Source organism: Gordonia alkanivorans NBRC 16433 (assembly GCF_000225505.1).
In the GTDB taxonomy this organism is placed as follows: Bacteria; Actinomycetota; Actinomycetes; order Mycobacteriales; family Mycobacteriaceae; genus Gordonia; species Gordonia alkanivorans.
Map to the genome: position 1 here is coordinate 1 of NZ_BACI01000048.1, position 57,671 is coordinate 57,671.

Consider the following 57,671-nt stretch of genomic DNA (forward strand, 5'->3'; position numbering starts at 1 on the left):
GGTTTGCCACGCTTACGAGAAAGTGAATCAGGCGAAATGGTGAATTGTTTTTGCGTGCTCACGTGATTGGCATCTGGTTGGTTCGGCGATATCGGGTCGTTTGCCGATTATCCCGGGGTGCCCCCGAGTTGTGAGGCATCAACCCGTCCCATAGGCTCTTGGCTATCCGCGCGGTGATCCAACGGCATTCGCCTACGGCACACTGGTGTGACCGAGGTCATTCCGGCGATTGTATGCTCGGATGATGGCACCGGAGACGGTGATCGGCAAGGACGTTTCGTGTCAGGCGGTTGCTGGAGAAGACGGTGCCGACAGGACCCGGCGTGCCGCTGTGGTTACGGCCGGTTCTGGCGTAAAGGTGACAGCGGTCGGACGTGACGAGGACGGCGCATGGTGAGTGGTGAGGCAGGGCGTTGAATTCCACCGTGCTGAATTCCCTCATGCTGGAAGCCGCCGTGCTGAATCCGCTGACGACGAATTCTCCGGCGACGCCGATCTTCTCCAGGGACATGCCCATTCGGGCCATGTCCATCTCGCGATTAGGATTCCTCTTCGAGAATTCCAGATTTGTTGATTCGTTTTCGGGGATACGGGGCCCCCGGATTTCGGTGATGGCACCGCTGTGCGGGCCGGGGGGATCAGACGGCCGGCGTGCCCCATGAGTTCCTGGTCCCACGGACCGGGTGAGCGACGGGCGGGCCGGCCATGAGCGACCCGATCCCGCCGCCCGAGACCCCCACTGCCGGAATCGCCCGACGATTCCGGCTCAGTGCCGCGCAACGAGCGCTGTGGTTCACCCAGCAGGCGGCACCAGATGTGCCGATCAACGTCGCGCAGTACGTCGAGATCGACGGGCCGATCGACGTCGAACTCTTCCTCCGCGTGACCAGCGAAGTGGTGCGTCGCGCCCAGTTCACCCAGCTGAGGTTCGAGGACACCGACGACGGGCTGGTGGGCGTATACGACCCGTCGCTGCACTACTGGGCCGACGTCGTCGATCTTCGGGATCGCCCGGACCCGCGGGCGGCCGCCGAGGCGATCATGCGCGAAGACTGTGCGCGACCACTGGACCCCCGGGTCGACCGCACCGCCCGCGGCTGTCTCTTCCGACTCGGCGACGAGAAGTTCTTCGTCTACAACCGCGGCCACCACCTGCTCTCCGACGGGGTGGGCGGCAAGGACCGCATGGTCGAGGCGATCGCCGCCTATCACGCCGCGGTGACCGGCGGCACGCCTCCGGCCGTCAAACCGGTGGACCTCGATCTGCCTGCGCGCGCCGACGACGAGTACCGCGCATCGCGACGCTTCGACACCGACCGGAGTCACTGGCGACAGGCCATGGCCGGGGTGGGAATCCCCGCGTCGCTCGCCCATCGGCGCGGCGAGCCCGAGGCGGTGTCGCGGCGCGTCCACGCGCCCGTGGACGCGGGCACGATGGATGCGCTCCGCCGCGCGGCCGAGGTGCGTTCGACGATCCTGCCGAACGTCCTCGTCGCCGCGTTCTCGGCCTACCTGGCCCGGGCCGCCGCCGACGGCGACGAGGTGATCTTCCAGTTCCCGGTCGCCGCCCGGACCACCGCAGCGCTCCGGTCGACGCCGCTGCCCGTCTCGAATGTGGTTCCGTTGCGTACCGGCGTCGCGGGGGAGGCGTCGGTCGCTGATGCGCTGGCCACCACACAGGCGGCACTCCTCGGCGCGCTGCGGCACCAGCGTTACCGCGGCGAGGACATCTGGGCCGATGTCGCCGCCGACGAGACCAGCGGACGCGTACGGCGCACCGCGGCGCAGGAGCGGTCCGGTCCGATGCTCAATCTCATGCTCTTCCAGCGCGAATTCCCCTGCGGAGAGGCGCACGGCACCTTCCACATCCTCACGGTCGGCCCCGCCGAGGATCTGACGATCAACATCGTCCCGGTCGCCGGCGACGACCGGGACTCGGTGCTGATGATCGGGGTGGAGGCCAACCCCAATCGCTACGACGACGCCGAGGTCGCCGAGCATCATCGACAGTTCCTCGCGATGCTGCGCACCTTCGCCGATGCCCTTCTGCAGGCGCCGGACACCCGCATCGACGATCTCCCGCTCGCCGACCCGGTGGCGGTGGTCCGCGGCGAGGCCCTCGGATCCGCGCCGGCCACCGTGCCCGAGGCGCTCGCCGTCGCGGCCGCGCGTCACGCGCACGGGCCGGTGATCGACGAGCCCCGCACCCGACCGATCACGTTCGACCGGTTACACGGCCGCGCAGTGGATCTCGCCACCCGACTCCGAACCGCCGGCGCGGCTCCGGGGACCGCGGTGGGTATCGCGTTGCCGCCGGGCGTCGACCGGCTGACCGCGTGGTGGGCGGTCGGGGTGAGTGGTGCCGCACTCGTCCTGCTCGATCCGATCGCGCCGCGTGCGGCCGTCGCGACGCTGCCGGTGAGCGCACGTCCCGCGCTCGTCATCGCCGCACAGTCCGAGGACGCCCCGGCGTCGGACTCGGGTCCGCGCCTCCTGACACTCACGGACCTCCATGGGCTCGAGGCTTCCGCAGCGCCGGTCCGTCCACCCGAATCCGAGGACATCGCTTGCCATCTCGCGATCACGGAATCCGATTCCGGGGTCGGCACGACCGTTGCGGTGCCCCAGCGCGCGGTGGCCGCGCTGATCGCCACCGGACTGTTCGACGACCGGTCGACCGATCTCGAGTACGGCCGCCTCCTCTTCGACGCTGCCGCCGGGTCGTCGGCCGCCCATCTGGAGATCATCGCGGCGGCCGCGCACGGTCTGCGGCTCGTCGTGCCCGGTGCGGACACCGCGTCGGTCACGCACGTGATCGCGACGCCGGGAGATGTCCCGGGGCTTAGCAAGCAGGGGCCGATGACCTCGCTCCTGGTGGCGGGGGAGGACATCGCGCCGGCCGCTCTGGTGCGTCTGGCCTTCGGTCGAGAGGTGTCGGCGCCGTACTGTCCGCGCGGCGCGTTCGGTCCGGTGACGGCGAACCGGCGGATCGCCCCCGACGCCGCCGTCGACCACCGATTGCCCAGTGGTACACCGCGTCCCGGCACCGAGATCGCCGTTCTGGACCGCTGGCTGCGACCGGTTCCGGCCGGGATCACGGGCGACGTCTATGTGACCGGTCCGCAGGTGATCCGGGGCGTCGCCGACGACCCGGTCGGCACCGCGGCCACCCTCGTGGCGTGCCCGTGGGACCGGGGAGCACGGATGCTGCACACCGGCGACCGCGGCCACTTCGACCCGGGCACTGCCATGTTGGTGATCGACCACCGCGCAGGCGATGTGGTGACCCTCGGCGGCGTGCGGATCGATCTCGCGGCGCTCGACCGGGCGGCGGGACAGGTCGCCGGTGTCGGGTACGCGGTCACAGTGGTGACCTCGGGCGGACTCGACGTCGGCGTCGTCTGCGACACCGACGATGCCGACCACCAGCGTGTCCGGGCCGCTGTCCGGCGCCGGGTGGACGGCGAGGTGCCCGCATCGACCCGACCCCGCCGCGTGGTGATCCTCGACGAGTTGCCGACCGATTTGACCGGCAACGTGGACCGGCATGCGGCGGCCGGACTGATCGCGGAGGTACGCGAGACACCGGCAACGTATCGGCCGCCGGTGACGGCCACCGAGGTGGCGGTCGCCGACGCGGTGACCGAGGTGCTGGGCGTATCGCGTCCGTCGATGGACGACGAACTCGTCCGATTGGGCGCCACCTCACTGGGATTCATGCAGCTCGGTACCCACCTCGGCAGCAGGTTGCGCGTGGTGGTCGACATGCGCGACCTGGCGGCGGTGACGACACTCGGCGAGCTCGCCGCGGTCGTCGACGCAGCCGTCCCGAGGCGGACGACATCCACCGGCGGGGTCGTCTCCTATCGGCCGACCCGCGCCCAGCAGGAGATCTGGCTGCTCAACCGCGCCGACCCTCGTGCGACGGTGTATCACCTGCCCGTGCGTCTCACGCTCGCCGAACACATCTCCGCCGACGCTGCTCGAGCCGCCCTGGTCGACGTGGCCACCCGGCACGAGGCACTGCGGACCGTGTACCCGGAGGTAGACGGGGAGCCGGTCGCACGGGTTCGCGGCCGGGCCGAATCTGCCGCTGCCGCACCGATCACCAGCGCGACCCTGAACCCGGCGGGCGTCGATCTCGCCGTGTCGGCGCCGTTCGACCTGCGGACCGGAGTCCCGTGGCGAGCGGTACTCGACGAGACCCGCGAGGCCGTCGAACTGGTTCTCGTCGCCCATCACATCGCCGTCGACGAATGGTCGCTGCACATCGTGCTGGAGGACTTCGCCCACGCCGTCCGTGCGCGTGCGGCCGGTGCGGAACCCGTCTGGGAGACCGAAGCGGTCGCGTTCAGTGAGGTCCTGGAAGCACGACCATCCGGCCCTGCGACTGCGACGGCGACCACAACTGCGAACAGGGCTGCTGCAGAGGTTTTCTGGACCCGGTTCCTCCGCGATGCCCCGGAACGTCTCGCACTGCCCGAACCCCCGGTGGGCGATCCCGCGGCGTCCGGGCTCACCGCCGGACCCGCGGTCCACACGAGCCGCCGGATCGATCGTGCGGTCACCGATGCCGCGTCCGCGCGGGCGCGAGAGAGCGGCACCACCGTCAACACGCTTCTGTGCGTGGCACTCTCGGCAACCCTCGCCGAGTTCACCGACTCCGACGACGTCGTGCTGTCGATGCCGGTGTCCGGCCGGTTCACCAGTGAGGAACTCCGCCCCGTCGGCATGTTCGTCGAGACGGTGCCGGTGCGGGTGGCCGGTGCTCGCCAGACCCCGATCGCCGAAGCGCTCGCGGGCGCCGGCCGCGATCTCGGCACGGCCGTCACGTTCGCCGACACCGGACCGACCGGACTGTCCGACGTCATCTTCGCCTACCATGCGACGGCACCCGATCTCGTCGCCTCGACGGTCTTCGCCGGCGGGGAGACGTTGCGCACCGGCGAGGCGCGAACCGCGTTGGAATTCACCGTGATCGACGACGGGAACGGGCTGTCCGTCACTCTGACGATCGCCGAGCACCGAGTCGACGTGGCGTCGGCCGGTCGGCTGCTCGACAGGTTCGTCGAGGCCGTTGCGGCTCTGGGCGCCTCGGCACCGGACACGTTGATCGCCGAATGCCTGTCGCCGCGGCCGGTCGCCGATCCGGGCACCCGCCGGACCGCCTGCGTCGACCCCGTTCGCGCCCTTCTCCGCCACGCCTCCGCAGCCCCCGAGGCGACCGCGGTCATCGCCGGTGAGGAGACGCTCGACTATCGCACTCTCGTGGACCGGGCGCGCGCGCTGGCGGCGCACCTGCGGGAGTTCGGGGTGCGGCCCGGCGACCGCGTGGCACTGCTCATGGACCGACGCGCGGACACCGTGGTGGCGATCGTCGGGACCCTCCTCGCCGACGCGGTCTATGTTCCGATCGATCCGGACCATCCGCAGGCGCGCATCGACCTGATCCTTGCCGGGACCGCCCCGGCCGCGATCGTCGACAGCCGTCTCCAGGTGACGGCCGGGGTGGGTCATCAACGCGCGCAGACGATGCCGGGCGCCGCGTATGTCATCCACACCTCCGGTTCCACCGGCCTGCCGAAGGCCGTGGTGGTGACCCGGCAGAACGTGGCCGCGTTGATGGGGGCGGGCCTCGACCTCATCGACGCCTCCCCGCGGGACGTCTGGGCCTGGGTGCACTCGTACGCCTTCGACTTCTCGGTGTGGGAGATCCTCGGTGCGTTGGCATCCGGCGGCAGCGTCGTCGTGGTGGACCATGCGACGGTCCGGGACCCGCGGGCACTCGCCGCGGTGATCGACCGGCACGGGATAACGATCCTGTCGCAGACCCCGACCGCGTTCAGCGGGATCGTCGACCTGGCGACGACCACCAGAGCGGCGGGGGCCCCGGCCCCGCCGGAACTGACGTCACTGCGGGCCGTCGTCTTCGGCGGTGAGACCCTCGCGCCGAACACGTTGGGCGCATGGGCCGCCGAGCATCCCCGCACCCGCCTGGTCAACATGTACGGCATCACCGAGACGACCGTCGTGCTCACCGCCGCCGACGTCGACCTCGACGACGAACGCAGCATCATCGGCACCCCGTTCGACGGCGTCGGCGCGATGGTGCTGGACCGGCGCCTGCGACCGGTGCCGACCGGTGCGGCCGGCGAACTGTATCTCGCCGGCGAGCAGGTCGCGCTCGGCTACCTCAACGCACCGGGGCTCACCGCGACCCGGTTTGTCGCGGACCCGTCGGGGCGCGGCCTACGGATGTACCGCACCGGCGACCGCGTGCGCGAGGTCGCTCCGGGTCGTTTCGCCTACCTCGGCCGCAACGACGACCAGGTCCAGATCCGCGGCCACCGTGTGGAACTCGGTGAGATCGTCTCGACCCTGCGCGCGATACCGGGCGTGGGCGATGCGCGCGTCCTGGTACGACCGGGCCGACGGGCGGGCGACGAGCACCTGCTGGCCTTCGTGACCGAGGACGGCCTCGCCGACTTCGACGTCCTCGACGACCTCGACGAGGCGACGATCCTGGCCGCCTGCGCCGCCCGGCTGCCGGCGCACGCGGTGCCGTCCCGCGTCGCGATCGTCGACGGTTGGCCGATGACCCGGACCGGAAAGATCGACCGGGACAAGCTTTTTGCGAGCATCACCGACACCGCCCCGCCGGTCGGACGGGCGCTCGGTCCGATCGAGGAGACGGTGGCGTCGGCGATCCGTGCGGTCGTCGGTGAAGATGCCGGTCATCTCGGTGCAGAAACGAACTTCTTCGCAGCCGGCGGCACCTCGCTCTCGGCGGCACGTCTTGCCGCCACTCTCGCCGGGATGGGCCACCGCATCGAGGTGGCCGATGTCTTCGAGTACCCGACCGTCGCGGAACTGGCGGCGCGGATCGCGGCTGCGGTTACTTCGCCCGTGCTGTCGCGGGTGTCCCTGCTGTCCGATGACCGCGAGATCCCCGCGGATCTTCCGCTCACGCCGGAACAGCTGGACGTCTGGTTGCGGTGGCGAACCGAGCCGGAGTTCACCGGCTACCTCCTGCCGCTGGCCCTGCCGATCGACGCGAGCCCCGCCGATGTGCGACGCGCCCTGGCCGCGATCGTGACCCGGCACGACGCCCTGTGTACCGGGTTCCCGCTGCGCGACGGGGTCCCGGTACAGCATCGATGGGACGACGCCGACGTCCTCGACCATCTGGAACGGCAACTCGGTCTGGAAGTCGACTCGACGCCGGATGTGACCGCCGTCCTCGCCTCGATGGCCACCCCCGTCGACCTCGCCGCCTCGCTTCCGTGGCGGGTACGGATCGTGGAGATCGACGGGTCCAGGTGGCTTGTCGGGGTGATCCACCACATCGCCGCCGACGGCGAATCCTTCGCGATCCTCGCCGGTGATCTCGACACCGCCCTGGCCGGAGCGCCGCTGCCCGCGAGCGGGACGGATTATCGGCGGTACTCGATGTGGCGTGCCGAGACGCTCGAGGCGAGGCGGGCGGAACTGACCGCGTTCTGGCGGACGGCGTTCACCCGACCGGTCGAACAGCTCCGCCTGCCCGAGGTGAATCTGCAGGCGGAAACCGTTGCCCGCGAGGCGGAGACGATCGTGCATCGTACGCACGGGCAGCTGGACGCGACCGTCACCGCATCGCTCGACGAGCTGACCGTGGCGCGGTCGACGACCCCGTTCATCGCCACCCACACCGCGCTGGCGGCGGTCCTGGCGAGGCAGTCGGGTGCCGGGGTGGTGACCATCGGCACCGCGCTGTCCGGCCGTCTCGACCCGGGCCTCGTCGGTGTGCCCGGCCTGTTCGCGCGTGCGGTGCCACTGCACACGCCGATCGATCCGGCACTGTCCTTCGCCGAACTCCTGGCGCAGGTGACCTCGGTGGACCTGGGCGCCTTCTCCCATGCCGACCTGCCCCTCACCGAGATCTCGGAGATCGCCGATCCCGGTCGTGCCGGTGCCGGAACCCCGTTGTTCGAGGTGTCCTTCGGCGCGGTGCCCGATGCGATCGTCGAGTGGGTGGAGGCCGAGTTCCCGACGGGTGCGGCCGGCAACGCAGCCTCGGGGGTCCTGGGAATCCCGCTCTTCGGCATCGACGTCTCGATGTACCGGCACGGCGGTGCGCTGCACGTGACGATGTCCTGCACCGACGCGGTCGCGACCGCGGACCGTCTGGAAGCGCTGTGCGACCTCGTCGTCGACACCCTGAGACGCGGCGTGCTCGCGCCCGACGAGCCGGTCCTCTCGCTGATGAGCCCGGCGAGCGAGGAGGCGGCGACGCCGGAGCTCGAACCGGAGACCTTCGACACGCTCTTCACGTCGTACGCCGACGCATCCCCGTCCGACGTCGCGATCGTCGATTCCCGCTACCGCGTACCGGGTTTCGGGACCGAGATCTCCGCCCACGACGTCGACCGACTGTCGACCCATCTGGCGCGCGTACTGATCGCGCGGGGTATCGGTGCGGGCGATGTGGTCGTCGAACTGCTCCCGAGATCGGTGTTCGGGATGATCGCGTCCGCCGCGATCGCCCGCGCGGGTGCGGCTTTCGTCAACATCGACCCCGCCGACCCGGCCGAACGCCGGAACCTCATCCTCGATCGGTGCCGACCGACGGTGGTGCTCGGGCTCGGCGGCATCGACACCGCGGGAACCGACGCGACGGGAATCGGTGTCGAGGTGCTCGCGCTCGACGAGTTGTTCGCCGAACTGCCCCCGGTGGTGCCGACCTTCGACGAGGCGGAGCGGGTGCGGGCGGTGACGCCGGACGACGTCGCCTACATCACCTTCACCTCCGGGACGACCGGTGTGCCGAAGGGGGTCGCGGTCACGCATCGTGGCGTGGCCGGGTGGGCCCGCGACACCGTCGGACGGCTGGGGCTGACCTCCGCCGACCGTGTGTTGCACACGTACGCAACCGGTTTCGACGCGCACCTGATGGGAGTCCTGCCGCCGCGCATCGCCGGCGCGACGGCAATCATGTGTCCGTCGGATGTCGTCGCCGCCGACGAACTCGCCGACCTCGTCCACGACGCCGGGGTGACCGTTCTCCTCACCACCCCGTCGGTGCTGGCCACCCTGCGCCCCGGCGACCTGCCGCACGTCCGGCACGTCGCCGTGGGCGGCGAACCGCTCGGCGCGGGACTCATCCGTGACTGGACCCGCACCGCAACCCTCAGCAACGAATACGGTCCGACCGAGGCGACCGTCGCGGTGAGCAGTGCGCGCTACACCGATTCCGTGTCGGGTGCCGTCCACATCGGCCGCCCGCTCGACGGTGTGACCATGGCTGTGCTCGACCCGATGCTGCGTCCTGTTCCGGACCACACCGTGGGTGAGCTGTACCTCTCCGGAAACTGCCTGGCACGTGGGTATCTCGACGACCCGCGCACGACCGCGGTCGCCTTCGTCGCCGGTCCGCACGGCAAGCGCATGTACCGCACCGGAGATCTGGTCCATCGGCGAGCTGACGGCACCTTCGTGATCCACGGCCGGACCGACGACCAGGTCAAGATCCGTGGCGTGCGCCTCGAACCGGCCGAGATCGATGCGGCGCTGTCCCGGCTGCCCGGCATCGCAACCTCGGTGACCGCGGCCCGCGTCACCGCAGCGGGCGAGAAGGTCCTGGTCTCCTGGGTGATCGGCGAGCCCGATACCGGGAACCACACCGACGATCTGGCATCGCAGCTGGCACACGTGCTGCCGCGCACCATGATCCCCAGTGCGTTCATCGAGGTCGAGGAACTGCCGATCGGCCGCAACGGCAAGATCGACACGGCGTCCCTGCCCGCACCGGACTTCGGCGCGACCGGTGTCCGTGGTTCGGCCGCGGTCGGTCGCGCACCGGCGGGGGAGACGGAAGTGCTCATCGCGTCGGTGTGGGCGGAGATCCTCGGCCGCCCCGTCGAGAGCTTCGACGCCGATTCGGATTTCTTCGCCGACGGCGGCACCTCGCTGTCGGCCACGCAGGTCACCTCCAGGCTTTCCGCGTCCACCGGGGCCGACGTCGCGGCCCGTCTGCTGTTCGAGTCGCGGACGCTCGGCGAGCTGGCTCGCCGCATCGACGACCTGATCTCACCGACCTCCGAACCCGTTGCGGCACTGTCGCCGGCGCCGGCGCCGGCGCGACTCCCTGTTCCCGATCCGTTGCCACTGGCATACCCGCAGCGGCGCATGTGGATTCACCATCATTTCGACCCGACCTCGACCGCATACCACGTGCCCGTGGTGATGCGGATCCGCGGTCGCGTCGATCTCGCCCGGCTTCGCAAGGCCGTCGACGAGGTCGTGGGCGCGCACGCGGTGCTCCGCACGGTGTACCCGGATTCGCCGGCCGGACCGGTCCAACGGCTGATCGAACACCGCAGCCCGGTGCTGGCCCACCGCCGCGTCGAGGTCGGGGACGAGAACGTCGAGACCGCGCTGCGGCGGGAGGTCACGGAGTACCTGCGAGCGCCGTTCGACCTCGAGAACGAGCCCGGATTCCGCGCGGCGGTCTTCGAGGTGGACACCTCAGACGCCCCCACCCACGATCCCGACCTCTACCTCGCGGCGGTGCTCCACCACATCGCCATCGACGGCTGGTCCATCCGCGTGCTGCTGGCCGACCTGATGCGGGCCTACGACGGCGAGCGATTGGCGGTGGCAGCCGACGAGGCGTTCACGTACGCCGACTTCACCCAGTGGCAGATCGCACGTCTCGGTGACGCCGCCGACCGGGACAGCGTCGTCGCCCACCAGATCCGTTACTGGACGGCGACTCTCGCCGATGCCCCGCAACCGGTCCGGTTGCCCGGCCATCGCGACTCCGACGCGGTGGGCGTCACCGGTCGAATCGGTGCCTCCGTGCCGGCCCTCGCGATCCATCAGACCGCCAAGGCGCTGTCGGCCACGGTCTTCCAGGTCGCGCACGCCGCTCTCTCGGCGACCCTCGGTCAGCTGACGGGGCAGTGGGATGTCCTGGTCGGCGTGCCGGTACACGGACGCTCCGCCCCCGAATGGGAGTCGGTGGTGGGCATGTTCGTCAACACCGTCGCGTTGCGCACCCGACTCCGGCCGGACACACCGGTTCGTGAGGCCGTGCAGCAGGTCCGCGACGTCGCACTGGCAGCGCTGGCCCACGGCGACGTCCCCTACGAAGACGTCGTGCGGGCGGTCCGGCCTGCGGCCCGCCACGGCGGCGATCCGCTGATCTCGGTGTTGCTCGTCAGTCAGGAGGTCGTGCCCCAGGCGTCGGGCGAGGTGGCCCTGGCCGGTGCGGTGGCCTCCCTGGTCACCGAGGCGACCTCGACCGTCGACGCGAAGTACGACATTGAGGTGGTCCTCGCCGAGAGCGACGACGAACTGCACGTCACCCTGGTGCATTCCGGCCGGATCCCGGACGGTGTGGCGCAGGAGCTGCTCGACGATTACACGACCCTGTTGTGCGATCTGCCCGCTGTGGGGGAACCGTTCCCGCTCGTCGCCTCGACATCAGTTGCGCCCGTGGCCGGGACCCCCGGACGCGACACCGACGAATCACATTCGAAAACAGGAGAACCCGCCGATCCCGAACTCGTCTCGCAGGTCGGGGCGATCATGGCCGAGGTGCTCGAGGTCCCGGAGAACGCGGTCGCGCAATCCGCCGACTTCTTCGCTCTCGGCGGTACCTCGCTGTCCGCCACCAGGGTGACCTCGGCCCTGGGGCGTCACCTCGGCATCCGGGTGCCCACGCGGGTCCTGTTCGAGCACCCGACACCCGCTGCGCTCGCCGTCGCGGTGTCCCGCATGGCCGTCGACGTTGCGCATGACCCTGTCGACGTACCGGATCACACCGTCCACCTTCCGGACGACCGGTTCACGGACATCCCGCTCGCACCGACGCAGCGCCGCATGTGGGTCGGCGCGCAGATGCTGGGCCAGGTCCCGATCTACTCGGTCCCCGTCGTCGTCGGCGTCCCGGCCGGACTCACGACCGCCGAGGTGACCGCCGCACTGGACGCGCTTGTCGGCCGGCATACGGCGCTGCGCACCCGCTACCTGACCACGCCCGACGGCCCGCGGCAGCAGGTCGTCGACGGATGGCGGCCGCCGGTACGCCATCTCGACTCTGCCGCGCTCACGGGGACCGGCATCGCCGACGAGTTCTCCGCACCCTTCGATCTCGCCGGGGACCCGCCGGTGCGGGCCTGGGTGCTGTCGGAGAGCGGCGTCGACTCCGCCCCGGTCGCGGTGGTGCTCGTCGCCCACCACATCGCGATGGACGGCGAATCCGCAGCCATCGTCGAGCGGGAACTCACCGCGCTCCTGGCCGGCGACGCCCTCGAGCGGGAGCCGGTGGGCTTCGACGTCCTCGCGCGCCGGATGGTCGCCGAGGAACAGAGTTCCCGCACCGTGCTGCACGACTACTGGCGGAAGGCCCTCGCCGGGTACAGCGGGGAACTCGACCTCGCCGACCACCGTCCACCCGTGCGCGACCTGCGCACCTCGGTGGTCGAGTTCCCGATCGACGATGCTGTCGCCCGAGCCGTCTCGACGGCCGCCCGCCGCGCACTGGCCAGCGACTTCCACCTCCTGCACGCCGCGACCGCACTCGCGCTCGCGGCGCAGACCGGCGTCGACGACATCGCCGTGGCGACACCGGCATCGATGCGCCGTGACGAGGACAGCGCAGGCACGGTCGGCATGCTGATCTCGACGGTGGTCCTGCGCACACCGCTGACCGCCGGGATGACGGTCGGCGAGCTCATCGAGACCGTCCGCGACACCGACCTCGCCGCCCTGGACCACGCGGCCATCGCCTTCGACGACGTCGTCGCACTCGTCGATCCGCCTCGCATTCCCGGACGTCACCCCCTCGTCCAGGTGGCCTTCTCCGTGGTCGACTCCACCGGTGTCGCTCCGGCCCCGGTCGCTGCGGACGCACCACGCACCGCGGTGGATTCGCACAGCGAGTTCGACGTGCACATCGTCGCGGTTCGGTCCGGGAGCAACTGGCGGCTGCAACTGCATCACGCGCGGGATCTACTCGACGAGACACTGATCCGCGGACTCGGCGAGCGACTGGTGGCTGCCGTCGCAGCGGTGACCGACGACCCGGCACGTCGGATCGCCACCATCGAACCGCTCACCGCGGCGGAACGCGAACTCCTCACCGGCCGTGCACATGCTGCCGCGCCGACCGGGACCGAACCACTGCTCGCCGATCTGTTCGGGGAAGCTGTTGCGTCGCACGGTGACCGTCCGGCGATCGCCGACGGCAGGCGCACGCTCACCTACCGCGAATTCGACGCGTGGGTGTCGGTCACGGCGCGCGCCCTCCGCGCCCGCGGCCTCGGGGCGGGCGATGCGGTCGCGGTGGTCGTCCCGCGCTCCATCGAATCGGTGGTTGCCATCTGGGCGGTGAGCCGCATCGGCGGGGTGTGCGTCCCCGTCGACGTCACCTACCCCGCGGCGCGCATCGACCACGTGGTCGCCGGCGCGCGGGCGACGGCGATCGGTCCGGACGACATTCCCCCTCAACCGATCGAACCCGTTGTCTCGGAACCGATCACGCGGGTCTCGCGGGACTCCCTGGCCTACGTCATCACGACGTCGGGAACCACCGGCACCCCCAACGTCGTCGGCGTCACCCATCGCGGCGTGCATCGTGTCGCCGAACTCGGCGACGTGGAATCCGGCGACCGGGTGGGAATGGCGATCAGCCCCGGCTTCGACGCGACGTTCCACGACATGCTGCTGCCGCTGGCGTCGGGTGCGACGCTCGTGGTCGTCCCGCCCGAGATCGTCGGGGGAAGCGACCTCGCCGACTTCCTCGACCGCACCCGGGTCAGCGTGTTCACCGCGACCCCGTCGGTGATGCGGACGATGCGACCGCAGTCGATCACCTCGTTGCGACTGGTCTACATCGGCGGCGAGGCACTGCCGGCCGACCTCGCGACGGCATGGTCGGAGCGGACGCAGGTCCGCAACATCTACGGCCCGACCGAGACGACGGTGACGGTGTCCACCAGCGCCTACCGTCCGGGCGAGCCGGTACGACTGGGGCATCCGCGGCCCGGGATCGGCGCCGAGGTCCTCGACACCCGACTCCGCCACGTCCCACTCGGCGTGGTGGGCGAGCTCTACGTCAGCGGAACCGGCGTCGCCCGTGGCTATCTCGGCGACCGGGCGCTGACCGCCGCGACCTTCGTCGCCGGGAACGACGGTCGTCGGCGCTACCGGACCGGCGACCTCGTGCGCTGGGATCGCGAGTCCGGCGAGCTGATCTACGTGGGTCGCGCGGACCGCCAGATGAAGATCCGCGGCCAGCGCGTCGAACCCGCCGAGATCGACGCCGTCCTGGTGGGCGCCGGGGCCGACCGATCGGTGACCGTGTTGCGGCCCGGGCCGGCCGGGCCGGCACTCGTCTCCTACGTGGTCTCGTCGGTGCCCGCCGACCGCCTCGCCGACGTCTGCCGAACCCGGCTGCCGCGGCACATGGTGCCCGCCCGGATCGTCGAACTGGCCGAACTCCCCCTGAGCGGCGCGGGCAAGATCGATCAGCGACGACTGCCCGAGCCGACCTGGTCGGATTCGACCCGCGAACCCGAGACCCGCACGGAGACGACGGTTCGCGACGCCTTCCGGGCGGTGCTGGGTGAACACGGCGTCGGCATGGACGACGACTTCTTCGCCCTGGGCGGCAACTCCCTGGCCCTGGTGCAGTTGCGCGACGAACTCACCCGCCACACCTCTGTCACCGTGGACGTCGCGGACCTCTTCACCCACCGCACGCCGGCGGAGGTGGCCCGCGTCGTCGACGCCACGTACACGGGGAAGGGCACCGGTGTCGACCACCGCGTCGTGCCGCTCTCGCGCCCGGATCTCCCCGAATCCGATGCCCCTGAACTCGATGTCCCGGAATCCGGCGTCCCGACGATCTGGTGCGTGCACACCGCCACCGGAATCGTCGAACCGTTCCGCGCCTTCGGCAGGTCGCTGGATTCGGCCGTCGCCTACGGTCTCCAGCTGCCCGAACTGGTCGTGGCCGACCGTGACATGCCCGCGAGCCTCGCCGAGATCGCGGCCATCCACGTCGCGGCGGTCCGCAGGCGTCAGCCGTCCGGGCCCTACCACCTCGTCGGCTGGTCGCTGGGCGGCGTCATCGCGCATGAGATGAGCCGTCAGCTGGTCGACGCCGGGGAGCAGGTCGGCGTGCTGATGGTGCTCGACTCCCGGCCGCCCGGCGACCTGGACGAGGAGGCCGACAAGGAGCTGCTCGGCGAGGATCACCCGCTCCGGGCCGCGGCCGAACGCCACGACCCGCAGGCGCTACGACGATTCGAGGATCGTTCCCGGACCCTCGCCGCCGCGGTGCGGTCCTATGAGCTGGGTCCGGCGCCCGTGGGTAAGGTCATCTACGTTGCCGCCGAGGACAATCCGGACGTCGACAGCTGGGCACGGGCCGTCCGGCACGATGCCGGAACCGGGGCTCCGGCGGTGGAAGTGATCTCCGCCGGAGTCGCACACGCGCAGATGGGCGACCCCGACGTGATGCGTCGGCTGGCCAGGAGAATCGAGGAGGAATGGTGACCGGATCCGACCGGGACGCGACGTCGACGGGATTGTCGATCCTGTTCGTCTGCACGGGCAACATCTGCCGTTCGCCGATCGGCGAACGCGTGCTGACGGGGCTGGCCGACCGAATGCGCGCCGACGGAACAGATCTCGCCGTCACCTCGAGCAGTGCCGGTACCGGCGCGCTGAACGGTCAGCCGATCCACCCGCACTCCGCCGCGGTTCTCGCCGAACACGGTTACGACGCATCGGGTTTCGAGGCTCGATATCTGCGTCCGCCGATGCTGACGCAGGCCGACGTCGTGTTGTGCATGAGTCGCGAGCACCGTGCGGCCGCCCAGCAGATGGCGCCCGCGCGCTGGAAGCGCGTGTTCACCCTCACCGAGTTCGCCGCCCTAGCGGAGACCGGCACCCCGGACCAGAACGGCACCCTCGCCGCGATCATGGGCGGGCGGGGACGCATCGATCCCAACTCGTCGCTCCTCGACATCGTCGACCCGATGGGCCGTCCGCGTGAGGACTTCGACCGGGTGTTCGCCGAGGTCGAACCGAAGGTCGAGACCGTCGCCAACTGGCTGGCGGCACAACACATCACCGAGACGACAGGGGAGACCCGATGATCCGCCGCATCGTCGCAAACCGGGCGGTACAGATCCTGGCTCTGATCGTGCTGCTCGTCGCCGCGGTCGTCGCCTGGCTCGCGTACTCGGCACTGAAGGTGAAGGGTGACCTGGAATCGGTGCGCTCCGATGCCTCCCGGGCCCGGACCCTCATGCTCGACGGCGATCAGGCCGGCGCCTCGCAGGCCGCCGCCGCGGCCGCCGACAGCGCCCAGGCCGCCTCCGACAGGTCCCACGGCATCGTGTGGTCGGCGGTGGCCGCGCTCCCGGGAATCGGATCGCCGCTGAAGTCGGTGCAGCAGATGAGCGACGCCGTCGAGGCGCTGTCCGCCGACGTACTCCTCCCGGCCGCGGATCTCGCGGGCGTGCTGAACCCGGATCAGCTCCGGACCGGGAACACGGTGAACCTCAAACTGTTACGCGAGGCGCAACCCGAGCTCGCCAAGGTCGCCGAACGCTCGACCGAGGTGGCCGATGAGGTCGCGTCGATCACTCCGAGCTGGCTCGGCGTCGTCGCCGATGCGAGAACCCAACTCGCCGAACAGGTCGATGCGGCCGAGTCCACCCTGGTCGCGACCGACATCGCCGCCCAGCTCATCCCGCCGATGCTGGGTTCGGAGGGGCCGCGCAACTACTTCATGGCCTTCCAGACGCCGTCGGAATCCCGCGGAACCGGCGGACTCGTCGGCGGCTTCGGGTTGCTCAACGCGACGGGTGGACGGGTGACGGTTCCCGAGCTCGGCGCCAACTCCGAGTTCCGCGACCCGACGACACCGAAGATCGACCTGGGGCCCGAGTACGACGCGATCTACTCGTACTACAAGCCCTACACCGACTTCCGCAACGGGAACCTCAGCGCACACTTCCCCGACGCCGCGAAGATCTGGCTGGCCAACTGGCAGGCCCAGACCGGCCAGAAGCTCGACGGTGCCATCGCGCTCGACCCGATCGCGCTGAAGTACATACTCGACGTCGTCGGACCGGTGGCGTTACCCGGCGGCGAGAAGATCACCGCCGACAACGTCGTACCGATCACGCTGTCGACCTCGTACCAACGGTTCGCCGACGACAACGGGGCCCGAAAGGCGTACCTGCAGTCCATCTCCCAGGCCGTCGTCAAGAAACTGATCGACTCGGGTGGCAGCACCCGCGACCTGCTCGAGGCTCTCGGACGCGGCGTCCACGAGCGCCGGATCATGGTCTACAGCACCACGCCGGCCGAACAGGAGATCCTCGAGACCACCAAGCTCGGTCACCAGATCTCCGACACCGACTCGCCGTATCTGCAGGTGGCGATCGGCAACGCGTCGGGCAGCAAGCTCGACTACTACCTGCGCCGCGAGATCGACTACACCTCAGGCGATTGCCGCGGCGACACCCGCGAGAGCACGATCAAGGTCACCCTGACCAACACCCTCGACGAGACCACCGGGCTCACCGACTACGTCGCCGGTGGCCTCGGCACCGAACTGTCGGTGGACAAGGGCACCAACCTCGCCAACGTGGAGTTCCTCGCCACCAAGGGGGCGGTGCTCAAGGAAATGACCCTGGGCGACGCGGGCGCCTTCTACGTCGAACAGACCCTGCACGGGCGGCCGTACTACTCGACCCGCGTCGGCATCGCGCCGGGACAGAGCGCCACGATCACGCTGAAGATCGACGAGCCGACCGCCGCGGCGGGCGAGGCCGAGGTCCCGGTGCAGCCGCTGGTCGACGACCCGACCGTCACCGTCGACGTGCCCGCCTGCGGGCCGCGTCAGTAGTAGTACGGGTAGTCGTCCCAGCGCGGATCGCGCTTCTCCAGGAACGCATCCCGGCCTTCGACGGCCTCGTCGGTCATGTAGGCCAGCCGGGTGGCCTCACCGGCGAACACCTGCTGACCCATGAGGCCGTCGTCGGTGAGATTGAACGCGAACTTCAGCATGCGTTGCGCGGTGGGCGATTTGCCGTTGATCTTGCGGGCCCACTCGATGGCGGTGTTCTCCAGCTCGGCGTGCGGGGCGACGCGGTTGACTGCTCCCATGCGGTGCATGGTCTCCGCGTCGTAGGCCTCGCCGAGGAAGAAGATCTCGCGGGCGAACTTCTGGCCGACCTGCTTGGCGAGGTAGGCGCTGCCGTAACCGGCGTCGAACGAGCCCACGTCGGCGTCGGTCTGCTTGAACCGGGCGTGCTCGGCGGAGGCCAGGGTCAGGTCGCACACCACGTGTAGTGAGTGGCCGCCGCCGGCCGCCCATCCGTTGACCACCGCGATGACCACCTTGGGCATGGTGCGGATGAGTCGCTGGACCTCGAGGATGTGGAGTCGTCCGCCCTCGACCTTCACCCGGGCCTCGTCGACGGAGTCGGCGCCCGCGGCCACGACGTCGGTGTCGTGGCTGGTCGCGTACTGGTACCCGGAACGGCCGCGGATGCGCTGGTCGCCGCCGCTGCAGAAGGCCCACCCGCCGTCCTTGGGGCTCGGGCCGTTGCCGGTCAGCAGAATCGTTCCGACGTCGGGGGAGCGGCGGGCGTGGTCGAGCACGCGGTAGAGCTCGTCGACGGTGTGCGGGCGGAAGGCGTTGCGGACCTCCGGACGGTCGAAGGCCACTCGCACGATGCCGTTCTCGCGACCCTCGGCCGCATGCCGGTGGTAGGTGACGTCGGTGAGGTCGGTGAACCCGGGCACCTGGGTCCACTGGGCCGGGTCGAACGGCTGGTCGGCGGTCTTGGTGTCGTCGGTCGCGCTCATGCGCTCAGAGTAGTGATCGCAGACGATCGCGCTCACGGCGGTCCGCCGGGCGCACGGGTGCCCGAGGTGGGTCAAATGTCCTGAGGAGTATCCCTTCCGCTTGCACCGTATATGATGCGCGTTTTCAGCAAATTCCCAGTTCGCAATGCTTACATGTACCCATGAACACCTGGGGGTGGATTGTCGTCGGTGTGGTCGGCTGGTGCGTACTGGCCGCCGTCGTCGCCGTGATCGTGGGGCGGGCGGTACGGCTCCGGGACGAAAAGGAGCGTGGGCCGCGTGGCGTTCCCGACTTCGTCCCAGGCACGTCTCACGGACTCGTCCGCCACGGTGGGTGCGTCGACCTCGACTCGCATCGACGCTCCGACCGGAACCGTCCGAGCGACGACGGCTAGCACCAGTCCGTCCCCCGAATCGGTCTTCTTATACGGTTGACCGGTGAGTGAAGCGAACGACCGTGCTGTAGAAACCGTCGAGGAAGACCCGCACGAGGGTGGTTTCCGGCCGCATGCGGCCATCACCACCGAGCGCGGCGGCCCGCGGTACGGCGAGTTCAGCGAGCAGGTTCGCCTGCTGATGGACAATGCGCGCTACGCCTGCCCCGACGACGAGCTCGTCGACGAACTCATCGAGCACCTCACCGCCGTCAATGAACGCCTCGCCAAGGTCCGCATCGACGAGTGGCATTCGCCCGCGGGCACCCGCATCGACCTGCCGTCCCGCGGCAACATCACGCTCCCGCCCTATGAGGTCGTCGAGGCCGCCGAGGACGGTGTCGTCGCCGACCTGGTCTTCCGCGACTTCCACCTCGGCGGTAACGCCGCCGCGCACGGCGGGCACGTCGCCGTCGCCTTCGACGACATCGGTGGCTTCGCCTCGGCCGTGGCGATCCAGCACGTCAGCCGCACCGCCTACCTGAACGTGCAGTACCGCTCGATCACCCCGCTGAACACGACGCTGCGCGTGCGCGCCTGGGCGGACAAGATCGAGGGCCGCAAGGTCTTCATCAAGGGCACCATGCACGACGGTGACCGGTTGTGCGCCGAGATGGACGCCCTGTTCATCAAGCTCAATCCCGGCCAGGCCTAGTCAGGCGGTCGGACCCGGCCCGTCAGGCGGGCAGTCGGGTCAGCCGTGGAGCCGGCGGCTGCGCACGGTCGGCGAGGCCGATCGCGACACCCGCAGCGCGATGGTGACCGCCTCGTCGTCGGCGACCGGGCACAGCTCGTCCATCTCGCGACGCAGACCGGCGAGAGCGTCGCCGTGGTTGCTCGACAGCGAGCGAGCCGTCGCGTCGTCGAGCGCATACAGGAACGCGGGCGTCATGGGGTGTACGGCGTAACCGAGTTGTTCGGCGGCGACCCACAGCTGCTCGGCGACGAGACCGGCCCGTAGGTAGTCCGCCGGTGTCCGTCCCCGCTGGACCAGGAGCAGGATTCCCGAGGCCGAGGTGACCCGTGCCGCCGCGTCGGCGCCCAAAGCGGCACCACCGCCCCACTCGTCGAGCAGCGCCATCACGTCGCCGCGGCGGAGCACGTCGAGCATCCCGGCCATCGCCGGCGGCAGGTCGAGGGAGGCGATGTCGATCCCGGCGCCGTCCGCGGGGTCGGCGGTGAGTTCGGCGAACATCTCGCGGTGTAGCTCGGGGGTCAGGAAGCGCACCCGGTCGGAACGATCGGAGATCGAGGCGAAGGTCGTGATCCGCGCACGGTCGGCGAGCGGCACGAGCCGGGTGATCTCGGTGTCGGCCACATCGGCGAGACGGATCAGATCGTCGTCGCCGAGCGGTGAACCGTCCCCGGGTCCACGCCGGGTGCTCCGCGCCAGCAGGGTACGGAGTTCGCGTTCGTGTTCGGGGGCCTGCACGCCCGCACCGAGGCCCTTGAGTCGCACCCGTCCGAGGATCGTCCGATCGTCCGCGACTACCTCGACGTCGTCCAGCACGCCCCGGCTGGCCGCGGCGACGCGGGCGTTGTGCAGGGCGGCACCCACCGCGACCGCCGAGGCTCGGTGCTCGATGTCGAGCGTCGAGGTGCGAGATCGGTCCAGGGCGATGGTCACGGAGTCGTCGTCGGCGGTGATCCGCCACGGCTGCTGGTTGCCCGCCGACGGGGCACGGGTCGCTGCGTGCGTGATGAGCTCGAGGTCGGACATCTGCTCGACCGGGATCTCACGGCATGCCGACTCGCCGGTCGCGCCGGCGTCGTCGAGAGCGCGGTGGAGGGGATCGGAGAGACCGTCGAGCCAGGTGTCGCGGTCGAAGCGCACCCGTCCCGACGGCAGCGGCCTGCCCTGGACGAGCCGTCGTACCGCGGCGGCGACCGTCGCGCCACCGAGGAGGACGTCGCCGGCCAGCTGGGGCCAGGCCGTGACCGAGTGCCCGAGTTCGATCGCCGATGCGGCCATCGGTGCGGTGACCCGCGCCGGCTCGAGCACCTTGACGGCCAGCGGCGTCAGATGCGCACGGTCCAGACCCACCAGGTCCTCGACGCGGAGATCGCCCGCGAGGCCGTGGAACAGCGGGCGGTCCGGCTCGAGGTCGAAACGCTCCACGTCCAGGGTTCCGCCGTCACTCGTCTCCATCAGCACCGGAATGCCCAGTTCGCGGCAACGTTGCCGGACCAGCACCTTCACATCGAAGGAATCACATTCTTCGACAACGAGGTCGAGGCCGTCGACGAATTCGTCGATGTTCTCCGATGTTATGCCGTCCGGGAACACCGAGGTCGTCAGATAGGGATCGATTTCGGAAATCCTGCGAGAAGCGACCACGGCTTTGTTCGTGTCGATATCCAGCAATGTCGCCGGAATTCGATTCATATTGGTCAGTTCGAGGTCGTCGAAATCGGCCAGGCGCAATTCGCCGGCCAGTCCCTCGAGCGTCAGGGTCAAGGCGATGGCGTGACCCACGCTCAATCCGACGACACCGATGCGCAGTTTCGCCGCGGCATCGAGATCCGCGGCGGTCAGCTTATGCCGGTTGCGGTCCAGTCGAAGGCGACGGAAAGACAGTGGACCGGGGATTTTCACCAGCGATTTCCGCCAGGGAAAGTACGCGAAACGAGGGTTCTCGGTCCGGAGCGCGGGGTCGACCGGAGGGAGGATCTCGTCGAGTGCTCGGGCGGTCTCCGCGGTCATGTCGGCCACGTCGATCGAGTCGTCGTGGACCAGAGAATCGGGGACTTCGGACTCGGAGTAGAGGACGGCGGCGGTGTCCGGCACAGAGGGCATACCTCATCGTGGCTTACTCGACGACGCGTCGCCAACCGGACCGATAGGCGCCGAATCCGGAGGAAAACGTGCTCGTGAGCCTGCATAAAAACGCTCTTGTGGCAACATAACACGCGGGGTCAGGGGAGATCTCGCAATGAATTCCTCCTTTTCGAAAGGCGCAATCCTGCGATGAAAACGATGAAAACTGCCGGTGAGGCGAGGCGAACGGGCGTTCTGCATGCCACCGCCCGAGAGGTGGGGTCGGAGTACACGGTCATCGCGGCCGCGCCCGGCCGTGAGAGGGCGTTGTGGGATCGGTACCTGAACGGGGCGGCCGCATCGTACGAACGGCACGGCTGTGCGGCCGCGCTCGACTACGACGAGGTCTCGACGGGCGCGGGAACGGCACTGTTCTTCGCGGTCCTCGACGACGCCGACCAGGTCCGGGGCGGTCTGCGCGTCCAACCGCGGTTCAGCGCGGCGGCCCAGTCGCATGCGCTCGTCGAGTGGGCCGGACAGCCCGGTCAGGTGCAGCTGGTGAACGCGATCGAGTCGCGACTGGCCGGCGGGATCGTCGAGGTCAAGACGGCCTGGGTGGACGAGAGCTCGCCGATCGCGCGGTCGGTGGCGGGCCAGCTCTCGCGGCTGGGTCTGGTGATCATGGAGATGTCGGGCACCGACCACATGATGGCGACCGCGGCCGACCATGTGCTGCGGCGCTGGCAGTCGGGCGGTGGGCGCGTCGACGAATCCGTGCCGCCGACCCCCTTCCCCGACGAGCGGTATCGCACGCGCCTGATGTGGTGGGACCGTGCACGCATCCGCGAGCACACCTCTCCCGAGACATGGCGTCGAATGCGGATGGAAGCCGACATCCTGCAGACCCCGGGGGCGCCTCAGCTCCTGCCCGGACGTGTCTCCATCTCGACCAAGTCCGCCGGCCGCTGGTAGAAGACCTCGTACAGGCTCGCCGACGGCGGCGAGGCCGGCGGATCCTCGGCGGCGTGGGAGCTCAACGTGCCGTCGTTCCACACGATCGGATCGATCGTGTCGATGACCGTGGTGTCGCGGCCGCTCTCCTTCGCCCGGTAGACGCATTCGTCGGCGCGACCCAGCAGGTTGCCGATGACGTCGTCGGTCGAGTGGGCACTTCCGTTTCGTGAGGACATCAGCGGTGCGCAGACACCACCGACGCTGACCGTCACCGGTGCGGTCGCGGCGACGGCGGCGCGGAGGCGCTCGGCGCAGCGCCAGAGTTCTTCCTGGTCACGGACGACGTGGAAGAGGAGGAACTCCTCGCCCCCGTAGCGGCACACCTCGGAACCGACCGGTGCGTGCTCGCGGATGGCCGCCGCGGCGGAGAGCAGGACGCCGTCGCCGGCGAGGTGCCCGTATTCGTCGTTGATCCGCTTGAAGTGGTCGACGTCGAGCAACAGGATGCCGATCCATCCCGTCGAGGACCGGGCGGCCGACAGCAACTGCGATGCCCGGATGAGAAATCCGCGACGGTTGAGCAGGCCGGTCAACGGGTCGATGCCGCAGAGTCGGGTCTGCTGGTCGAGAACGGCCTCCATCGATTTCCGGAGCGCCACCACGAGGAACACCGGAACGACGATGACCCCGAACATCGCGCCGAAGCTGATCAGGAAGGTGGGAACGGTGTGCGCGAGGGTCGCGAGGACGACCGCGGTGCACGCGCTGGCCAACGCCAGATGAGACAGGATGAGCCGAGGCGAGGCGGTGATCGCGCCGATCGCCGGGATGACGGCCACGATGGCCAGCACCAGGGCCGCGGTCAGGGGATCGGCGAGGATCAGCGACGTGCCGCCGATGCCGGCGATTCCGAGACCGCCGAGGACCGCGAACTGCGGGTCGGTCAGCCGGCGACGCAGAGCGGTGACGGCGAAGATCAGGGCGATGAACGTCCAGATGGCCATCAGGAGAACCATCTTGCCGGGCTTGATGGTGTGGGGTGCGAGCAGAGCGATGAGGGGCAGGGGCAATACGCCACCGGTGCTGATCAGCGTTGCCATGGAGCGCGCGTCGTAGCGCCGCATCACATTCCTGATCAAGGCCATACGCCGGGACCGCTTTCCGTCGCTTTGACCGCGCATGCGGTCACGGATACTCCGAACATGGGATTTGCGAAAACAAAATCGTAACCGGAACGAACGAATCCTTCAGTGGCATCGCACCCAGGAGTTGCGACTACCCTACCAGTCGTTTTCTAGCCTTTCTAATTGTTTGCTGAGATCTGAGGAAAAGAGAAAGTGTCGGCGCACACGTCGTCCGATACCGGGACCCCGGAATTCTACGGCCGGGCTGTCGCTCGCGCGTGCCGGCGTGATTGTCGACACCAATCGACGCGGTCGAATTCCTCCGACCGAATCCGCAGTTCTTCGACCGCGACCCGGCGCGGGTCGTGCGCTACAGAACCGCGGGGTCTGCGAGTAAAGTCTCGCCCACGGCGGGACGTGGCGATCGGGCCGCGGCCGGGGGGATCGGACGAGACAGATGATGGAGTGTTGAACCGCGACGCAACGGTGATCGCGGTCTCGGTGGACCCCTATCACCGCGCTGTCGTCGCCTACGGGCATCAGGCCGCCGTGTCGATCGCCGAACGGTTCGTCGAGCAGGTCCTGAAACCGATCAGTCCGCGCGCCCGGTTCGAACGCCGCTCGGACCTGCAGTGGCTGATCTCCCTCTCCGTCGACGACGGCGGCCACGACGCGCTCATCGACGCGACCCGGCGCAAACTCGGCGCGCACACCGTCAGCGACGGCGATCGCAGCGCCTTCCTCGACGTCTGCATGGGTGTCGCCATAGGTGCAGACCTCCGCGCCGATGAGGCCGACCTGGTGCGGCACGCCGACGCCGCCCTGTGCGTCGCGCTCACCCGGCGGGTGCACGTCGAGTTCGCGCACCCGAGCATGGTGCGGCAGATCAGCGCGGAGGTCGACCTCGCGGCCTGGCTCACCCGGTCGGTGGAGCGCGACTTCTCGGTCTTCTATCAACCGATCGTCGCGATGGCGGACCGGCGGGTGGTCGGTTATGAGTCGCTGCTGCGGTGGCACACCGAATCCGGCGTTCTCGCCCCCGATGCGTTTCTCGCAGTGGCCGAGGGTATCTCGCTGCTCGCGCCGATCGGGCGGCACGCCATCGGGGAGGCCATCCGGGATCTGGCCACCGACATCACCGAGACGGCGGGGGACGAGGCCTTCGTCTCGCTCAACCTCTCGGGACAGCAGCTCTCCGACGAGGGTCTCGTCTGCTACATCGACGGTCTGATCCGCGACCACCGTGTCGACCCGGCGCGGGTGTGGATCGAGGTCCGCGAGGATCAGGTGGTCCGGCTCGAGACCTCGGCGGCCCGGACCGTCAACGGCTTGCACGACCTCGGGTGCACGATCTGCGTCGACGACCTCGGCGCCGGTTTCTCGGCCCTCCGCTACGTCCGCGATCTGCCCGTCGATGTCCTGAAGGTCGATCGCACGCTGATCGCCCAGCTCGTGCACAGTCATTCCGATCGTGCTGTGGTGCGGGCGATCTCGGAGATGGCGGCGGCCACCGGATTGCGGATGGTGGCCGAGGGCATCGAGAGTGACGATGTGCTGGAGGTGCTCACGGAGTTCGGCTTCGACTATGCGCAGGGATTCTTCTTCGGTCGGCCCGAACCGCTGGCCACCTGGACGGGGCGGTAGGCCGGACCACAGCACGACGATGGCCCCGAGGGCCAGGCGACAGCGAAGGGTGGCGACAGCGGCGGGCCGGTGCGCCGCGAACGGCACACCGGCCCGTCGCTGTGGTCCCCGATGATTTTCGGGGAGAGGGTTTCTCGGACTACGTGGCGGTCGAGGTCTCGATCGCCTGCTGATGGTTGATGCTCTCCACCTCGATGCGGCGCGGTTTGGCCTTCTCGGCCACCGGGATGGTCACGGTGAGCACGCCGTTGTCGTAGCGGGCGGAGATGCCGGCACTGTCGATGAGGTCACCGAGGGTGAGCTGGCGTCGATAGGTACCCGAGAACCGCTCGCTGGCCAGCCACTCGACGCCCTCGTCGGACGGTGCAGATCGCTGGGCGGACAACGTGAGTACGCCGTTGTCGACGCTCACGTCGATCGAGCCCGGGTCGGCGCCCGGCAGGTCGGCGACGAGCATGTAGTGGTCGTCGACCTTGTAGAGGTCCAAGGGCATGAACTTGGGAGTACGCGCGGTTCCGGCAGTCGAACCGGTCAGCATGCCCCGGGCCCAGGCATCCATGTCGGAAAACGGATCGAAACGCAGCACAGCAGTTCACCTCCTGTCTCACAAGGGCTGCCCGCCACTCGTCCGGCGAGCAGCTCAACGCTGTACTGACATCGAAGATAGCACCGGATTCCGCACTCGTCTAGCACTCTCGGGTGGAGAGTGCCAGACGATTTCCCGGCGGTGTCCGCCGACCTTGCTCAGCCGAGTTCGGTTGCGTCGATGGTGAATCCGGCGTCGCGGAGGCGATCGATGAGGGCATCGCCCATCGCCGCCGCGGTCGTCAGGACACCGGTGCGAGCCGGCAGGCGGTCACGGTCGAGCGCGAGCGCCAGAGCACTCTCGGCGAGCATCACGGCGGTTGCCTTGTATCCGGGGTCGCCCTGGGCGCGCATCTGTGAGCGGTAGCGACGGCCGGTGGACGTCCGGGTGAACGTCTCCACCACGAAATATCCACTGTTGCGGGACTTCTCGCTGGGGCCGTCGCCGGGCTTCGGGAGAACGCGGTCGAGGAGGCGGCGGGTGGGGCCGAAGCTCATGGCACCCATGAAGGCGCCGGTGCCCACGGCCACCGCGCCGGCGGCCAGGGTCGACACGGCCGGGACCCCGCCCACGTTCATCGTCTCCGCATAGTGGAAGTTCGAGCCGTAGGCGTTGTCCAGCAGCGCATTCGACCGCCGCACGATCCGGGTGTTGTGTGCCGCCATGAAGAACGGGGCGAGCGTGCCGCGCAGCGACGGGTCGACCTTCTTGGCGTTGATGATCGACAGGTCGCTCGGCTCGTCGGACAGGCTGACCCGGGGGACCTCACCGGGGCCGCCCGAGAGGGCCTGCGGGTTGAGCATCAGGCGCCGGGCCTGAGAGTTCTTGGCCTCGTCGGCGATGACCCGCATCGAGTCGATGGTGCCGCCGGACAGGCCGCCGCGCATCGACTTCACCACGAGCGTGGTGTCGGTCATCTCGCCTGCCCCGTCTTCGGTGACCTTCTTGTAGAGCGCATAGGTGGTGATGTCGGACGGGACGGAGTCGAAGCCGCAGGAGTGCACGATGCGCGCACCCGAGGCGACTGCGGTGTCGTGTGCCTTGTCGATGGAGTAGCGGACGAAGGGGACCTCGCCCGTGAGATCGACGTAGTCGGTCCCGGCGGTCGCCGCCGCGACGACGAGCGCCTCGCCGTACTTGAGGTAGGGGCCGACCGTCGTGCAGACGACCTGCGTGCGGGCGACCATCGCGTCGAGCGCGGCCGGCGAGTTGGAGTCGGCCACGATCAGCGGCCAGTCCCGGGCGCGGAGCGGCAGGCGGTCGCGGACCTTGGTCAGCTTGGACTCGTTGCGGCCGGCGAGCGCCACCTTGGTGCCGATCGGGGCGTGGTCGGCGAGGTACCGCGCGGTGATCTCGCCGACGAAGCCGGTGGCGCCGTAGACGACGACGTCGAACTCGCGGCCGTGCGAGCCGGCTGCGGACTGGTTCTCGTTGCTGTTTGTCTCGGTGTTGGATTCCCCGCTCATCCTTCCGACCTTACGTGGGACGCCGGTCACATGTGACCAGGGAGTCAGTTACTTTCCCCGACCACCACGCCGGGAGGCGGCACGCGCGGCGAACGGCGCCACGAACAGCATGAGGAGGACCCGCAGGATCTGCGCCGCGACGACGAAGGCCACGTTGCCGCCGGCCCCGGTCGCCGCCGCCAGGACGGCATAGATGCCGCCCGGGGTGGTCGCGAGGTAGCAGTCGAACATCGACTCCCCGGTCCACGCCGACAGCGCGACACCGAGCAGCGCGCACCCGACACCGATGGCCAGGATCAGGACGAGCGCATACGGCAGGACACGCCCGATCGCGCGCAGCCGCTCCATGGTGAAGCCGAGCCCGGCCTGCCAGCCGATCAGCGCATAGGCGACGGTGAGGAGGATCGGGGACACTGCGGCGTCGCCGGCGATGCCGGCGAGCTCGGCGGCCGTCGACAGTGCGAGCGGGCCGAGCAACCCGGCGGCCGGGAGTCGCAGCAGTCGACCCACCGGGATACCGACTCCCAGGCACACGACGAGCAGCAACAGCCCCCACGCCTGGTCGGTCCACGACGCCGGGACGACCTCGACCGCGCCCTCGCCGGCCCCGAAGACGAGGGAGGCGACGAGCGGGATCGTGACGGTGACGAGCGCGACGCGCAGGTACTGGATGACCGCGACCATCCGTTCGTCGCCGCCGAACTCACGGGTGAGGGCGACCAGCCCGGAGGCTCCGCCGGCCACCAGTGCGAGCGAACCGGTGAGCGGGTCGACGTCCCGGTGCAGACCCAGGAGTGCGCCGCAGATGACCGAGATCGCCAGGGTCGCGACACCGATCACCAGCACCGGGAACCACGTCGAGCCCAGTCCGCTCAGGGTTTCCGGCTCGGCCATCGTCCCGATGTACACGCCGAGCACACCCTGGGACGAGACGAACGCCCAGCGCGGCACGATCGGGGCGTCGGGGTCGTCGTCGGAATTGCGTTGCCGGGGTGCACGACCGGCGATGGCGAGTAGGCCGGCGACGACGAGACCGGCGAACAGGGCCGCCGCGTCGACGTCGAAGAACTCGAGGATCAGCGTCGCGGCCGCGGTCAGGAGGGCCAGCAGTGTCCAGCGACGCATTGTGCCCACAGTAGGGCAGCACCTCGACGTCGGCCGTGCGAGGTCGAGGTTGGCGGGCCGGGATCAGGCGGGCTGAGCGGTGCCCAGGCTCAGTGCCCCATGGGGTTTCGGGACACCCGGTTGATAGAAGGAGTCGACGGTGCCGAGCGCGAAGCCGGCCGCGGTCAGTTCGGCACGGACGTCGCGGGTGAGATGGCAGCCGCCGGCGACGCGTTTCTGGATCGGCTCGAGCCGACGCTGCCACGTGCGCACCTTCTCGTCGGGGGCGAGGCCGTGTTCGAGGAAGGCCAGGGTGCCGCCCGGTCGGAGTACGCGCCGGATCTCGGCGAGGGCCGCGCCGAGGTCGGGGATGGTGCACAGGGTGAAGGTCGACAGCGCGGCGTCGAAGGATTCGTCGTCGAAGGGGAGCTTCTGACCGTCGAGGCCGGAGCGCTCGATCGGCACGCTCGATCCCGCGACGCGGTCGGCGGCCATCGACCAGCCGACGTCGGAGGGTTCGACCGCGGCGACCTCGGTGATCGTGTCGGGGTAGACGCCGACGTTGAGGCCCGAGCCGAAACCGACCTCGAGCGTCCGACCTCTCAGCGGAGCGCAGGCGCGTTGCCGCAGCGGCGTCAGCGCGGACATGCCGCAGGTCATCTCGACCAGATGCGGAACGATGCGGTCACCATAGAAACCCACGTGACCAGCGTAACGCCGCTCCCCGGCGCATCGCCGGGAGTTCGAGTCCCTACGCTTGAGGAATGAATCGACCGGTTCCGAATCCCTCGACGCTGCAGGCGCGGGTCATCGTCGACGAGATGATCCGGGGTGGTGTGCGGGAAGCCGTGCTGTGCCCGGGGTCCCGGAACGCGCCGCTGGCCTTCGCCCTACACGCCGCCGACGCGACGGGCCGGCTGCGGCTGCACGTCCGCATCGACGAGCGGTCGGCGGGCTATCTGGCGTTGGGTCTCGCGGTGTCGTCGAAGGAACCGGTGCCGATCGTCATGACCAGCGGCACGGCCGTGGCTAATATGGGTCCGGCGGTCTTCGAGGCCAACTACGCCCGCGTCCCGCTGGTCGTGATCAGCGCCAACCGGCCCTATGAGCTGCTCGGATCGGGCGCCAACCAGACCGTCGAACAGTTCGGTCTCTTCGGCACCCAGGTGCGTGCCGCGATCAGCCTCGGCCTCGCCGAGCGTGACCTCGACACCAACAGCCAGTGGCGGTCGGCCGTCGGTCGTGTGCTCGCCGCCGCGCGCGGTGCACGCACCGGCAACGCCGGTCCGGTTCAGTTCGACATCCCGCTGCGGGAACCCCTCGTGCCCGATCCGGACGAGGTCGGAGACGACGACCTGGGCTCCTTCGCCGGACGTCCCGGCGGCCTGCCGTGGACGCAGGCGCCGGTCGGCAAACTCGACGTCCCGCTGCCCATCGACCTGTCGCTGGACACGGTCGTGGTGTCCGGTCACGGCTCCGGTGAGCATCCCGCGCTCGCCGACGTGCCGACGGTCGCCGAACCGACCGCGCCGCATCCGGCAACGCCGCTGCACCCGCTCGCACTGGACACTGTGCGACCCAAGCAGGCGATCATCTGCGGCCGTCCGACGCTCCATCGCGGGGTCTCGCGGCTGCTCGCCGACCCCGAGGTCCGGGTCTACGCGCTGACCACCGGCCCGCGCTGGCCCGACGTCTCGGGCAACGTCTTCGCGACCGGCACCCGCATCGAGGTGGTCGGCGAACCGCGCGAGGACTGGATCAAGGAGTGCGGCGCCGTGCAGGAACGCGTGGCCGGTGCGGTGGAGGCCGAGCTCGACGAACCCGGTCCGACCACCGGGCTGCACGTCGCCCGCGCGGTCAGCGCCGCGATGGCACCGGGTGACCAACTCGTCGTCGGGGCGTCGAACCCGATCCGCGACATCGCGCTCGCCGGACTGGTCGCCGAGGGTGTGCGCGTCCTGTCCAACCGTGGCGTCGCCGGCATCGACGGGACCAATTCGACGGCGATCGGCGCCGCACTGGCCCTCGACCACGAACGTCCGGGCGCTCGCACGATCGCGCTGATGGGGGACCTGACGTTCATCCACGACGCCACCGGCCTGGTCATCGGGCCCGGGGAGCCGCGGCCCGACTCGCTGCGGATCGTCGTGGCGAACGACGACGGCGGCGGGATCTTCGGCCTGCTCGAACAGGGCGACCCGCGCTACAACGCCGGGCAGTACGCCGGCGCCTACGAGCGCGTCTTCGGAACCCCGCACCGCACCGACATCGCGTCGATGTGCGCCGGCTTCCACATCCCGCACCGGCGCGTCGGCGTCGACGAACTGCGCAGCGTCCTCGCCGAGAGCCCGACGGCCGGCGGCATCGAGGTGATCGAGGTCGCCACGGATCGGGACCGGCTGCGGTCGGTGCACGCGGCGATCGCGGCCCGTCTGAAGGCGTCGGCGGTCTAGACTGCGCGACGGCGGTCCCGTACCCGCCGCGGCGGCCGGTTACCCTGAACGGCATGAATCCGGTGATCCAGCGACGCGTGCAGCTCGGGCTGCTGGTCGTCGGGATCACCATCACCGCGATGGCGTTCTCGCTCGTCGCCGGCTGCTTCAAGAACGACTCCGCGATCGAGGCCAGCAAGGCCACCGTGATGGCCGAGGTGGTCTCGGTGGACGCGCTGCACGCCGCAGTCGACTTCCAGACGCCCGACGGCTCGTTCCACAGTCCGCGCTTCGGTCTGCTCTATCCCACCGAACTCAGCGAGGGCCAGCGGATCAGCATCGAATACGCCGCCTATAATCCGGATCTCGCGCGCCCGACCGGACGCACCGCCATGCTCTCGATCATCCCGGGCCTGTCCGTCGCCGTCGTCGGCTGGGTGGTCGTCGGCCTGCTGATGGTCGGGGTCGCGGAGTTCAGCCGGCGCCGGAACCGCCGGACCGCGGAGACCGCCGGTGACACCGAACCTTCCGACGCTGATTCTTCCGGCGCCGATTCTGCCGGCGCCGACGAGGAGTCCCTCAGCCCGCGATGACCGTCGTGGTCCCTCCGGAGATCACGAGTGCTTCGTCGTCGCGCAGGAAATGCAGCCGATGGTCGGCGAACTCCTGCCGCGTCCGATCGATCCGGCCGCGTCCGCCGACGGTTCCCTCCGCATGCGGGACAACCGTGACATCGATGAGTTCGAGGCCGGTGGTCGAGGTCAGGGGCGCTGCCTCGGCCGGGTCGTCGAGTAGCGCGAGCGGCGCGATGTCGGGGCCGGTGACGCACGCCCCGGCACTGACGCCGATGTAGGGCAGTCCGCGCCGGACCGCGTCGACGAGGGCGCGGTCGGCACCCGCGTGGCGGAGCGCGCCGAGAAGATGGAAGACGTTGCCGCCGGACACGAACACCGCGTCGATCTCGCCGAGTGCTCGGGTGAACGTGGCCGCCGAGACGAGTTCCGGATCGACGTCGACGACCTCGAAACCCTGATCGCGGAGGCTGCCGCGATCGAGGTCGAGCCAGGCCTGGTCGGGGTAGATCGACGACGCGGTCGGGATGAAGCCGATGCGGGCACCGGCGCCGACCCGGGGCACGAGGAAGTCGCGCACCGGGGTGAGCCAGCGGCTCAGCAGCAGTAGGTCCATGTCGGGCACACATCCACTGTGCACCGGCGGCGCGGGTCGTCGGGAATTCACCAGGCGTTGCGCATCGAGTCACGCGCTTCGCCGCTGCCGGACAGATCCGACGCGCAGGGTCGGGGTATGCGTGTTGCGATCGTCGCCGAGAGCTTCCTGCCGCAGATGAACGGGGTCGTCAATTCCGTTCTGCGGGTCGTCGAACATCTGGAGTCCACCGGCCACGAGGTGGTCGTCGTCGCCCCGGACACGCCGCGGGGATGTGCGTCGGCACCGCGGACCGTCGGCCGGCGCACCCCTGTGCATCTGGTGCCGGCCGTGCGGGTTCCGCGGGTGACGTCCCTGCCGGTCGGGGTGCCGATGCCGGTGCTGTATCGGGTGCTGCGCGACTTCGCGCCCGACGTCGTGCACCTGGCCTCACCCTTCGTGGTGGGGGCTGCCGGGGCGGCGGCAGCCCGGGCGCTGGGGGTGCCGACGGTCGCGGTCTTCCAGACCGACGTCGCCGGGTTCGCCTCGGCCTACCGGCTGGGTGCGGTGGAGAAGGCGGCCTGGCGGTATACCCGGAAGCTGCACGAGATGTGCGATCTGACCCTGGTCCCGTCGACCGAGACGATGAACGCTCTGACCGCACGCGGGGTGCCGCGGTTGCGGAGGTGGGGCCGGGGCGTCGACCTCGACCTGTTCTCGCCCGACCGGCGGGACGAAGCGCTGCGGACCGGCTGGCTGCGTGGCCGCGAGGACGCGCTGGTGTGCGGGTTCGTCGGGCGGCTCGCGCCGGAGAAGCAGGTCGAGCGTCTGGCCGGCCTGTCGGGGAGTCCGCGGGTGCGGCTGGTGGTCGTCGGCGACGGTCCCGAACGTGCCCGACTCGAACGGCTGCTGCCGGACGCGGTGTTCACCGGCGAACTCCGGGGAGAGGCGCTGGCGCGCGCCTACGCCTCCTTCGATGTCTTCGTGCACGCCGGCGAACACGAGACGTTCTGTCAGACGATCCAGGAGGCGATGGCCAGCGGCCTGCCGGTCGTCGCGCCCGACGCCGGTGGGCCACGCGACCTGGTGACGCCGTTCCGCACCGGCTACCTGCTCGAGGTCGCGCGCTTCGAGGACGCCCTGCCCGCGATCGTCGACTCGCTGCACGACGACGCGGTGCGTGCCGCATTCGGCCGGGCGGCGGTACAGGCGGTGCGAACACGCACGTGGCCTGCGGTGTGTGCCGAACTCGTCGGCCACTACCGGTCGGTGACGGGTGCCGGGGTCGCGGCCGAGTTCGACCGACCCGCCTGAGCGCGACCAGAATCGCCGGGCCCACCTCGCGGTCGTCACACCGTCGGCGCGCGGTAGCGTGACTCCCATGGCATCGACGGGCGCGAACCCACCTCAGCGAGCAAGTCTGGAGAAGGATCCGGCCGAGGTCGCGGCCATGTTCGACGGCGTCGCCCGCCGCTACGACATCACCAACACGGTGCTGTCCTTCGGACAGGATCGCGGGTGGCGCAAGAAGACCCGCAAGGCGCTCGATCTGCGCCCGGGCGACATCGTCCTCGACCTCGCCGCGGGAACCGCGGTGTCGACCGTCGAACTCGCCTCGTCGGGTGCGCATTGCGTCGCCGCCGACTTCTCGCTCGGCATGCTGAAGGCCGGCGCACACCGCAACGTACCCAAGGTCGCGGCCGACGCGTTGTCGCTGCCGTTCGCCGACAACTCCTTCGACGCGGCCACCATCTCCTTCGGCCTGCGCAACGTCAACGACGTCCCCAAGGCCCTCGCCGAGCTACGCCGGGTCCTGAAACCCGGTGGGCGACTGGTGATCTGCGAATTCTCCACGCCGACGCTCAAGCCGTTCCGGACCGTGTACATGGAGTACCTGATGAAGGCTCTCCCCGCGGTCGCGACGAAGGTGTCCAGCAGTCCGGCCGCGTATGTCTATCTCGCGGAATCGATCCGGGCCTGGCCCGACCAGTTCGCCCTCGGCGACCTCATCCGCGAAGCCGGTTTCGACCAGGTGCGCTGGCAGAACATGACCGGCGGCATCGCCGCGATTCACTCCGCCCGCGCCTGAGACTCCTCGCCGACTGCGGCGGCGAGGGGGTGGTCAGGAACCGGCGGCCTGCTGCGCATCCTCGGTGAGGAGTTCGTGCGGAACCGGGCAGCCTGCGGCGCCGGCCTTCTCGCCCTTCGGTGCCGGGCAGCCCGCGCCGAAGGTGCCGAGCTCCTCGAGGCGGTAACCGTTGGGGTAGCTGCGGATCTGCTTGGTCTGGCGGCCGAACAGCGGCTCGGCCCGCGGCGGGAAGAACAGCCGGATCGCGAGGCCACGGGCCTTCAGGCCGCCGCGTACCAGGATGCGTTCGACGAGGGTCGGCTTCGGGTACTTGAACGCGGTGAGCAGGCGATCGTCCATGAGCGCGAACGACATCCGGCGCACCACCGCGCGGGGGAGCAGCTTGTAGGGCATGAAGGTGCCCAGCAGGTCCAGCGTCGAGTCCGCGACCGCCAGGGCGTCGGCGCTGAAGGCGAAGTTGGCCGTCTCGTAGTCCTCGTAGAACTGCTTGAAACCCTCGTAGGTTTCCGGGATGTCCTTGATGCCCATGAGCTGCCCGACGCGGCGGTAGTAGTTCGTGAGGCCGCGGACCTCGTGGTTGGTGAGCTTGCGCCACTCGTAGGCGTTGACCCACTCGACCGGGCACACCACGAAAGTCGAGAGCACGTAGAGGAAGTCGCCGTTGGGGATGTCGTACATGCCGTGCATCTGGTTGATGCGGCGGATGCCGGCGCGGCCGAGGGGGCTGTCGACGCCGTGCTCGATCGGGGCGTCGAGCAGGAGCACCGTGTCGTCGTAGCGCTTCTGCGTCGACTCGGTGAACTGGCTCGTCTTGTACAGCAGGTCACCGATGGACGGCACCGCGTACGTGCGGAACAGTGCGAAGCTCAGCGCCTGGGTGATGCCCCAGGGGAACTCCTGGGTGGCCAGCGCCCGGGCGACGGCCGTGGGGTCGTGGTCGGCGTCCATGCGATCGATGTCGCCACGCAGGTGATAGCGCTGCGCCACCCGGTTCTGGACGGCGTGCTTGGCGCGGGTGGCGAGAGTGGATGCGGTGGACATGTTCCATCTCCAGGGTCGGCGGGTGGTCTCGATTGTTGCACGGTGTGGTCGGCGCCACACTGTTGGAACAGTACCGCCTCAACGTCTCATTAGGTACCGGGGGTGGTGAGACGTCGCAGATTTTCCCGCGGGACCAATTCCTTCCCGCTTGCCGGACAGCGCACGCGGGAAGGAAACGACACCGCGGGAGGGAAACCCGCACGCGGGAGTTCGGGCCCTCAGGCGAACGGCGGCCGCGGATCGATCCGGTTGGAGACGCGGCCCACGGTCCGCCAGGCGCGGGCCACGAGGTCGGTGTCCTCGTCGGTGATCAGATTGCCCATGACACGGACGACCAGCGACATCAGTTGCGGGGAGCGGATGCCGGGACGGCCGAGCGTGGGCACGGTCTGCGGCATCGTGAGGAGTCCGGCGAGGCGTCGGGCGGCGGAGAACGCGAGCCCGTAGTGGCCGACGAGGATGTCGCGCCAGCGGTCGGTGTAGTCGTCGGCGCCGAGGAGTTCGACGGCGAGCCGGGCGGTCTCCATCGCGTAGTCGATGCCCTCGCCGTTGAGCGGGTTGACGCAAGCGGCGGCGTCGCCGATGAGTACCCAGTTGCGGCCCGCGACGCCGGTCACCGCACCGCCCATCGGCAACAGTGCCGACGCGATGCGGACCGGCGGTCCGTCGAGAGCCCACTCGTCGCGGACCATCGTCGCGTAGTGCTCGAGGATCGGCCGAAGGGCCATGTGCGCCGGGCGTTTCGACGTGGCCAGTGCCCCCACGCCGACGTTGACCAGACCCCCGCCCTCGCTGCCCAGCGGAAACACCCAGCCGTAGCCGGGGAGGAGGTCGCCGTCGGGGCCGCGAAGCTCGAGATGTGAACCCATCCAGTGGGAATCGGCCCGGCCCGACGGTGCGTACGCTCGAGCCGCGACACCGTAGGCGGTGTCTCGATGCCATTCGCGCCCAAGGGCTTTGCCGAGTCCCGACCGCACCCCGTCGGCGACGATCAGGTCGGTCACCCGCACGGTATGGGTGGTGCCGCCCGCGGAGAATGTCACCGCGCCGACCCGGTCGCCGTCCATCGTCACGTCGACGGCCTTGGCGCCCTGGACCATGGCGACACCAGACGACACCGCGTGCGCCCGGATCGCATCGTCGAACTCGGTCCGTGCGACCGCGCTGCCGTACGCGGGGAAGCGGCCCGATGGCCAGCGGACCTGCTGCCGCGCACCCCACCCGTTGAGGAGTAGGCCGTCGATGCGGGGCCGGTCGGCCACCAGCGAACCCAGGCCGAGTGCGTCGAGTTCGGCGATCGCGCGCGGGGTGAGTCCGTCGCCGCACGTCTTGTCGCGCGGGAACACCGCGGCGTCGACCAGGACGACGTCACGACCGGCCGCCGCGGCATGTGCTGCCGCCGCCGATCCGCCCGGTCCCGCGCCGACCACCAACACGTCGGCGTGATCGGGGAAGGAGACATCCCGGGGCGTCGATTTCTCAGGGCTCACCCGAACAGTATGTCCGTACCCCGGACCGGATAGGCTCGGCAGGCAGGTGGGGTCACGAGGACACTCGGGCCTCCGCCGACACACATTAGCCGGATCAGACGAGATGGGGCGGCGTAGCTGTGAAGTCCATATTCGCCGGGTTGGACCTGGTATCGGATGAGTTCGCCGAAACGGTGCGCTCCTCGTTGCAGAAGGTCGAGGACCTGCTCCTGGGTGAGCTCTCATCCGGAGACGAGGTCATGACCGAGGCGGCGACGCACCTGGCCAAGGCCGGCGGCAAGCGGTTCCGGCCGATGTTCGCAATCCTCGCCTCGCAGTTCGGGCCGCGTCCCGACTCGGAGGACGTGATCACCTCGGCCACCGTCGTGGAGATGATCCACCTCGCGACGCTCTACCACGACGACGTGATGGACGAGGCCTCGATGCGTCGCGGCGCCCCGAGCGCCAACGCCCGCTGGACGAACTCGATCGCGATCCTCTCCGGCGACTTCCTGTTCGCGCGCGCCTCGCGACTGGTGTCGACGCTGGGTCCCGAGGCGGTGCGCATCATCGCCGAGACCTTCGCCGAACTCGTCACCGGCCAGATGCGGGAGACCGTCGGCGTGAAGCCCGGCGCGGACCCCATCGACCATTACCTGCAGGTGGTGTGGGAGAAGACCGGTTCGCTGATCGCGGCCGCCGCACGGTTCGGCGCGATGGCCTCCGGCGCGACCACCGACGACATCGAACGACTCTCCAAGATCGGCGACATCGTCGGCGTCGCCTTCCAGGTGTCCGACGACATCATCGACATCAGCTCGGTGTCGGTCGACTCGGGCAAGACCCCGGGTACCGACCTGCGCGAGGGTGTCCACACCCTGCCCGTGCTCTACGCGCTCACCGGAGACGACGCGACGTCGGCGCGGTTGCGTGAACTCCTCGTCGGTCCCGACGGCGGTTCACGGCCGCTCACCGACGACGCCGAGGTCGCCGAGGCTCTTCGATTGCTCGAATCGTCGGCCGGCATGGCCGCGGCACGCGCGAAGCTGCAGAGCTTCGCCGACGAGGCCCACGCGATGCTCGCCGAGTTGCCGGAGACCCCGGCACACAAGGCGCTCTCGTCGTTGGTGGACTACACCATCGACCGCGTCGGGTAGGTTTCGACACGCCTCCTCGCTGCGCTCGTCGCCTGCTCAACCAGCAGGGTTAGCGGCCGTTGCGGGCCATCTCCTGAAGACGTCGGATGCGTTCGGCGGTCGGCGGGTGGGTGGAGAACATCTTCGCCATGCGATCGCCGGCGCGAAACGGGCTCTCGATCATCATGTGCGACTGCGCGGCGATGTCGGGCTGCGGTGGCAACGGCGCGGCCTGGACGCCGCCGGAGATCTTCGCCAGGGCGGAGGCGAGTGCCAGCGGGTCACCGGTCAGCTCGGCGCCCGACTCGTCGGCCTGGAACTCACGTGACCGCGACACCGCCATCTTCACCAGCGTGGCCGAGATGGGTCCCAGGAACGCGATGAGGATCATCGCGAGCGGGTTGGGGCCGTTGTCGCGGCCGCCGAAGGCGCCCATGAACATCGCGAAGTTCGCCAGACCGCTGATCACCGCGGCCATCGCACCGGCGATGGAACTGATCAGGATGTCGCGGTTGTAGACGTGGGACAGCTCGTGACCGAGTACCGCGCGCAGTTCCCGCTCGTCGAGCAGCTGCAGGATGCCCGTCGTGCAGCACACGGCAGCGTTCTTCGGGTTGCGGCCCGTCGCGAAGGCGTTGGGCGACTCGGTGGGGGAGATGTAGAGCGCCGGCATCGGCTGGTGGGCGGCCGTGGCCAGTTCGCGCACGATCCGGTAGATGACGGGCGCCTGCAGCTCGGTGACGGGCTGGGCGTGCATCGCCTTCAGGGACATCTTGGCGCTGTTGAAGTACACGTAGGCGTTCATGCCCACGGCGACGATCACCGAGCCCCAGAGGATCAGCGGGCTCTGGAACAGGGCACCGATTCCGACGATGATCGCCGACATCACACCCAGTAGGGCTGCGGTCTTCAATCCGTTGAAATGCATCGGGGGTCCTCGTCTGTCGTGCGCCGAACCAGGATGAAGGCGCCTCGTTCATTCAAACGACGCAGTGTCCGTTTGGGTTTCCGACGGCCCGCGGTGCGATCTTGCACACATCTGCGGCCGCCGGGCGTCATGCTCGGTGGGGTCGACGAGCTCTCATCCCCGCCCGCCAGGGGATCGCGGGCGGGGATGTCGGCGTGAATGTCAGCGGTAGTTGACGAACTGCAGGGCGATCCCGAAGTCCTCGCCCTTGAGCAGGGCGATGACGGCCTGCAGGTCGTCGCGCTTCTTGCTCGAGACGCGCAGCTCGTCGCCCTGGATCTGTGCCTTGACGCCCTTGGGGCCCTCGTCGCGGATCTTCTTGGAGATCTTCTTCGCGTGCTCGGAGTCGATGCCCTGGACCAGCTTGCCGCTGATCTTGAAGGTCTTGCCGGAACCGACGATGTCGCCGGCGTCGAACGCCTTCAGCGAGATGTCGCGGCGGATCAGCTTCTCCTTGAACACCTCGAGACCGGCCTGCGCGCGCTCCTCGGCGTCGGAGGTGATCACGATCGTCTCCTCGCCGGACCACTCGATACCGGTGTTGGTGCCGCGGAAGTCGTAGCGCTGTGACAGCTCCTTGGCAGCCTGGTTGAGGGCGTTGTCGACCTCCTGGCGGTCGACCTTGCTCACCACGTCGAACGATGAATCAGCCATGTCCGACAGGTTATGTCATCGCCTCGGGTGGACTGGGTGCGTGGCGGGGTTTCGACGTAGCCCAACCGGCACAGGTACGCGGCTCGACCGGCAGAGGGGACGACGCCCGACCGGCAGCGCTCGCGTCGGGTCGGCCGGGAGCTGCCAAAACTGAGGCGCTGACCAGCCGGTTTGCGTGCGGACGTATGGTTCGTTGTATTCTTCACCGCGTTGTTCGAACGACCGTCACGGCGGCCGTGGGAGCAGCACGGCAGGTTGCCCGAGCGGCCAAAGGGAGCGGATTGTAAATCCGTCGCGCAAGCTACATAGGTTCGAATCCTATACCTGCCACGACGTGGTGAACATCCATGAAAACTGCCTGACAGATGGTCTCTGACCAGCGATTTGTCTAGCACGGACATGAGTGTGTAACCTCGTTAAGGCTCTCGAGCAGAAATGCCCGGGGCACGCCCCCTTAGCTCAGTCGGCAGAGCGTTTCCATGGTAAGGAAAAGGTCGACGGTTCGATTCCGTCAGGGGGCTCGCTGGACGACAAGTCCGCGGGGCGGTGTAGCTCAGCTGGTTAGAGCGCACGACTCATAATCGTGAGGTCGAGGGATCGAGTCCCTCCACCGCTACACATCGGGTCCGACCGGAACCGAGCGCAAGGGTCGCAAGCCCTGAGGGAACTGCCGAACCCGACCACGTACCACTCGAAAGAAGGCAATCAAGTGGCCTCCTCAACAGATGTTCGCCCCAAGATCACCTTGGCATGCGAGGTGTGCAAGCACCGTAACTACATCACCAAGAAGAACCGCCGCAACGATCCCGATCGCCTCGAGATCAAGAAGTTCTGCCCGAACTGCGGCAAGCATCAGGCGCACAAGGAATCGCGCTAAACGACGTCAGTCGGCGATTTCGGTACAAGAACCAGCACACGGGCTGCCTCTGCGAAGAGGCAGCTCGTTTTGCTTGTTGCCGGGCCAAGGGGTCGCCTGGGCGCAGTGTGCTTCGCACAACTGAATAGATTCGATCGAGACAACACGCGCAGCGCGGCGCGGGTGGGTCGTCGACTTTCGGCCCACGTAGTCCGGTCCGGGCCCCTCCCGGTCGGTCATGCGAAGGGAGCAGTAGTCAATGTCAGACGCGAGTGGAACAGACCTCCAGGAGCGGATCGCCGAGTCGAGGAACGGCGGCGTCAAGCTCACCCCCGAGGAGATCGCCGCGCACACCCAGTCGCTTGTCGGCTTCCACTACACCGTCGACGACTACTACGAGATCGGCCGCGAAGAGGTCCGCAAGCACGCGATGGCCGTGCAGGACGCGCATCCCACCCACTGGAGTGAGAAGGGCGCCCGCGAGTTCGGTCACGAGACCCTCATCGCCGCTCCCACCTACGTCTCCGTGCTCGGCATCATCGCCCAGCGCAAGCTGTTCGAGGACGTGATCACCGGCTACGACATGTGGCAGATCATGCAGACCGACCAGCGCCTCGTCTACCACCAGCCGATGAAGGTCGGGGACCGCCTGATCTGTGACGTCTCCCTCGAGTCGTTCCGCCACGTCAGCAGTCCCGAGATGATCGACCTGATGGTCACCAAGAACGTCATCTGGAATCAGCACGACGAGCCGGTGATGACCACCTGGACCTCGCTCGCCGCACGTCCCGGCATGGACGTCGATCCCGAGCTCGAGGCCTCCCTCGATCACGTGATGATGAAGATCGACGCCATCGGCGATCCCGGGCACACCGTCGAGGCCAAGGCCGGTCGCTACGACCTGCCCGACCCGACCCAGACTCCCAGCGCGTACGCAGCGGTGAACTTCGACACCCTCACCGTCGGGCAGGAACTGACGCCGAAGCGGTACTTCCTCACGCGCGGCAACCTGTCGAACTACGCCGGTGTCGCCGGCGACCCGAACCCGATCCACTTCTCCGATCACGTGATCAGCGCGGCCGGGATGGACGACGTGGTCGCCCACGGCATGCAGACGATGGGCCTCGGCGCGAGCTTCGTATCGGAATTCATCGGCGACCCGGCCGCTTTCTGCGAGTACAGCGTCCGCTTCACCAGCCCCGTGTACGTCCCGGCCGACGACAGCGCCGCCGTCGACTTCACCGGCAAGGTCAAGTCGCTCGACCCGGAGACCCGACGCGGCACCATCGCGATCACCGCGAAGCAGGGCGACCGCCGGATCTTCGGCCGCGCCACCGTGGTCGTCCAGTTCAACTGACGCCCTCCGCACGCAACACGCCACGACGGCGGCGCCCCCTCGGGGTCGCCGCCGTCGATGCGTACATCGTTTCGGCAGATCGTGCGGTGCGGTGGTGGTGCCAGAAAATCCGCTGGACCGGTCAGCTCGGTCTTGCTACGGTCGCGGCCATGTTCTCAGGCATCGCGTCGATGAAGCTCTGGACCCGTCGCTGACGGCGACGAGCCCTCTCATCCTCTGAAGTTCTCGTTCGTCGTCCCGGATTCGCCGGCCGACGCTTTCGTCGTGTCCGGCACCGGTCAGCATTTCGTACCGACGAGCCGAGAGCATACGCATGCCCGCATCACGCACCACTTCATCAGCGATCCCCTCTTCTCCGCCCCAGCAGTTTCCCGCAGGGTCGGCCGCACACATCCGCGCGCAAGGACTGCATGTCTCCCGCGGTGACCGGCAGATCCTGAACGACGTCGGCGTGATCGTCTCCGCAGGATCACGACTCGCCGTCGTCGGCGAGAACGGCCGCGGCAAGACCACGCTTCTCCAAGTCCTGGCCGGAATCACCACACCCGACGCGGGAACCGTTGCGCGCCATGGCACCATCGCGTTCGTCGGGCAGGATCTACCAGTCGGTGCGCGCACCGTGGGAAGCCTCGTCGACGACGCGGTCGGCGATGCCCTGGCCGCTTTGGAGCAACTCGATCGGGCGGCCGCGGATCTCGCGACCGGCACCCCCGGGAGCCGAGGACGCCTACGCCGATGCGCTCGACCTAGCGACCCGCCTCGACGCGTGGGATGCCCAGCGGCGCATCGACATCGCGCTCGAGGCCTTGTCCGCGTGCGCCGACCGTGCGCGCCCGCTGTCGACGCTGTCGGTAGGCGGGCGACACCGTGTGCGCCTCGCGGTCACCCTCGGTTCCGGTGCCGATCTGCTGCTCCTCGACGAACCCACCAATCATCTCGACGCCGAGGCGCTGCGCTTCCTGACACGACGGCTGCGTGAGCGCGTCGGCGGGATGGCGGTCGTCAGCCATGACCGCGCGTTCCTGCGCGACGTGGCGACCACCTTCGTCGATCTCGACCCCAGCCGTGACGGACGTCCGCGCGTGTATGCGGGCGGGTACGACGGTTGGGTTGCCGGTCGTCGACGGGAGCGTGAGCGATGGGAGCAGGAACACGCGGCGCAGCAGGCCGAACATGCCGAACTCGTGCGGGCCGCCGACGCTGCGAGGGATCGGCTGCAGACCCACTGGAGGCCCGACAAAGGCACCGGGAAGCATCAGCGGGCCACGCGCGCCGGGGGAGCGGTGCAGGCGTTCAACCGCCGCGTGGAGGAACTCGAAGCCCACCGGATCACGGTTCCCGTCCCACCCCGGCACCTGAACCTGCCGGCGTCCGGTACGCGGCCCGGCGCGCCGATCGTCAACGTCACCGACGCGCGGGTGGCCGATCGGCTGCGGACGCCGGTCTCCGTCGCGCTCACCGGCGGCGACCGGCTGCTGATCGTCGGACCCAACGGTGCCGGCAAGTCGACCCTGCTTGCCGTTCTGGCCGGTCAGACGCACCCGGACGAAGGGCGTGTGGACCTCCGTCGAGATGCCCGCGGCGCGTTCCTCTCGCAGGAGGTACCGAGCTGGGACCCGTATCGCACCGCCCATGAGATCTACGACGAGCAGCGGCGCCGCCTGGAGACGGATCAGCCCGACGTGCCGTCGCTGCGCGGTCTCGGCCTGCTGGACGCGGCGGCCGCGCGAACCCCGGTGGCGCGGCTGTCGCAGGGCCAGCAACGGCGCCTGCACCTGGCACTGTGCCTGGCCGCCCGGGCCGACCTCTTGCTCCTCGACGAGCCGACCAATCACCTGTCGGCGAGCCTCGTCGACGAGCTCACCGAGGCCCTGCAGAACGTCGATTGCGCGGTCGTCGTCGCCACCCACGACCGGAAGATGCTGCACGATCTCGAGGACTGGCCGCGCATCGAACTCGCAGGACAACAGGTGTCATGACCGTCTTGGAGGACCTCACCGTGTACGGTCGTCGAGGGAGCAGGTGGAGCGCGTTTTGGGTCCACAGCCCCGGTGATCTACACTGAAGTGTCTGATTGATTCAGACTTGCGCGCTACCCATAGGGTGGCGCGTTGGTTTTGTCGGCGGTGAAACGTCGGCACCGGTCGCGAGGCCGGGATTCGATGAGATGGCAGCGGAACCACTCCGGTGGGGAAGTCGCAAAGGGGCGTAGCTCAATTGGCAGAGCAGCGGTCTCCAAAACCGCAGGTTGCAGGTTCAAGTCCTGTCGCCCCTGCCCTGGTGAAGGGCACACGTTGACGAGAGGACCGCGAAGTTGAGCAAGCGAGACCGGGCTGCCCGCGCCAAAGAAGCCGCTGAGGGTTCTGCGGCCGATTCGGCTGCGGCTGAGCTCGACGGTCGCGACGAGGCCACCGGCGGTGCGGACGACGAGACGTCGACCGGCGCCGCGAAGGAGCTGCGTCCGTCCGGCAAGCGCTCGGCTCGCGGACGTCGCTCGTCAACCGGTGCATCCGGAACCGACGGAGACACCGACTCCGCCACGGGGTCGGCAGTAGCCGTCAAGGAACGCAAGAAGAAGAAAAAGGCCTCTGCTGAGGAGAGCCGGAATCCGTTCGTTCGGATCTGGGTGTTCCTCACGCAGGTCGTCGCCGAGCTGAAGAAGGTCATCTGGCCGACGCGGCGCGAGATGATCACGTACACGATCGTCGTGCTCGTGTTCGTCATCGTGATGACCGCGTTCATCTCCGGCCTCGACCTGGCCTTTGCCAAGGGCGTCCTCTGGTTGTTCGGCTGACCCACGCGGTGGGTGGCCGGGCGAGCGGGAGCCGACCGGAGATGAACCATAAGGAGCGTGGGCTGCAGTGAGCACCCCGGAGAACGAACTCGCATCGACCGACACCGTCGACGCGGCCGTGACCGACGAGGTCGACGAGGCTGCGGTCGACGAGGCCGGTGACACCGACGTCGAGACGGCCGCCGAGGGCGACGAGGCTCCCGCGACCGACGTCGACTCCGAGGACGCCGACGAGACCCCCGCCGAGGAGGCCCCTGAAGAAGAGGTCGACCCGGTCGAGGAGCTGCGCAAGCAGCTGCGTCGCGCACCCGGCGACTGGTACGTCATCCACAGCTACGCCGGCTACGAGAACAAGGTCAAGGCCAATCTCGAGACCCGCGTGCAGAACCTCGACGTCGGCGACTACATCTTCCAGGTCGAGGTTCCGACCGAAGAGGTCACCGAGATCAAGAACGGCCAGCCCAAGAAGGTCAACCGCAAGGTGCTGCCGGGCTACATCCTCGTTCGCATGGAACTCAACGACGAGTCGTGGGGCGCGGTGCGCAACACCCCGGGTGTCACCGGGTTCGTGGGGATGACCAGCAAGCCGTCGCCGCTGTCGCTCAACGAGGTGCTGCAGTTCCTCATGCCGCGCGCCGAGGCCAAGAAGCCCGCCAAGGGGGGCTCCGCCGCCGAGGGCGTCGAGGCCGCAGCCGCCGCCGCGTCGAACACCATCGAGGTCGACTTCGAGGTCGGCGAGTCGGTCACCGTCATGGACGGCCCGTTCGCCACGCTGCCCGCGTCGATCAGTGAGGTCAACGCCGAGCAGCGCAAGGTGAAGGTGCTCGTGTCGATCTTCGGTCGCGAGACCCCGGTCGAGCTCGGGTTCAATCAGGTCGAGAAGATCTGACTGGTTCCGCGGGAGCGGATGCACAGCAGATAAACACAGACTTTCACGTCTCCAGCGGGCGTGAATTCGCAAGGAAACAAGCAAGGACAAAAGGATGCCTCCCAAGAAGAAGAAGCTCGCCGGGATCATCAAGCTCCAGATCCAGGCAGGCGCGGCCAACCCGGCCCCGCCCGTGGGTCCGGCGCTCGGTCAGCACGGCGTGAACATCATGGAGTTCTGCAAGGCGTACAACGCCGCGACCGAGTCGCAGCGCGGCAACGTCATCCCGGTGGAGATCTTCGTGTACGAAGATCGCTCCTTCGACTTCAAGTTGAAGACCCCGCCGGCAGCGAAGCTCCTGCTCAAGGCCGCAGGCCTGCAGAAGGGCTCCGGCGAGCCCCACACCAACAAGGTCGGCAAGGTGAGCATGGACCAGGTCCGTGAGATCGCCAAGACCAAGGCCGAAGACCTGAACGCCAACGACATCGACCAGGCCGCGAAGATCATCGCCGGTACTGCTCGGTCCATGGGTATCACGGTCGAGGGCTAGACCCACCACACATCTCGTGGGAGGGCCGGCTCGGCCCGCACCACACACCCCGCCGGTTGAGTGCGGAGAAGGAACAGAGCAATGAGCAAGAAGAGCAAGGCCTACGCGGCTGCGGCCGAGAAGGTCGACAAGTCCAAGCTGTACAGCCCGCTGGAGGCTGTTGAGCTGGCGAAGGAAACCTCGTCGAAGAACACCGACGCGACCGTTGAGGTTGCGATCCGGCTGGGCGTCGACCCCCGTAAGGCAGACCAGATGGTTCGAGGCACCGTCAATCTGCCGCACGGCACGGGTAAGACCGCCCGCGTGATCGTGTTCGCCGCCGGCGACAAGGCCGCCGAGGCCACCGCCGCCGGTGCCGACGAGGTCGGCGCCGAGGACCTGATCGAGCGCATCCAGGGCGGTTGGCTGGACTTCGACGCCGCGATCGCCACCCCGGATCAGATGGCCAAGGTCGGCCGCATCGCGCGTGTCCTCGGACCGCGTGGCCTGATGCCGAACCCGAAGACGGGCACCGTGACCACCGATGTCACCAAGGCCGTCAACGACATCAAGGGCGGCAAGATCAACTTCCGTGTCGACAAGGCAGCCAACCTGCACTTCGTCATCGGCAAGGCTTCGTTCGACCCGGCCAAGCTGGCCGAGAACTACGGCGCCGCGTACGACGAGATCATGCGTGCGAAGCCGTCGGCAGCCAAGGGCCGCTACATCAAGAAGGTCACCGTCTCGACCACCACGGGCCCGGGCATCCCGGTCGACCCGCAGGTCAGCCGCAACTTCGCCGAAGCTCCCCAGGCCTGATCCTGGCGTTCGCGCGTAACTAGAGACACCCACGAGGGGCCTGGCAGTCGATGCCGGGCCCCTCGTGCTCTGTCTCCCCAGTTCTTCCATCGGAGGTCAGTGGTTCGTGGTGAGAATCCGTCTCGGAACCCGTCGTGGTGGTGCGGCGGTGGCTGCCGTGTTGCTGTCGCTGCTGCTGGTGATCGTCGGTTGTGGCACCGACGGTGGCCAGGCCGATGACGCATCCCCCGCGGGCATCCCGTCGACGATCGTGTCGATCAGCCCGACGACCACCGAGATGCTCTTCGCCGTCGGCGCGGGCGATCAGGTGGTCGCGGTCGACGACCAGTCCGACTTCCCGGCCGAGGCCCCGCGGACCTCGCTGTCGGGTTACACCCCGAACCTCGAGGCGATCCTCGCCTACGACCCCGATCTCGTCGTCCTCACCGACGACAACAACGACATCATCGCCGGCCTCGACCGGGTGGGCGTCGACGTGCTGCAGATCCCGGCGGCGAAGAACCTCGACGAGACGTACGCGCAGATCCAGCAGGTGGGTGACGCCACCGGCCATGCCGAGTCGGCCGATGAGCTCGTCGCCTCGATGCGCGACGAGATCGAGAAGACCATCCGCACAGTCCCGCTGCGCGAGGTTCCGCTGACCTACTTCCACGAGCTCGACGACACTTACTACACCGTCACCGACGACACCTACCTCGGTCAGGTCTACAGCCTGCTCGGTCTGCGGTCGATCGCCACCGGTCAGAGCGGCTATCCGCAGCTGTCACCCGAGTACATCCTGGAGAGCGATCCCGAGGTCATCTTCCTCGCCGACTCGCAGTGCTGTGGGGTCACACCGGAGAAGGTCGCCGCGCGTGCCGGCTGGGACGACCTGCGGGCCGTCGCGAACGGTCAGGTCCACGTCCTCGACGAGGACATCGCGAGCCGATGGGGACCCCGCGTCGTCGACCTGGTCCGCGACATCGCGCAGATCGTCTCCGGCGTCGACGGACAGCCAACGAACTGAGATGTCGAGCCGTCACATCGGGGTGATCTGCGGGGCCGTCGCAGTGCTGGTGGGCGCATGCATGCTCGCAGTCCTCGTCGGCCCGGCCGGACTGACCCCGAAGGGCGTGCTGCTCGACCTCCTCGACCAACTCCCGCTCGTCGACGTCGAATCCGGGCTCACCCCCCGCCAGCAGACGATCCTGTGGGAGGTGCGGATGCCGCGCGTGGCGCTGGGAGCGCTGGTCGGTGCGATGCTCGCCGTCGCGGGTGCCGCCTACCAGGGTGTCTTCCGCAATCCGCTCGCAGACCCGTACCTGCTCGGTGTGTCCAGCGGCGCGGGACTCGGCGCGACCGTCGCGATCGTCCTGGGCGGTGCCGCGGGCACGATCGGCCTGCCACCCGCGGCGTTCGTCGGCGGCATCCTGGCCGTGGCCGCGACCTATGCGCTGGGCCGGACCGTCGGCGGCGGCCGCACCGAGGTGGTCATCATCCTCGCCGGAGTCGCGGTCGCGGCGTTCGCGAATGCCATCCAGACCTTCCTCATGCAGCAGCACGACGACACGCTGCGGCAGGTCTACAACTGGATGCTCGGCCGCCTGGCGACCGACGGCTGGTCCGAGGTCGTCACCGTGCTGCCGTACGTCCTCGCGTGCGTCGCCGTCATCGTGCTGTTCGGGCGCACACTCGACGTCATGGCGGTCGGTGACATCGAGGCGTCGAGCCTGGGGATCAGACCTGAACGCGTGCGCCTGCTGCTGGTCTGCGTCGCGACGCTCGGCACCGCGGCGGTGGTGTCGGTGAGCGGATTGATCGGTTTCGTCGGCATCGTCATCCCGCACGCCGTCCGGCTCCTCGTCGGTCCTGGGCACCGGCTGCTGCTGCCGTTGTCGCTGCTGGTGGGTGCGGCCTTCCTGGTGCTGGCGGACGTGGTCGCGCGGACCGCGATGTCGCCGTCGGAGTTGCCGATCGGCGTGGTCACCGCCGCCATCGGCGCGCCCTTCTTCCTCGTCGTCCTCCGGCGCAGCGGACGGAGCGTCGAATGACCGCCGCGATCACCTGTCGAGGTGTGTGCGCGTCGCGCGGGGGAGTGGAGGTCCTGCACGACGTCGACCTCGAGATCGGTTCCGGCACCTGGGTCTCCCTGGTGGGGCCCAACGGTTCGGGTAAGACGACGCTGCTGCACTCCCTCGCCGGGTTGGTGGCCTCGACCGGGCGGGTCGACGTCGCGGGCGTCGACCCGGGTCGTGCGCGCCGCCGCGAGATCGCCCGGGCCGTGGCGCTGATGCCGCAGCGGCCGATCGTCCCGGAGGGCACGTCGGTGCGGGAGCTCATCGGCCTCGGCCGCACCCCGCACATCGCCCGATTCGGCAGCGAGACCCGCTCGGACCGCGAGGTTGTCGACGACGTCATCGAGCGACTCGACCTCGAGGAGTTCGCGAACCGTTCCGCCTCGGCGCTGTCGGGCGGTGAGTTGCAACGGGTGGTGCTCGCCCGTGCGCTCGCCCAGCAGCCTCGGGTGCTGCTCCTCGACGAACCGACCAGTGCGCTCGACATCGGCCACCAGCAACAGGTCCTCGACCTCGTCGACTCCATGCGGCAGGCCAGTGAGCTGACCGTGATCGCGGCGATGCACGACCTGACATCGGCGGCCCAGTACGGACAGCGCCTCGTGCTCCTCGACCGGGGACGTATCGTCGCCGACGGAACGCCCGCGGAGGTCCTGACGGCCGAACGCCTGCAGGACGTCTATGCCGCCAATGTCGAGGTGCTCGATCGCCGCGACGGCCCGGCCGTGCTGCCGGTGCGTGACCCGGGACCCGGAGAACGATGAAGGTCACGCTGCTCGGCACCGGTGCCGCCGACGGCTGGCCGAATGCGTTCTGCCGCTGTGATTCGTGTTCCGATGCGCGGCGCCGGCACGACTTCCGTGCCCAGACAGCCGCGCTCGTCGACAACGCGCTCATGCTCGACTTCGGATCGGACGCGCCCGGGTCGGCGGTGCGCCACGGTGCTTCGCTCGCCGACGTACGTCACGTCCTGATCACCCATGCGCACGCCGATCATCTTGCACCGCAGTCGTTGTTGTTCCGGTCGTGGGTCGACGGGGTCGGTGAACTCGAACTCATCGGTCCGGCCGATGCTCTCGATGTGTGTCGCCCGTGGGTGGGGCCCGACGCCGGCGTGCGGTTCACGCCGGTCGTCGCGGGTGACCAGGTGCGGGTGGGGGACCACGACGTGCGGGTGCTCCCGGCGCGCCACCAGGTCTTTCGCGACGGTGATGCGGTCTTGTACGACGTCACCGGTCCCGACGGTATGAGGCTGCTGTGGGCGACGGACACCGGTGTGTGGCCCGACGATCGGTTCGATGCGGTGACCGGGGCCGAGTTCGACGCGGTCTTCCTCGAGGAGACCTTCGGCGATCGTGAGGACCTGTCCGATGGGCATCTCGGGTTACCCGGGTTTGCGACGATGGTAGCGGCACTGCGTGGAGTGGGTGCCGTCGTCGACTCCACCGACGTCGTCGCAGTCCATCTGGGACACCACAATCCGCCGGTCGGCGTGCTCCGAGAGCGGCTTCGGGATCTCGGCGCGCGGCCGGGACGAGACGGGGAGGTGCTCGACTTGGGCGAGTCGGTCGGGCGGCGGATCTTCGTCACCGGAGGGGCGAGGTCGGGGAAGTCGCGGTATGCCGAAGGTCTGCTGGCCGGCGTCGACGACGTCGTCTATGTCGCCGCCGGCGGTCCGCGAGCCGGCGATCCCGACTGGGACCGACGCGTCGAACTCCATCGTGAACGACGCCCCGCATCGTGGACGACGGTCGAGGACACGGAGGTGGCCGGTGTCCTACGATCCGCGCGTCACCCGGTCCTCGTCGACTGTCTCGGAACCTGGCTGGCCGCCCGGATCGATCACCACGATGCCTGGGAGAGCGGCGAACTCGATGCCGTGCGGTCCGACGTCGAGGACCTACTCGACGCCTGGCGGAGCTGCCCGGTGCCCGTCGTCGCGGTCAGCAACGAGGTCGGTAGCGGCGTCGTCCCGGCCACCGCGTCGGGCCGTCTCTTCCGCGACGAACTCGGCCGACTGAATGCCGAGATGGCCGACCGCGCCGACCAGGTCGTGATGATGGTCGCCGGTCAACCCCTGGTTGTGCGGTAGCCCGGTGCGGGTGAACAGGTGAACGGCGATGTCACTGGATGACGAACGTCCTGGAATCCCGGGCGCCCATCCCGGACATGTTCTCGTAGGCGGTGATCGTGAAGGTACCCGGCTTGTTGTAAAAGGGGTCGGTGAACGTGGCGCTGCCCTCGCAGACCGTCGCGTGGTACGTAGGAAGGCTCGTGCCCCGGAAGGTGATGTCGATTCGACAGGGTATGTCCCTGCCCTGGGCGCCGAAGACGCGCGCCGACCACTTCACCCTGGGTGCGAACGGTCTGCTGTAACGATTCGGGCCGAGTTCGCTGCCGAGAGAATTCTCCACCGACATCCTGATACTGGGGAGCACGCCGAGGAGGGGCGCCGACAGGCTTCCGGAGTCGTTGCCGGGCAACGGCAACCCGGGAGCGGCGGAAGCGGGCGACGTGATCATGGTGGCGGCGGCTGCCACGGTCAATGCGGCTATTCCCAATGTGCGTCTCATTTTCGAACTCCTACTCGAACCGAATGGTGCGGCGAAACGTATGTTGCGGCAGCAATGCCCTCGACCGACTGGAATCACGGTACGTGGACGATGTCCGATTTGCGTCATCTGGTCGAAGGTATTTCACCTCTGATAACAAACCGGCTGGATCATTCGCGCTCGTGGGGGTGCTCAGCCGAGCCAGTCGTTGCCGCCTAGTCCGAGTTGCCGGACGTCGAGGGTGGGCGTGATCCCCGACGCCGGCGCGAGGTCATGTGCCTCGAGGACCGACCGCAGTGTCTCGGCGGCGTCGATGTTGAGCGGGCTCGACACCCACATCGCGTAGGGGAGGTTCACGAAGCGGTTCTCGCGCACCGCCTTCAGATTGCGGCTGGCGGGGTTGGTGCGCAGAGCGTCGATCTTCTGCTCCACGGACTGGCCGGGATAGTCGACGAAGACGATCAGATCGGGGTCGGCGGTGGTGATCCGTTCCCAGCTCACCGCGGTCCAGGTGTCCTCGACATCCTCGGTCGCGTTGCGCGCGCCCGCCGCGTCGATGATGCCCTGCGGGCCACCGAAGGAGCCCGACGAGAAGATGGTGTCGGAGACGCTGTCGAAGACGAAGACCGTCGGTTTCGATGCCGGTTGCGGTGCAGCACGGAGTTTTTCGAGGCGGTCGGAGATGTCGTCGGCGACCGTCGCGCCCTGCTCGGGATTGCCGGCGATGGTGCCGATGTTGCGCAGGTCGGTGTCGAGCGCGACCCGTGGGTCCATCGTGCCGCGCTGAGCCTGGCCGTCGACCTGACGGCACGCCTCCGACAGCTGATACACGTCGATCCCGTGGGAGGCCAGGATCTCCGGGGTGATGCCGCGGGACTCGCTCATGCCGTAGTTGTAGCCGGCGTAGAGGACCTGCGGTTTGGCGCCGACGATGTTCTCGAGGGTGGGCTGCTCGGTGGCGACCTCGTCGAGCGTGTCGACCTGTGGGCCGTATTCGAGTCGGAGAACGTCCTTGTCGCGGGCGAGCGCACTGACGGCGACGATCTTGTCTCTGGCGCCCGCCGCCAGCGCGATCGCGATCATCCCGCCGTCGTTGACGAACAGGCGATCGAGAGGCTGGTCGAAGGCGACCTCGGCGCCACAGTTGGTGACGGTGACGCGGTCGGTTGCGACGGCGCCGGACTCGGTGCCGCAGCCCGCTGCGATGCCCAGGACGACGGCGAGCGTGGCGTATCGGGTGATGTTGTGTCTCATCGATTTTCCTTGGTGGCGTAGACCTGCGGTGCAGGAGAGGTGGGGGAGTCGAGCAGCAGATGGGGGAGGCCGGTCTCGGGGTGTGGCACGACGGTGCCGGACACATCGAAGACCGACGCCAGCAGCGGCGGGGTCAGCACCTCGACCGGTGGGCCGTGTGCGGTGACGCCGCCGTCGGAAATGACGGCGACGGAGTCGAAGTGGCGGAGGACGAGGTCGAGGTCGTGCATCGCGGCGATCACAGTCGCCTCGAGGTCGTCGAGGACCTGCATCAACCGCAGTCGCCAGGCCGCGTCGAGATGATTCGTCGGCTCGTCGAGCACAAGGATCGGCGTCTGCTGTGCGATTGCGCGGGCGAGCACGACGCGGTGCCGTTCACCGCCGGACAGCTGCGTACACGAACGGTGTTCCCAACCGCCCAGTCCCACCTGCTCCAGCGCGGACCGGACGATCGCGTGGTCGTCGGAGTTACGTATGGCCCAGGCGGATCGGTACGGCGTGCGTCCCAGGCCCACCGCTTCGGCGACCGTGAGTTCGGCGGACGGGTGTTCATCCTGACCGACCACCGCGATCGACAGCGCGCGACGCCGAGCCGGAAGACGATCGAGATCGTCGTCGCCCAACCGGATTCGCCCCTCGGCCGGTTGTTCGAGACCGCACAGTGTCCGCAGCAACGTGGTCTTGCCCGCTCCGTTGGGTCCGACGATGGCGAGTCGGGTTCCGGCAGGGACGTCGAGATCCACCTCGCGCAGTATCGGGCGGCCACTTCGACGGCAACCGACGGCGTTCGCGCGCAGGGACATCGAGCGCTCCACGGCGCCCATCAGGCTTCGCCGCCGAACACGTACTGGCGCCGTCCCATCAGGAACAGGAAGATCGGTGCGCCGATCAGTCCGGTGACGATGCCCAGCGGCATCTCGCGAGGTGACGCGGCCACCCGTGAGATGACGTCGACCCACACCAGGAACAGTGCACCGCCGCAGACCGCTACGGGAATCATCGCGCGGTGCGTCGCACCGACGAGCAGGCGTGCCGCGTGCGGGACGATCAAGCCCACGAATCCGATTCCACCCGCGACTGAGACCAGAACGCCGACCAGGATTCCCTGGACCGCGAACAGCGCGTTTCGCATGGCGCGCACCGGAACCCCGAGGGATGTCGCGGTGTCGGTCCCGGCTGCGTAGGCGTCGAGCCAGGAGTGGATCGCGAGCATGGCGAGCACCGTGACCACGACGACAACCCCGGCGATCTGCACTTTCGCCCAGGTCGCGCCGGCGACGCTGCCCAACATCCAGAACATCACGTTGTCGGCGGCATGCGGGTCGGCCGCGGTGAAGACCAGCAGTGAGGACAGCGCCAGGAACGCCGACGACAGGACCACTCCGGAGAGGATCAGGCGTAGGGCGGTCAGTCCGCCCTGCGCCCGGGCGACGGCGTACACGGTGACCGAGGCCGCGAGGGCGCCGATCAGCGCGCCGCCGGACAACGCCCAGACACCCACGGCGGCAAACGATCCTAGAGTGATGACCGCCGTCGCACCCACCGCGGCGCCGGCCGACACGCCCAGCAGGTACGGCTCGGCGAGCGGGTTGCGGACGAGGGCCTGCATGACGGCGCCGGCGAGCGCCAGACCGGCGCCGACGATCGCCGCGAGAACCGAACGCGGCAAACGGAGATCCCAGATGATCACGGAGTGGGCGGCGTCGAGCTCGTCGCCTCGCAGGCGCCCGGCGACGGTTCGCCAGACATCGCCGAGCGGGATGGTCTCGGCACCGAAAGCGGTGGCGATCGCGATGCTCACCAAGGTGAGCGCGAGAAGGATCAGGGCAAGGGGCAACGACGGGAGTCGCCGTACCGACATGGCGGTGGCGATCATCGTCGTGCCGTCGGGAGGACGGGACACGTGTGGAACTGCCTTTGGTCTGGGCATCTGTGCGCGAGACGCCGGGTGGACTCGACGAGAACGGCAGGTATTCGGACTCGGGTTCGTCCGAACCCGACGCCTTCCCGGGTTGCCCCAGTGGCCTGATGTCGGGTCCGTCCCCCATACCGCTGCGCGCCAGTCCTGGATTCGCACCAGGTTCCCTGGCACCCGCCTGTGCAGGTGCGACCGCTCTCACCGGTGAGGTTAGCAATACGGACACGGAGCTCTCACCGACCCGTCGCCAAGTCGTCGGGCGAGGGATGCCCGGAGGTCTTAGGCTGGGCGCTGACAGGCAACGGACAGGTGCGAATCGAACCGAGGCGAACGGTGATCCGATGGACGGACGACCCACGAAACTGGCGATCATCGGGGCGGGCGCGGTCGGCACCGCGATCGCCTACTCGGCGCTGATCCGCGGGGTCGCGCGCACGGTCGCGTTGCTGGACATCAAGGCCGCCAAGGTCACCGCCGAGGTGCTCGACCTGTCCCACGGTCTGGAGTTCGTACCGCGCGCCGACATCATCGGCTCCAACGACGTGTCGGTGTGCGCCGACGCCGACGTCGTCGTGTTCACCGCCGGAGCCAAGCAGAAGCCGGGGCAGTCCCGACTCGAATTGGCCGAGGCCACAATCGGTTTGACGCGCGCCATCCTGCCGGATGTGCTCGAGGTGGCACCGAACGCGATCTACCTGATGGTGACCAACCCGGTGGACGTCGTCACCCATGCGGCGCAGAAGATCACCGGCCTGCCGCCGAATCAGCTGTTCGGGTCGGGAACCGTGCTGGATTCGTCGCGGCTGCGGTTCCTCGTCGCGCAGCACTGCGGGGTAGCGGTGCAGAGTGTGCACTCGTATGTCGTCGGCGAGCACGGTGACAGCGAGATACCGCTGTGGTCGTCGGCGACGATCGGTGGCGTGCCGCTGACGTCGTGGACGCCGCTACCTGGGCGTCGGGAGATGGATGCCGTTGCACGGGAGCGTATCCGGGACGAGGTCGTGCACGCCGCCTACGCCATCATCGAGGGCAAGGGGGCCACCAACTACGCCATCGGCCTCGCCGCCACCCGTATCGTCGAAGCCGTTCTGAACGACGAACACCGGGTGCTCCCGGTGTCCACGGTCGCCTCCGGATTCCCCGGGCTCGATGATGTGTGTCTCTCCCTGCCGACCGTCGTCGACCGCGGTGGTGCGCAGACGCGCCTCGAGGTGCCGCTGTCGCCGGACGAGGAAGCCGGTCTGCTCGCCTCGGCGGAGACGCTACGCCGGATGCAGGCGCGATTCGGGTTGTAGGGGCAGGCACTGTCCATCGGGTGGACCAATCTCGGTGCTCGATGCCGGTGCGGCATCCTCGCCGGGGTAGTTTCACCTGGTCACATCGGTGGAAGAGAAGGTTCGACGATGAGTGGTTCGCGGAAGACGGTTCTGGGTTTTGTCGCTGCGGCGTCGATGGCGATCGCGCCGCTGATGGTGGCGGCACCTGCATCGGCGGCGACCGACTACGCCAACTGCGCGGCACTCAACGCCGACTACCCGCACGGCGTCGGCGAGCCCGGCGCCGTCGACTCGACCTCCGGCACGCCGGTTACGAACTTCACCGTCGACCAGGCCCTCTACGACGCCAACGACGAGAGCGACCGCGACAAGGACGGCATCGCCTGCGAGCAGAACTGACCCTTCGGTCACACACTGTGCGTGAGGGTCTCCGACCTGGCTTTTTCTGCTCGCCTGCAGTCCGATGGAACCGATCGGGCGCGCAGATAGTCTGAACTACATGCGCGACGACAAGCTGCTCACCCGGATCTCCGCCCTCCTGCGGCAGGCGGAGAACACCGACAACGAGCATGAGGCCGAGACGTTCATGCAGGCCGCACAACGCCTTGCCACGGCGTCGTCGATCGATCTCGCCGTGGCCCGCGCGCACGATCCGGCCGCGCGTAAGCAGGTCACCCCGATCTCGCGGCAGATCAAGATCGGCGAGCCGGGTAAGCGTGGCCTGCGCACCTACGTGCAATTGTTCGTGGCGATCACCATGGCCAACGACGTGACCGTCGACGTCGCGAGCAACTCGACCTTCGTCCTCGCCTACGGGTACGAGGCCGACATCGACGCCTGCGAGGCGCTCTACACGTCGCTGATCATCCAGATGGTCGCGGCGAGCGATGCCTATCTGCGGTCGGGGGCGTACAAGGGCGAGACCTTCGCGCGGGTCGTCACCAAGGGCAGCGGCTGGCGAGCGCGGCGGGTGATCGAGGAGAAGCCGCTGTCGCCGATCACTGCGCGACTCAACTTCCAGTCGGCCTTCGCCGAACGCATCGGCAAACGTCTCACCGAGGCCCGCGACGCCGCCCGCGAAGAAGCACTCGCCGCCGAACGGCGCTCGGGTGAGCCGGAACGCTCGACGGCGCTGGCCCTGCGCAACAAGGAACTCGAGGTCACCGACTTCTACAAGACCGAGTCCACCGCTCGCGGCACGTGGCGGGCGTCGAGCGCGTCGGCCGGCTATTCGGAGGCCGCCCGGAAGGCGGGGGACCGGGCGGGGCGTCGGGCCAAGATCGGCGCCGACCGTGAATTCGGCGGTGCGCGAGGCGCTCTGGAGGCCTGACGAGTGGTCAGGCGCCGCGGTCGTACCAGGCCACCGACGGGGTCGGAGCAAACGGGGTCGGGGTTCCCGCCCAACGTCGAACCCAGGTGCCGACACGTCCGGGGTCGGTGGCCACGCCGTGCGCGACGATGGCCGTGACCACCAGGATCGCAGCGAACACGAACAGCCAGCTGATCGCGA

General features: G+C 68.8%; 43 protein-coding genes, 4 tRNA genes, 1 pseudogene and 1 riboswitch (1 of these 49 running past the window's edge). Of the genes and pseudogenes, 30 read left to right on the plus strand and 18 right to left on the minus strand.

Annotated elements, in window-relative coordinates; translation table 11 throughout:
- Positions 1-217: 217 nt before the first annotated feature.
- A complete protein-coding gene (locus GOALK_RS23870; RefSeq protein WP_155225041.1) occupies positions 218-517 on the minus strand; it encodes a hypothetical protein in 300 nt (99 codons plus the stop codon).
- A gap of 188 nt (positions 518-705) precedes the next feature.
- On the opposite strand from GOALK_RS23870, the gene GOALK_RS07415 reads away from it, so the two are divergent.
- Genes GOALK_RS07415 through GOALK_RS07425 form a run of 3 tightly spaced genes read left to right on the plus strand, consistent with a single transcriptional unit; the run spans position 706 to position 17,914 of the window.
- The gene (locus GOALK_RS07415) at positions 706-15,546 is read left to right on the plus strand and encodes a non-ribosomal peptide synthetase (protein WP_006358187.1); all 14,841 of its coding nucleotides are present in this window, start codon (positions 706-708) and stop codon (positions 15,544-15,546) included.
- Positions 15,540-16,151: a low molecular weight protein-tyrosine-phosphatase gene (locus GOALK_RS07420; RefSeq protein WP_006358188.1), complete on the plus strand. Its 612-nt coding sequence runs from the start codon at positions 15,540-15,542 to the stop codon at positions 16,149-16,151. Before GOALK_RS07415 ends, GOALK_RS07420 begins: the two co-directional genes overlap by 7 nt.
- On the plus strand, positions 16,148-17,914 hold the full coding sequence (locus tag GOALK_RS07425) for a DUF4012 domain-containing protein (protein ID WP_006358189.1): 1,767 nt from the start codon (positions 16,148-16,150) through the stop codon (positions 17,912-17,914). Before GOALK_RS07420 ends, GOALK_RS07425 begins: the two co-directional genes overlap by 4 nt.
- Here GOALK_RS07425 and GOALK_RS07430 read toward each other — a convergent pair.
- On the minus strand, positions 17,908-18,879 hold the full coding sequence (locus tag GOALK_RS07430; RefSeq protein ID WP_035753427.1) for a 1,4-dihydroxy-2-naphthoyl-CoA synthase: 972 nt from the start codon (positions 18,877-18,879) through the stop codon (positions 17,908-17,910). The two genes, GOALK_RS07425 and GOALK_RS07430, sit on opposite strands and share 7 nt — an antisense overlap.
- A 161-nt stretch (positions 18,880-19,040) precedes the next feature.
- Between GOALK_RS07430 and GOALK_RS07435 the strand changes: the two genes are divergently transcribed.
- Together GOALK_RS07435 and GOALK_RS07440 are read left to right on the plus strand one after the other, a co-directional pair.
- Complete coding sequence (locus tag GOALK_RS07435; protein ID WP_187346460.1) at positions 19,041-19,274, plus strand: hypothetical protein; 234 nt, start codon at positions 19,041-19,043, stop codon at positions 19,272-19,274.
- A gap of 43 nt (positions 19,275-19,317) precedes the next feature.
- A complete protein-coding gene (locus GOALK_RS07440; protein WP_006358192.1) occupies positions 19,318-19,968 on the plus strand; it encodes a PaaI family thioesterase in 651 nt (216 codons plus the stop codon).
- A 39-nt stretch (positions 19,969-20,007) separates the two neighbouring features.
- Here the strand turns inward: GOALK_RS07440 and GOALK_RS07445 are convergent, their stop codons facing one another.
- Positions 20,008-22,110 (minus strand): Rv1355c family protein, encoded by a 2,103-nt coding sequence (locus tag GOALK_RS07445; protein WP_006358193.1) that lies wholly within the window; start codon positions 22,108-22,110, stop codon positions 20,008-20,010.
- A gap of 171 nt (positions 22,111-22,281) precedes the next feature.
- Here GOALK_RS07445 and GOALK_RS07450 point away from each other — a divergent pair, with 171 nt between their 5' ends.
- Positions 22,282-23,043, plus strand: a complete 762-nt coding sequence (locus tag GOALK_RS07450) for a hypothetical protein (RefSeq protein ID WP_035753293.1) — start codon at positions 22,282-22,284, stop codon at positions 23,041-23,043.
- On the opposite strand, the gene GOALK_RS07455 is transcribed toward GOALK_RS07450, so the two are convergent.
- Positions 22,989-24,125, minus strand: a complete 1,137-nt coding sequence (locus tag GOALK_RS07455) for a GGDEF domain-containing protein (protein ID WP_232283149.1) — start codon at positions 24,123-24,125, stop codon at positions 22,989-22,991. The genes GOALK_RS07450 and GOALK_RS07455 overlap by 55 nt on opposite strands.
- A 492-nt stretch (positions 24,126-24,617) precedes the next feature.
- Between GOALK_RS07455 and GOALK_RS07460 the strand changes: the two genes are divergently transcribed.
- On the plus strand, positions 24,618-25,793 hold the full coding sequence (locus GOALK_RS07460; protein ID WP_035753421.1) for an EAL domain-containing protein: 1,176 nt from the start codon (positions 24,618-24,620) through the stop codon (positions 25,791-25,793).
- A 139-nt stretch (positions 25,794-25,932) separates the two neighbouring features.
- On the opposite strand, the gene GOALK_RS07465 is transcribed toward GOALK_RS07460, so the two are convergent.
- The 4 genes from GOALK_RS07465 to GOALK_RS07480 form a co-directional block, all read right to left on the minus strand.
- Positions 25,933-26,379: an Hsp20/alpha crystallin family protein gene (locus tag GOALK_RS07465; protein ID WP_006358197.1), complete on the minus strand. Its 447-nt coding sequence runs from the start codon at positions 26,377-26,379 to the stop codon at positions 25,933-25,935.
- Between the two features lie 158 nt (positions 26,380-26,537).
- Positions 26,538-27,845: a saccharopine dehydrogenase family protein gene (locus GOALK_RS07470; RefSeq protein ID WP_006358198.1), complete on the minus strand. Its 1,308-nt coding sequence runs from the start codon at positions 27,843-27,845 to the stop codon at positions 26,538-26,540.
- A 48-nt stretch (positions 27,846-27,893) separates the two neighbouring features.
- Positions 27,894-28,970 carry an AbrB family transcriptional regulator gene (locus GOALK_RS07475; RefSeq protein ID WP_006358199.1) on the minus strand — a complete coding sequence of 359 codons (1,077 nt, stop codon included), beginning with the start codon at positions 28,968-28,970 and terminating at the stop codon, positions 27,894-27,896.
- Between the two features lie 63 nt (positions 28,971-29,033).
- The gene (locus tag GOALK_RS07480) at positions 29,034-29,651 is read right to left on the minus strand and encodes a class I SAM-dependent methyltransferase (protein WP_035753291.1); all 618 of its coding nucleotides are present in this window, start codon (positions 29,649-29,651) and stop codon (positions 29,034-29,036) included.
- 62 nt (positions 29,652-29,713) lie between these two features.
- On the opposite strand from GOALK_RS07480, the gene menD reads away from it, so the two are divergent.
- Both menD and GOALK_RS07490 read left to right on the plus strand, forming a co-directional pair.
- Positions 29,714-31,402 (plus strand): 2-succinyl-5-enolpyruvyl-6-hydroxy-3-cyclohexene-1-carboxylic-acid synthase, encoded by a 1,689-nt coding sequence (gene menD / locus GOALK_RS07485; protein ID WP_006358201.1) that lies wholly within the window; start codon positions 29,714-29,716, stop codon positions 31,400-31,402.
- Positions 31,403-31,455: 53 nt separating this feature from the next.
- Positions 31,456-31,974, plus strand: coding sequence for a hypothetical protein (locus GOALK_RS07490; RefSeq protein ID WP_006358202.1), 519 nt, complete (start codon positions 31,456-31,458; stop codon positions 31,972-31,974).
- Here the strand turns inward: GOALK_RS07490 and GOALK_RS07495 are convergent.
- Positions 31,961-32,578, minus strand: a complete 618-nt coding sequence (locus tag GOALK_RS07495) for a Type 1 glutamine amidotransferase-like domain-containing protein (protein WP_035753286.1) — start codon at positions 32,576-32,578, stop codon at positions 31,961-31,963. The genes GOALK_RS07490 and GOALK_RS07495 overlap by 14 nt on opposite strands.
- Before the next feature lie 108 nt (positions 32,579-32,686).
- Here GOALK_RS07495 and GOALK_RS07500 point away from each other — a divergent pair, with 108 nt between their 5' ends.
- The gene (locus GOALK_RS07500; RefSeq protein WP_040004055.1) at positions 32,687-33,841 is read left to right on the plus strand and encodes a glycosyltransferase family 4 protein; all 1,155 of its coding nucleotides are present in this window, start codon (positions 32,687-32,689) and stop codon (positions 33,839-33,841) included.
- A gap of 67 nt (positions 33,842-33,908) precedes the next feature.
- Complete coding sequence (locus GOALK_RS07505; protein ID WP_005199624.1) at positions 33,909-34,616, plus strand: demethylmenaquinone methyltransferase; 708 nt, start codon at positions 33,909-33,911, stop codon at positions 34,614-34,616.
- A gap of 33 nt (positions 34,617-34,649) precedes the next feature.
- Here the strand turns inward: GOALK_RS07505 and GOALK_RS07510 are convergent, their stop codons facing one another.
- Both GOALK_RS07510 and GOALK_RS07515 read right to left on the minus strand, forming a co-directional pair.
- Positions 34,650-35,657: an oxygenase MpaB family protein gene (locus GOALK_RS07510; protein ID WP_006358205.1), complete on the minus strand. Its 1,008-nt coding sequence runs from the start codon at positions 35,655-35,657 to the stop codon at positions 34,650-34,652.
- A gap of 218 nt (positions 35,658-35,875) precedes the next feature.
- Positions 35,876-37,147: a geranylgeranyl reductase family protein gene (locus GOALK_RS07515; protein ID WP_006358206.1), complete on the minus strand. Its 1,272-nt coding sequence runs from the start codon at positions 37,145-37,147 to the stop codon at positions 35,876-35,878.
- 119 nt (positions 37,148-37,266) lie between these two features.
- Here GOALK_RS07515 and GOALK_RS07520 point away from each other — a divergent pair, with 119 nt between their 5' ends.
- Positions 37,267-38,283 (plus strand): polyprenyl synthetase family protein, encoded by a 1,017-nt coding sequence (locus tag GOALK_RS07520; RefSeq protein WP_006358207.1) that lies wholly within the window; start codon positions 37,267-37,269, stop codon positions 38,281-38,283.
- Positions 38,284-38,332: 49 nt separating this feature from the next.
- Here GOALK_RS07520 and htpX read toward each other — a convergent pair whose 3' ends face one another.
- Positions 38,333-39,190, minus strand: coding sequence for a zinc metalloprotease HtpX (gene htpX / locus GOALK_RS07525; RefSeq protein WP_006358208.1), 858 nt, complete (start codon positions 39,188-39,190; stop codon positions 38,333-38,335).
- A 201-nt stretch (positions 39,191-39,391) separates the two neighbouring features.
- The gene (locus GOALK_RS07530; RefSeq protein WP_006358209.1) at positions 39,392-39,883 is read right to left on the minus strand and encodes a YajQ family cyclic di-GMP-binding protein; all 492 of its coding nucleotides are present in this window, start codon (positions 39,881-39,883) and stop codon (positions 39,392-39,394) included.
- 249 nt (positions 39,884-40,132) lie between these two features.
- Here GOALK_RS07530 and GOALK_RS07535 point away from each other — a divergent pair.
- The 15 genes and pseudogenes from GOALK_RS07535 to GOALK_RS07605 all read left to right on the plus strand — a co-directional run bounded on the left by GOALK_RS07535 (position 40,133) and on the right by GOALK_RS07605 (position 51,252).
- Positions 40,133-40,213, plus strand: a tRNA-Tyr gene (locus GOALK_RS07535).
- A gap of 118 nt (positions 40,214-40,331) precedes the next feature.
- Positions 40,332-40,404: transfer RNA gene (locus GOALK_RS07540), tRNA-Thr, on the plus strand.
- 21 nt (positions 40,405-40,425) lie between these two features.
- Positions 40,426-40,499 (plus strand) — tRNA-Met (locus GOALK_RS07545).
- Positions 40,500-40,592: 93 nt separating this feature from the next.
- A complete protein-coding gene (gene rpmG, locus GOALK_RS07550; RefSeq protein WP_003929651.1) occupies positions 40,593-40,760 on the plus strand; it encodes a 50S ribosomal protein L33 in 168 nt (55 codons plus the stop codon).
- A gap of 238 nt (positions 40,761-40,998) precedes the next feature.
- Entirely contained in the window at positions 40,999-42,096 is a 1,098-nt protein-coding gene (locus GOALK_RS07555) for a fused (3R)-hydroxyacyl-ACP dehydratase subunits HadA/HadB (protein ID WP_006358211.1), read from the plus strand.
- 313 nt (positions 42,097-42,409) lie between these two features.
- A pseudogene (locus tag GOALK_RS07560) lies at positions 42,410-44,075 on the plus strand (ATP-binding cassette domain-containing protein).
- A gap of 223 nt (positions 44,076-44,298) precedes the next feature.
- A tRNA-Trp gene (locus GOALK_RS07565) sits at positions 44,299-44,371 on the plus strand.
- Between the two features lie 39 nt (positions 44,372-44,410).
- The gene (gene secE / locus GOALK_RS07570) at positions 44,411-44,890 is read left to right on the plus strand and encodes a preprotein translocase subunit SecE (RefSeq protein WP_006358213.1); all 480 of its coding nucleotides are present in this window, start codon (positions 44,411-44,413) and stop codon (positions 44,888-44,890) included.
- A gap of 67 nt (positions 44,891-44,957) precedes the next feature.
- Positions 44,958-45,779, plus strand: a complete 822-nt coding sequence (nusG, locus tag GOALK_RS07575) for a transcription termination/antitermination protein NusG (RefSeq protein ID WP_006358214.1) — start codon at positions 44,958-44,960, stop codon at positions 45,777-45,779.
- Positions 45,780-45,873: 94 nt separating this feature from the next.
- On the plus strand, positions 45,874-46,308 hold the full coding sequence (rplK, locus tag GOALK_RS07580) for a 50S ribosomal protein L11 (protein ID WP_006358215.1): 435 nt from the start codon (positions 45,874-45,876) through the stop codon (positions 46,306-46,308).
- An 81-nt stretch (positions 46,309-46,389) separates the two neighbouring features.
- Positions 46,390-47,106: a 50S ribosomal protein L1 gene (rplA, locus tag GOALK_RS07585; protein WP_006358216.1), complete on the plus strand. Its 717-nt coding sequence runs from the start codon at positions 46,390-46,392 to the stop codon at positions 47,104-47,106.
- A gap of 106 nt (positions 47,107-47,212) precedes the next feature.
- Positions 47,213-48,112 carry an ABC transporter substrate-binding protein gene (locus GOALK_RS07590; protein WP_006358217.1) on the plus strand — a complete coding sequence of 300 codons (900 nt, stop codon included), beginning with the start codon at positions 47,213-47,215 and terminating at the stop codon, positions 48,110-48,112.
- A gap of 1 nt (position 48,113) precedes the next feature.
- Positions 48,114-49,136 carry a FecCD family ABC transporter permease gene (locus GOALK_RS07595; RefSeq protein WP_006358218.1) on the plus strand — a complete coding sequence of 341 codons (1,023 nt, stop codon included), beginning with the start codon at positions 48,114-48,116 and terminating at the stop codon, positions 49,134-49,136.
- On the plus strand, positions 49,133-49,924 hold the full coding sequence (locus tag GOALK_RS07600; protein WP_006358219.1) for an ABC transporter ATP-binding protein: 792 nt from the start codon (positions 49,133-49,135) through the stop codon (positions 49,922-49,924). The genes GOALK_RS07595 and GOALK_RS07600 overlap by 4 nt, the downstream gene beginning before the upstream one ends.
- Positions 49,921-51,252: a bifunctional adenosylcobinamide kinase/adenosylcobinamide-phosphate guanylyltransferase gene (locus tag GOALK_RS07605; RefSeq protein WP_006358220.1), complete on the plus strand. Its 1,332-nt coding sequence runs from the start codon at positions 49,921-49,923 to the stop codon at positions 51,250-51,252. The genes GOALK_RS07600 and GOALK_RS07605 overlap by 4 nt, the downstream gene beginning before the upstream one ends.
- Positions 51,253-51,283: 31 nt before the next feature.
- Here the strand turns inward: GOALK_RS07605 and GOALK_RS07610 are convergent, their stop codons facing one another.
- The 4 genes from GOALK_RS07610 to GOALK_RS07625 form a co-directional block, all read right to left on the minus strand.
- Positions 51,284-51,733, minus strand: coding sequence for a hypothetical protein (locus GOALK_RS07610; protein WP_035753268.1), 450 nt, complete (start codon positions 51,731-51,733; stop codon positions 51,284-51,286).
- Positions 51,734-51,904: 171 nt separating this feature from the next.
- Positions 51,905-52,966 carry an ABC transporter substrate-binding protein gene (locus GOALK_RS07615; RefSeq protein ID WP_006358222.1) on the minus strand — a complete coding sequence of 354 codons (1,062 nt, stop codon included), beginning with the start codon at positions 52,964-52,966 and terminating at the stop codon, positions 51,905-51,907.
- Positions 52,963-53,790: an ABC transporter ATP-binding protein gene (locus GOALK_RS07620; protein WP_006358223.1), complete on the minus strand. Its 828-nt coding sequence runs from the start codon at positions 53,788-53,790 to the stop codon at positions 52,963-52,965. Before GOALK_RS07620 ends, GOALK_RS07615 begins: the two co-directional genes overlap by 4 nt.
- Entirely contained in the window at positions 53,790-54,842 is a 1,053-nt protein-coding gene (locus GOALK_RS07625; RefSeq protein WP_006358224.1) for a FecCD family ABC transporter permease, read from the minus strand. Before GOALK_RS07625 ends, GOALK_RS07620 begins: the two co-directional genes overlap by 1 nt.
- 72 nt (positions 54,843-54,914) lie before the next feature.
- A riboswitch (cobalamin riboswitch) is annotated at positions 54,915-55,096 on the minus strand.
- Between the two features lie 129 nt (positions 55,097-55,225).
- On the opposite strand from GOALK_RS07625, the gene GOALK_RS07630 reads away from it, so the two are divergent.
- From GOALK_RS07630 to GOALK_RS07640, 3 genes are all read left to right on the plus strand, one after another.
- The gene (locus tag GOALK_RS07630) at positions 55,226-56,179 is read left to right on the plus strand and encodes an L-lactate dehydrogenase (RefSeq protein WP_035753267.1); all 954 of its coding nucleotides are present in this window, start codon (positions 55,226-55,228) and stop codon (positions 56,177-56,179) included.
- Between the two features lie 108 nt (positions 56,180-56,287).
- On the plus strand, positions 56,288-56,560 hold the full coding sequence (locus tag GOALK_RS07635) for an excalibur calcium-binding domain-containing protein (protein WP_006358226.1): 273 nt from the start codon (positions 56,288-56,290) through the stop codon (positions 56,558-56,560).
- A gap of 100 nt (positions 56,561-56,660) precedes the next feature.
- Positions 56,661-57,491 carry a DUF2786 domain-containing protein gene (locus GOALK_RS07640; protein WP_035753412.1) on the plus strand — a complete coding sequence of 277 codons (831 nt, stop codon included), beginning with the start codon at positions 56,661-56,663 and terminating at the stop codon, positions 57,489-57,491.
- Positions 57,492-57,498: 7 nt separating this feature from the next.
- Here GOALK_RS07640 and GOALK_RS07645 read toward each other — a convergent pair whose 3' ends face one another.
- Positions 57,499-57,671, minus strand: the 3' portion of a protein-coding gene (locus GOALK_RS07645) for a YhjD/YihY/BrkB family envelope integrity protein (RefSeq protein ID WP_006358228.1). Its footprint extends 730 nt past the window's final position; only the last 173 of its 903 coding nucleotides appear in the window; the start codon falls outside the window, past its right edge; the stop codon is at positions 57,499-57,501.

Bases quoted from the DNA above. Each gene is read 5' to 3' on its own strand.
- GOALK_RS23870 (WP_155225041.1), bottom strand. From the start codon at position 517: ATGGGCATGTCCCTGGAGAAGATCGGCGTCGCCGGAGAATTCGTCGTC.
- GOALK_RS07415 (WP_006358187.1), top strand. From the start codon at position 706: ATGAGCGACCCGATCCCGCCGCCCGAGACCCCCACTGCCGGAATCGCC.
- GOALK_RS07420 (WP_006358188.1), top strand. From the start codon at position 15,540: ATGGTGACCGGATCCGACCGGGACGCGACGTCGACGGGATTGTCGATC.
- GOALK_RS07425 (WP_006358189.1), top strand. From the start codon at position 16,148: ATGATCCGCCGCATCGTCGCAAACCGGGCGGTACAGATCCTGGCTCTG.
- GOALK_RS07430 (WP_035753427.1), bottom strand. From the start codon at position 18,879: ATGAGCGCGACCGACGACACCAAGACCGCCGACCAGCCGTTCGACCCG.
- GOALK_RS07435 (WP_187346460.1), top strand. From the start codon at position 19,041: ATGAACACCTGGGGGTGGATTGTCGTCGGTGTGGTCGGCTGGTGCGTA.
- GOALK_RS07445 (WP_006358193.1), bottom strand. From the start codon at position 22,110: ATGCCCTCTGTGCCGGACACCGCCGCCGTCCTCTACTCCGAGTCCGAA.
- GOALK_RS07450 (WP_035753293.1), top strand. From the start codon at position 22,282: ATGAAAACGATGAAAACTGCCGGTGAGGCGAGGCGAACGGGCGTTCTG.
- GOALK_RS07455 (WP_232283149.1), bottom strand. From the start codon at position 24,125: ATGGCAACGCTGATCAGCACCGGTGGCGTATTGCCCCTGCCCCTCATC.
- GOALK_RS07470 (WP_006358198.1), bottom strand. From the start codon at position 27,845: ATGAGCGGGGAATCCAACACCGAGACAAACAGCAACGAGAACCAGTCC.
- GOALK_RS07475 (WP_006358199.1), bottom strand. From the start codon at position 28,970: ATGCGTCGCTGGACACTGCTGGCCCTCCTGACCGCGGCCGCGACGCTG.
- menD (WP_006358201.1), top strand. From the start codon at position 29,714: ATGAATCGACCGGTTCCGAATCCCTCGACGCTGCAGGCGCGGGTCATC.
- GOALK_RS07490 (WP_006358202.1), top strand. From the start codon at position 31,456: ATGAATCCGGTGATCCAGCGACGCGTGCAGCTCGGGCTGCTGGTCGTC.
- GOALK_RS07500 (WP_040004055.1), top strand. From the start codon at position 32,687: ATGCGTGTTGCGATCGTCGCCGAGAGCTTCCTGCCGCAGATGAACGGG.
- GOALK_RS07505 (WP_005199624.1), top strand. From the start codon at position 33,909: ATGGCATCGACGGGCGCGAACCCACCTCAGCGAGCAAGTCTGGAGAAG.
- GOALK_RS07510 (WP_006358205.1), bottom strand. From the start codon at position 35,657: ATGTCCACCGCATCCACTCTCGCCACCCGCGCCAAGCACGCCGTCCAG.
- htpX (WP_006358208.1), bottom strand. From the start codon at position 39,190: ATGCATTTCAACGGATTGAAGACCGCAGCCCTACTGGGTGTGATGTCG.
- GOALK_RS07530 (WP_006358209.1), bottom strand. From the start codon at position 39,883: ATGGCTGATTCATCGTTCGACGTGGTGAGCAAGGTCGACCGCCAGGAG.
- GOALK_RS07555 (WP_006358211.1), top strand. From the start codon at position 40,999: ATGTCAGACGCGAGTGGAACAGACCTCCAGGAGCGGATCGCCGAGTCG.
- rplK (WP_006358215.1), top strand. From the start codon at position 45,874: ATGCCTCCCAAGAAGAAGAAGCTCGCCGGGATCATCAAGCTCCAGATC.
- rplA (WP_006358216.1), top strand. From the start codon at position 46,390: ATGAGCAAGAAGAGCAAGGCCTACGCGGCTGCGGCCGAGAAGGTCGAC.
- GOALK_RS07595 (WP_006358218.1), top strand. From the start codon at position 48,114: ATGTCGAGCCGTCACATCGGGGTGATCTGCGGGGCCGTCGCAGTGCTG.
- GOALK_RS07600 (WP_006358219.1), top strand. From the start codon at position 49,133: ATGACCGCCGCGATCACCTGTCGAGGTGTGTGCGCGTCGCGCGGGGGA.
- GOALK_RS07605 (WP_006358220.1), top strand. From the start codon at position 49,921: ATGAAGGTCACGCTGCTCGGCACCGGTGCCGCCGACGGCTGGCCGAAT.
- GOALK_RS07610 (WP_035753268.1), bottom strand. From the start codon at position 51,733: ATGAGACGCACATTGGGAATAGCCGCATTGACCGTGGCAGCCGCCGCC.
- GOALK_RS07615 (WP_006358222.1), bottom strand. From the start codon at position 52,966: ATGAGACACAACATCACCCGATACGCCACGCTCGCCGTCGTCCTGGGC.
- GOALK_RS07620 (WP_006358223.1), bottom strand. From the start codon at position 53,790: ATGGGCGCCGTGGAGCGCTCGATGTCCCTGCGCGCGAACGCCGTCGGT.
- GOALK_RS07625 (WP_006358224.1), bottom strand. From the start codon at position 54,842: ATGATCGCCACCGCCATGTCGGTACGGCGACTCCCGTCGTTGCCCCTT.
- GOALK_RS07630 (WP_035753267.1), top strand. From the start codon at position 55,226: ATGGACGGACGACCCACGAAACTGGCGATCATCGGGGCGGGCGCGGTC.
- GOALK_RS07635 (WP_006358226.1), top strand. From the start codon at position 56,288: ATGAGTGGTTCGCGGAAGACGGTTCTGGGTTTTGTCGCTGCGGCGTCG.
- GOALK_RS07640 (WP_035753412.1), top strand. From the start codon at position 56,661: ATGCGCGACGACAAGCTGCTCACCCGGATCTCCGCCCTCCTGCGGCAG.